The sequence below is a fragment of the Micromonospora sp. SL1-18 genome (assembly GCF_047921505.1).
In the GTDB taxonomy this organism is placed as follows: domain Bacteria; phylum Actinomycetota; class Actinomycetes; order Mycobacteriales; family Micromonosporaceae; genus Micromonospora.
On record NZ_JBLROA010000054.1, the window covers coordinates 1 to 40,886 of the forward strand.

A 40,886-nucleotide genomic window follows, 5' to 3' on the forward strand; every position below is an offset into this window, starting at 1 on the left:
GCGACTGCCCGACGAGGAGATCCGCTGTTCCGTTCCGACTTTGCGACTTGCTCACTCTGGGTACATCCAGCCGCCGAAGACGGAGAGCAGAACCAGACCATCGTCGGTGCGAACCGTGATGTCGTCTTCTGGTCCCACGAAGACCGTGGTTCCCTCGGCGATTGGTGTCCGGTCCATGCCCTGCCCTTCCACCCAGCCTGAGCCACTGAGCACGCACAGTGCCTCGTGGTCCGTATTCTCCACGTACCGTACGTAGCCGTCAGGGTCGAGCTTCAACAAGTTCACGGACGCGCCGGCCGGAACCTCGGTAACGCGGGTGATCGTCACACCACTCGCATGTTCGCTGCTCCAGCGTCGAGTCCGATCCGCCATCCTCACGATCGACACCATGATCGGGAGTATGCAGGGGGCCACCCCGCTGGTACAGCCATCCGTACAGCCAAGACTGCGCGCAACCGCCGACGCTGCCCGACAACCACGGACGGGCTGGCCAGGGCGGCAGCCGCCGTACCAGCCATCCGCGATCTTCTTCTAATCCCGAGGCGGTCACGGGCCATCCGTGGGCCAGTAACCGGGGCGCGTAGCGGTCACGAGCGGGCACCGGAAGCGGCCGGGTGAACCGCTGGCCGCAGGCGTTCCGGACATCGCGGTCGGTTGATCACGCTCTTCCAGAACTGACGTTGCGTGCCAGGCGCTGTCGCAACCCGGCTATGGCATGGTCCTCACTCGTGAAACGCGATTTCTCGGGCCGAGACGGCGACCTCGTTCCGATCAAGGGTTGGCCAACCGCCCTGAAGTTCGACGGGCAGGTCACCTACCTGTGGTGGGGCCAGGACATCAACAACGAGGACTGCGCTGCGGCCCGGGCGGGACGTCTGTACACCTTCGCCTCCGAAGCTGATTGCTGGGCAACGGCAGATGCGAAAGGGTGGGCTGCCGACGGTGATCCAGCGGACCACGAGCTTGTGGTCGCGACCAACCTGGAGCCGGCTCAAGAGTGGCTACGAGGCCAGCGAATGGCGCTCGACCCGGAGTCCGGGCTGAACCTCTGGAACTGGGCCACCGACGCCGCCTACAGCACCGGCCGGCCATGGAGCGACCGTGGCGGCCTGCGTGACGGCTGCTACGACAAGCTCGTCGCCGCTAACGTCCCATGGGCCTTCGGGACAGAGTCGTATCACCTCAGGTGGACTCCCCGTCAGCTGCGGGCGCTGCGGGAAGTCCTGAGCCAGGCGGTTCACCTGCTGCGTGCCGCGACGCGAGGCTGATCGTCATCGCCTACCGCACAATCCGGCCCCGGTGGTGGCAGGCTGACGGTCCTCCCGCATCAGCGCGTGCCCGTTGCATGCCCGACACGGCGCGCCCTGACCCAAGCAGTCCGCATCTAGTCCGCAAGAGGCCGACCGACAGCGGGGGAGTGGTGGGAGATGTCGAGAGGTGTTTCCGCTGATAGGCCGCAATGTGCCGAGGTCGGCGGGACGCGCAGTTTGATCTCATAATCCCTCGGTCGCGGAGCTACTGGGGTGGTGCCCGCGTCGGAGGAACCTCCTGCGTGTCCTGTGGGACGCTTCGCGTGTGGAAGACGCGAAGCCAGTCGTCATGCAGCTGTACTGCCGGTTGACGATCAGGATCGATGACCCGGACGCCGTGCTTGAGGCTGCCGAGCAGCGGTTGCGGAGTGCCAACATCGACTGGTCGAGCGAGCAGGACACCCTGGAAGAGGCGGTCGCTGAGTTGCGCAGCGACCTGGCCCAGTCGGTTGCCAGCCTGGCCGATCCTGACCAGGTGTTAGCGGACGTGCCCGGTCTGGAGGTGCGCGGTGGGCGGCTGTGGGCCGAGATCGGGGCGCCGTCCGAACGGTTCCAGCCCGGCTTCAGGGCACCGGACGAGGAAACGTGATCACGAGCACGAGCACGTCCGATCCCAAGCCGGCAGCCTGGGAGCCACGCCTGGGAGCCACCGGGGCGGACAGGACCGGACGGGACGGGACCGATCAAGTTGCCGAGCGCTTGAGGACCAGGACCAGGCAGACGGCATCGGACGGCCTGGACATGGTCTTGGGAATCTACGGATCAGAAGGTGGCTGTACAGCCATCCGTACAGCCAAGCCCGCCGACGGACACTGGCCCGGGTCGACGGTGGGCGACACGGCGAGAGGTCAGTTGCAATCACCGACGCCGGCAGACAGCAGTCCTGATCTTTGCAAAGCAGGCTCATGATGTACGCGTGGCACGGAATGCGCGGAAGGCACTGGATCGCTGGCGCCGGCGCGGACCCGGAAAGGTAGCACGAGTTTGCTGGTCACTCGCCTTCCTCGCCGGCTATGCGCTGTGGACGTGGGCCGTGCACGAGTGGGCCGATGCCAACGGCTACCGCCGCTTGCTCGGCGGTTTTCGCCCGTGGTATTTCGGCGTCGCCGCCGTGACCTACTGGCCGCTCGCGTGCCTCCTCTGGTGGTCGATGTACCCGAGGGCAGGACTGCTTCCCTGGACGCGGAAGTGAGACGACCACCTAGGCTTGCGGATCAGAGCGCGGGCCGGGCCACCCACGGGCCACAAGGTGGTGTAACCCCGGGCCAAACCAGGCCACGCGAGAGCGCGTCGAACAGGCGTCGAGGCCCACTTGCAGCCGATCTTGTGCGATTCCCAAGCTGACAGTGCGGGTTCGATTCCCGTCACCCGCTCCAGCACGAGGCCCCAGCTCAGGACAGGTTTCCTGGCTGGGGCCTTGATCGTTGCTACCTCTTCTTGCGCTGGCCGTGCCCGCTACGTGCCCGATCCTTGGTCTGCTCGGCGTCGGCCAGGTAAGCCTCCAGGTCGGCCTCTGCTGGACTCGCAAGCACGTGTCGTACCCAGGCGTGACGCTCATGGCCAACGACGGCAAGCTCCCAGACGCAGCCCACAGCCGGGGTCGTGATCGCCGCGAGCTGTTCAGGCCGATCCAGCGGCGCTCGAAAGTAACGCTGGTGTAGGCCGTACCCATGCGCCCACCAGTTCACCAGCACAAAGCACGCCGGGCGCGCGTCGTGGACGACAACGAATCCGACACCGTGAACTCCGTCCTCGTGCGGTACGGGCAGGACAGCTCCAGCAACCTCGCGGGCTGCACCTACGAGTTCCGCGCGCGGCCGGTCCGCAGCCGCTGCTATCCCGTACATCTTGATCCGCCACTCGCCTATCCGTTCGATGCCGAGCAACCGGACAGGACGCGGGCGGTACGGCGGGATGGCGGCAAGACCAGACACGCATCAATGATCACCCGATGTGTCCGTTCAACGCCACCAACGCGGTTCGCGAATTGGGCGAACGGGGACCCGGAGATTTTCGGCGAACCACCGGGTTAGCTGAGTCTCGATGACAAGGTGCTCGCTGGCGGCGTGTGAGACACCGATCAGGGTCATGCTGGTGGTGGCAGCGAAGGCTCGTACGGCGGCGAACTTGCGGCGTCCGTACTCGCCTTCGATGCGTACGTGCAGTTCACCGGTCAGGTACGCCTGCGCGCCCATGCGCTCGGCCAGCGCCATCTGCTCGACGTGATCCCCGATGCCGCCGACCACCGCGACTCGGGTCACCGTGTCGTGCACTGCTCCTTCGACCTCGACGGTGTCCACCGCGAAGATCTCCTGGGCGCGACGTACGAGAGCACTGCTGCTGATCGGCGGTATGTCGGCCACGAGTCCGGCGTGGCCGTCGCCGTAGGGCCAGAACTGGTCGACGATGGTGCCGCCCAGCGCCTCGACGATGGCCGCGGCGGTGCCGACCCGCAGCGAGGTGTCCATGGGGGCGTGGCAGGCGTACATCGACAGTTCGCGCTCGGCTATGGCCTTCAGTCGGGTCGCGTCGATCGGTACGAAACCCTCCGCCCAGGTGTCGTCTTCCGGTGAGCCGTTGCGCACGTCGATCGGATGGTGGGTGACCAGCAGATCGCCGCGCTCGGCCACGGCCAGCCAGGCGTCGAGAACCTCGGCCGATGGGAGGCAGGCGCCGTACACGGTGCCAACGGTCGGGTGGCCGCGCCGCATGAGCCCGTTGAACCGCTGCGCGAACTGCGGCTCGACGAACGCCCGCCAGTCGGTGCCGACCTCGTTGTAGACCCGAGGCAGGTGCCGGCTCATCGCGATGTCGGGTCCGGCCGTATCCAGGGCGAACAACGTATCCAGGTCGGCGACGATTCGATTGAGATCCACAACCATCCCCGCACCCTACGAGGTCATCCGCCGGAGACCAGGACCTTCACGGTTCCCTGCTGTCAGGTCGCGTACGTGCCGGAGGCCGGGCTGGCCGTTGAGCTGCACCTCGCCGACCGGGAGGAACCCGGTACGCCGGAGCACCGCGAGCGATGCCGGGTTCGCCAGCGCGGCGGAGGCGACCAGCCGGCGCAGCCCGTACTCGTCGCGGGCGAGGTCGCAGACGCGGCGGACGCCGTCCTGCGCCAGGCCCCGCCCGGTTGCCCGTTCGGCCACCCGGTAGCCCAGCTCGGCGCTGCCGTCGGCGACGTCCACCAGGTTGAACCGTCCCAGCACAGTGCCGTCGTCGTCGACGAGGACGTGGAAGTGGCACGCGCCGGCGGCCTGCTCCGCGAGCCGGGCCGCGTGCTGGGCGGCGAACCCGGTGAAGTAGTCGTCGCCCCGGTCCGGCACGGATCGCGCGAAGTATGCCCGGTTCTCCCGCTCGAAGCGGAGCAGCGCTCGGGCGTGGTGGGCGTCGAGTCGCTGGAGTTCGGGCATCGCGCCAGGCTAGTCGGTGTTGACTAGCGTTCACCGAGCTTTAACGACACCGCCGCGCAGCTGCGACAGATGGGAGGCTGGGGTCGATGTGGGCTGATGTCTGGCACGTTCAGATCCCGGTACTGGAGAAGGTGCTGAGGACCGTGCTCGTCTACGGGGGCGTGGCGGTGCTCCTGCGCGTCGGCGGTAAGCGGGAACTCGCCCAGCTCAACACCTTTGATCTCGTGGTGATGATGCTGCTGTCGAACCTCGTGCAGAACGCGGTTATCGGCAACGACAACAGTCTGACCGGAGGGCTGATCGGCGCGGCCGTGCTCGTGGCGATCAACGCCGGCCTGGTGCGCGGGGTCAACCGGCTTCCCAAGCTGACCCGGATCTTCGAAGGAACCCCAACCGTCCTCGTCCGGGACGGCAGGGTTGACCAGAAGGCGCTGCACCGGGTCGGGCTACGCCAGGCCGATCTCGGCGCGGCCCTGCGCCGCCAAGGTGCCAGCGACGTGCACGAGGTGAAGATGGCCATGCTCGCCCCCGGTGGCGCGATCGTGGTGACCCTGATCGAGGAGGCCCAGGACGTAACCCGCCGGGACCTCCACGCCGATCACGAAGCGCTGCTGCACGACGTCCGCGCGGAGATTCGCGCCGCTGTCGCGGAGATCGACGCACGTCTCGCCGATCGGTTGACCCAGTTGCCGACTGCTTCTCGACCCGCCGCCAACCCCCAGGAAAGCCCCTGACCTGGTGGCGGCGGCTGCCGAGTGCCCGGCCAGCAACCGCCGTCGCAGTTCGGGCATCAGGCCATGTCACCAACGGACCGCCATCCGTCGGCTACGGCTCCTGCCGATACGAGCGCAGCTCGACGGTGTTGCCGTCCGGGTCGCGCACGTAGATCGAGGTGCCGGTGCCGCGCGCTCCGAAGCGCGGCACCGGCCCGGTCAGCACGGTGAACGCCCCGGAGTCGATGACTGTGGGCCAGTCGACGGGTTCCGGCGTCTTGCCGGGCGGATCGCCGAGCCCCCAGACCGGGTGGCCGTGCCACATCGTGCCGGTGGCGTCCGGCAGCGCGGCGTCGATGACGGTACGGAGTTTCTCGCCGGTCTCGCGCAGCGGAGCGTCGAGGCCAGCCAGGTAGTCGCTGACGGCGTCCATCGAGTTCCTTTCCTCGAAGGGGTCGCCCTCCACCCTCCGCCGGCCGCCGCCTCGGACCAAGCCGCGATCGGACTACGACCGTTGACCCGGATTCAACGGTGGGGGGTCGGCGTGCTGGAGCCGGCCCGGCGCTGCTCCACGAGCAGCGGGTGCTCGCGGTGGCCGCGGACCATCCGCTGGCCGGCGAGGAATCGGTGTCACTGGAGGCGTTGGCCGACTGCCGGTGGGTGAGCAGACCCGGCGCTACCACCCCCGCCCCGACCTGGCGTACGTGCCGATCCGCGACGCGCCGCCGATCCGTCGCGGACCGGTGTGGCTGGCCAGCAACACCACCGCCCGGGTACGCGAGTTCGTCCGCGCCGCGGTCGACGCCAACGGCTAGCCGCACCTCGGTCGAATGCTGGCCAAGCTCAAGTCACCTTGACGGTCAGCGGCCGGAGATCCTTGCGGGGGACCAGCGCGACAACCAGCACGGCCAGCGCGCAGACCGCGCCGACCAGGAACAGCAGCGAGCAGGTCGGCTGCCCGAGCCACTCCCACAGCGGATGCCAGCTGGGGTGCAGCTCGTCGAGGTGGTGGGAAATCAGCGAAGGCGTGGACAGCAGCGCGGGCACCCACCACAGGAAGAAGGCGATTCCGAACAGCGGGAGCACGCCCCGGCGGCCCTCGGTGCGCCGGCTCGCCCAGGCGAACGCGAGCCAGGCGAGCCCGCCGCCGACCAGGCCGGCCAGCACAGCTGCGGGGAGGACCGCCGGTGGCGCCGCCCGCTGCACCTCCACATGGAGGTACGAGTTGTAGCTCGAATCGTGGAAGGTCGCACGGAGCACGGTGTCGCCTTGACGGGCCACCAGGACGGTCTCGACCGGCCTCCTCGTCAAATCGCAGCGCGGGCCGCAGACATCCAGGACCTCGGAGGTCGGGTCGTTCACCCGCCAGCCGGCGGTCCAGAGGCGCTGCCGGGCGGTCGCGAGGGTCTCCGCCACCGGCGTCGGTGCGGGGCGGGCCGCCGCCGCGTAGGCCGCCCCCTCCTGGTACTCGCCGCCGTCGCCGAGCAGCACCGGCTTCAGCGACCGCCACTGCAGCGGCTGGCCGTAGAAGACGAAGAGCGCCGGGGCGGTCTCGACGTCGCCGTTGAGCCGGTGGCCGGGGAACGCCTCGGCGAAGATCGCCGTGACCTCGGCCTGATCCGGCTGCGGCCGGGAGGTCTCCCAAGCGACCCGGGCGGCCAGCGATGCGGTGAACAGGCCGCAGATCAGCGCGGTGAGCAGCGCCCACACGCCGACCGTGCGGCTGGCCCGCCGGCCGAGTCGGCAGCGCAGTCCGGCGCGGACCAGGTCGAGCGCCTCCCGCACGGCCGGCCGGGTCTTTCCGGGGGGTGCGGTGTCGAGCAGCAGGCCGAGGATCTCCTCGCCGCGTTCCCGCCGGTACGCCCGGGGATACGCGAGCAGTAACCAGCGGTAGTGACGGGTGAGCGACATGGTCTCCCCTTCGTTCGGGAGCGCGGGCGGGCGGAAGCGGGTCAGGCGGTGTGCGGGCGCAGAGCGTGCAGCCGGGCCTCCGCCGCGGTCGCGAGCTGGCGCATCCGGGCGGTCTCGGTCCGGAGGGCGTCGAGCCCACCAGGGGTGAGCCGGTAGTACCGGCGCAGCCGGCCGTCCACCACCTCTTCCCGGTCCGGCTCCACGAGCCCCTGCGCGGTCAGCCGGTCGAGCGCGGTGTAGAGGGTGCCGGGCAGCAGGGTGCCGCGCTGCCCGGAGAGGACGGCGACCTCCTGGATGATCCCGTAGCCGTGCCGGGGGCCGCCCGCGAGCGCGGTGAGGATCAGAAACGTCGGCTCGCGCATCTGGGTCACGTGGGCAACATATATAAGTGATTGATATGTCGTCAACGCCTTGACCCTGCCCCTGGGGCAAGGCCGAGCGTGGTCCGTGCCGGTCGTCATGACCGGCACGAGGAGCGCGAGCGGCACGAGGAGCGTGACCGGCACGAGGAGGATGCGTCCGTGGAGCTGCTGACCATCGGGGCGTTCGCCCGCGCGGCGCGACTGACGCCCAAGGCGCTACGGCTCTACGCCGAGCTGGGGCTGCTGCCGCCCGCCGCCGTCGACCCGCACTCGGGCTACCGGTACTACGAGCCGGCCCAGCTCGACCGGGCCCGGCTGATCGCCACGTTGCGCCGGGCCGGGATGGCGCTCGCCGACATCCGGGCCGTCTGCGGCCTGCCGGGCGACGTGGCAGCCGAGGCGGTCGACGCCTGGTGGCGTCGGGTCAGCGCGGACACGGCGGCTCGCGGTCGCATCGTCGCGCACCTCGTCGACCAGCTCGTCGAAGGGGGATCCACCATGTCCGAAACCACCTTCCGGTACGCCGTCCGCTGCCAGACCGGCACCGTCCGGGACTCCAACGAGGACACCGCGTACGCCGGCGCGAACCTGCTCGCCGTGGCCGACGGCGTGCGTGGCCCAGGTGGCGCCGCCGCCAGCGCGGCCGCCGTCGACGCGCTCCGGCCGCTGGAGCTGGCCGACGCGCCGGCCGCCGAGCTGCTGGCCACGCTGGCTGACGCGGTGACGTCGGCCGACCGCACGGTACGCGCCTGCGCAGCCGAGGGGCACCAGCCGGCCACCACCCTTACCGCGATCTTGCGCCGCGGGTCGCAGCTCGCCCTGGTGCATGTCGGGGACACCCGGGCGTACCTGCTGCGCGGGGGCGAGCTGTTCCGGCTGACCCAGGACCACACGTACGTGCAGTCGCTGGTCGACCAGGGCCGGCTCAGCCCGGCCGAGGCGGCCGCGCATCCGCGGCGGGCCCTGCTGGTGCGGGCGCTCGGGGCCGGTGCCCAGGTCGAGGCCGACCTGGCGCTGCGTACCGCCCTCGTCGGCGACCGCTACCTGCTCTGCTCCGACGGGCTCTCCGCCGTGGTCGAGCAGGAGGCGCTGCACACCACGCTCGCCGCCGACGACCCGGAGACCGCCGTCGGGCGGCTGGTCGACCTCGCGTACGCCGAGGGCGCGCCGGACAACCTCGCCTGTGTGGTGGCCGACGTGGTGTCGGCGTAGCGCGACCGCCCGCCGTACGCTGGCGATCATGCGGATTGGCATCGTGATCCTGCCCGACCAGCGCTGGTCGGACTCGCGGCGGCGCTGGCGGCAGGTGGAAGAGTGGGGTTTCGATCACGCCTGGACGTACGACCACCTGGGCTGGCGGGACCTGGTCGACGGCCCCTGGTTCGACTCGATGACCATGTTGACCGCCGCCGCGACCGTCACTTCCCGGATCCGCCTCGGCACGCTGGTCGCCTCGCCCAACTTCCGGCACCCGGCCGCGTTCGCCCGGCAGGTGACCGCGCTGGACGACGTCTCCGACGGCCGGCTGCTGCTCGGCCTCGGCGCGGGCGGCATCGGCTTCGACGCCACGGTGCTGGGCGGCGAGACTCTGCCACCGGGGCGGCGGGTCGACCGGTTCGCCGAGTTCACCGAGCTGCTGGACCTGATTCTGCGCGAGGACGGCACCACCTGGCGCGGCGAATGGTTCGCCGCTGTGGATGCCCGGAACAACCCTGGCTGCGTGCAGCGGCCCCGGGCGCCGTTCGTGATGGCCGCGAACGGGTCCCGCTCGATGCGGCTGGCGGCCCGGTTCGGGCAGGGGTGGGTGACCACCGGCCTCGGCGGCGACGACCTGGAGAGCTGGTGGTCGTCGGTCGAGGACCTCGCCGCCCGGATGGAGGTGATCCTGGACCGGGCGGGCCGTGATCCGGCCACGCTGGACCGCTACCTGTCGCTCGACTCGGCACCGGTCTTCTCGCTCACCAGCGTGGACTTCTTCGCCGAGCAGGTCGCCCGGGCCGCCCGGCTGGGCTTCACCGACGTGGTGACGCACTGGCCCCGGGCCAGCAGCTGGTACGCCGGTGACGAGGCGGTCCTGGCGGCAGCGGCGGCCCTGCTACCCGAGCTGCGCCGGGCGTGAGCGCGGCCGGCCGGCGGCCCGGGCTCAGGTGCCGAGGTCGCCGGTGCTGACGCCGCCGTCGCCGGCGGAGACCAGCCGGAACCGGATGCAGACCACCTGCGAGTCGTCGTCGACCGGGAAGCCTTCCCGGGCCCAGTAGCGGCGGTGCCCCTCCCGCCACTCCTCGATGGACCGGTCACCCTCCCCTTCGGAGCGGGCGAAGTCCCAGGACACGTCGGCGAAGCGGACCACCTCGACGCCGGTGACCTCGACGACGCCCACCAGCGCATCGTGATCGTCGACCAGGACCAGCCGTTCGCCGACGTGTTCCAGCTCCTCGTTCTCGTCGGCGTACTCGTGGGTCAGCAGGCCGGCCGTGGCGGTCTTCACGCCGGCCAGCACGAGGGCGTTGAGGTTGGCGCGCATCTCGCCGGGCGTGCCGAGGGCGAGGGTGCGGAGTCCACCGATGCGGGGCCACATCCTGCCGAGGCTAGTGGCCGGCGGGCGACCCGGCGCGGGATTTCGCGTCCCCCCCCCCACGGGCCGCCGACCGTGGGCTGCTGGCCGTGCGGCTGGCCCCGGTGCTCAACCATCCCGACGTCGTAGACGCCCTGGGCCGGGTCTACACCGCCTGGAGGACTTCGTCAGATGAGCTGGCCGGCGTAGCCGGCCGCCGCCAGCACCCGCGCGTCGCCGGTCCCCGCGTGCGCCTCGAGCACCGCGTCGGCCAGCTTCACCACGTGCGCGTCGCCGTGCCGGGCCGCCCTCGCGAACACCTCCGCCGGCCCGTCGGCGCCGGCTTCAGGTCGGCGCGTCACCAGGGGTGGGGCGGCCGGCGTGGGCGGGGCGTACACCGAGGTCACGGCCGCCGTGGCCGACCAGGCCGCGGCGACGCTCGGCGCCCACAGTGCCGGGTCGAGGGCCGGGAGGGTACGCAGCACCGCGGTCGGCGCGGTCACCGCGTGCACCAGCATCACCGGTTCGCCGTGCGCGAACCGCAGGTAGTCGAGGCCGGCCTGGTGCATCAGTTCGGTGAGGGTCCGCTCGGCCTCCGCCGGGGTTGCCGGCGGGCGTAGCCCCGCCGCCGCGGCGGGCCACTCCGGTACGGCTGACAGCCGGCCCAGTCGGTCCCGGATGCCGCCGGTCTGCTCGTTGATCCGGGGCAGCCTGGCCAATGCGTCCGCCACGCCGGACCGGCCGATGAGCGCACCGGCCCCGGGCACCGGCTGCCAGCGGGCCGCCCAGTAGCCGAGCGCCTGGCCCAGCTCGGCGAGCCGCTCCGGGCTTACCCCGTCGGCGCGCAGCACCCGGACCGCGTGCCCGACGCGGATCACCCCGTGGGTGGCCCCGGCCGCGATGCCCGGCAGCAGCCGCGGCCACCAGGTGCCCAGCACTTCCCGCCAGGAGCGTTCGCGTAGCTCGCGGTCGAAGTGTGTGAGCCAGTCGCCGGCCCGCTTCGGGTCGCCGAGCGCGGCCCGCCAGTCGTCGATCGGCCGCAGCCCGCGCGGTAGGTCGTCGAGCCGGCGCAGGTAGTCGTCCAGCCAGCGGTGCACCCGTGCGCCGTGACCGTGCCGGACCAGCGCCTCGACCGCCATCGGGCCGTGGTTGGACAGCCAGCCCTTGTATTCGGGGCCGGTCCGGTGCAGCCGCTGGTACGCCTCGTCCAGGATTTCGTCGCGCATGCGGCCATCCTTGAAGTTAAACCACCCTTCAGGTCAACCCCGGCGCCGCTCGGTCGAGGTCGTCTCCGGTGAGCAGGGAGCGCAGCCGGAGTCGCTCGGCGACGTACGGCGGACAGGCCGCGACGACCGCGGCCGTCCCGACCAGCTCCGCCCCGCTGTCCCGGACCACCCGGTCGAGCGCGTCCAGTTGGGCGCCGGTGGCCACCCAGTCGTCGACGAGCAGCACCCGGTCGCCGGGGCCGAGTCGGCGGGCGTCCACGCCGATGCGCAGCCGACGGCCCCGGTAGTCCGGTGGTGTCTCGGCCCAGCGCGTCGGGCCGGCCCGCTGCCGCTGGCCGCCCACCTTGTACGCCGGCACGAAACCGGCTCCGGCGGCCACCGCGACCAGCGGACCGAGCAGCAGCCCGGTCACCTCGGGAGCGACCACCACGGTCGGCCGCGCCGCGGGGAACAGGCCGGCCAGGGCGGGCCCCACCCCGGTCAGCACCTCCGGATCCCGCCACCAACCGGAGGTGTCGCTGACCAGATGACTGCTGCCCGGGCCGGGGTCGACCCAGCGGAACAACTCGACCAGGCGTCGGCTCAGCACGACACTCATCCTCCGGTATCGGCGCCAGTCGAGCACGGACGACAGTCGGCCAGCCCTCCTTCCTCCTTTCCGCCTACTCGCGCTCGGATGATCGGCTACACGTATCGGGGAAAATGTGGGCATAGCACCGTGATCACGTTGACTTCGTAAGTGGTTCTCTCGTTACGGTCCGACCCGGTTTGTTCAGCTGACGAAAGGACCGGGTGGTGGCTGGTAAGCACTCCCGTACCCGCAAGTTCTCCTCGCCGGCCGGCATCGCCGCGACCGCAGTCGCCGGCGTGCTGCTCGCCGTCGGTGGCACCGTGGGCGCGATCCAGCTCACCTCCGGCGATCCCGCCGCCGACTCCGCCCTCGCCGAGCCCACCGTCGCGGAGACCGGGCCCGAGACTCTCGCCCCCAGCTCGGCCGAGCCGTCCGCGCTGTCCGCGCTGTCCGCGTCGCCCAGCGCGTCCGCCTCGCCGAGCCTCAGCCCCTCGCCGAAGGCCACCCCCAGCCCCAAGGCGACCCGTACCCAGGCGGCGTCCCGCAGCAAGACGCGCACCGCCAGCCCGAAGCCGACGGCGACGAAGACCACCGCGCCGAAGGTCATCAGCAGCGGCTCCTGCGGCGCGTCCTTCTATGACGAGGGCCAGATGACCGCGAACGGGGAGACCTTCAATCCGAACGCGATGACCGCCGCGCACAAGACCCTGCCGTTCAACACCAGGGTCCGGGTGACCAACCCGGCCAACGGCAAGTCGGTCGTTGTCCGGATCAACGACCGCGGCCCGTACATCGACGGCCGGTGCCTGGACCTGTCCCGGGCGGCCTTCGAGGCGATCGCCTCGACCTCCCTCGGCCACGTGACCGTCAGGTACGAGGTGCTCGGCTGACCCCGTGACGGGAGGCGATCGGGCCCATCGGGCGATCCGGCCGGGCAGAACACCCTCGGACGACGGGTCAGGTTCGTTCACCCGTTCACGTCCATCAGGCATGCTGTCCGGTATACGCACGCAACCCTCCCAGTCGGGCCGCGGCCCACTGAGCCCCGGATCCCGCGCCGGCCTCGGCGCGGCTCTCGCGCTGCTCGCACTCGTGTCCGCTGTGGAGTGGGCGGACGGCAAGACCGCGCACTACATCGCACTGATGGCGATTGCCCCGTTCCTCGCCGCCGCGTTGGCCTCGTGGCGGGTGGTGCTCGGGGTGGGCGTCCTCGCCACGGCCATCGGGGCCACCTTCGCGCTCGCTGAGCCGGCCATGGCCGTGGTCTCCGCCGTCAACGTCGCCGGCGTCGCGCTGGCCACCGCGATCGCCTGCGCAGTGGCGGCGGTACACCAGCGCCAGGCCGAGAAGATCGCCGAGCTGTCCCGACTCGCCTCGGTCGCCCAGCAGGCGGTGCTCCGACCACTCGGACCGCAGGTGGGCACCCTCGCGGTGGCCGCGCGATACATCTCCCCCACCGCGCGGGCCGAGATCGGCGGCGACCTGTACGAGGCGATGGACACCCCGTACGGCGTCCGCATGATCATCGGCGACGTGCGGGGCAAGGGGCTGGACGCGGTCCGGCTCGCCAGCATCGTGCTCGGCTCGTACCGGCACGTCGCGTACGAGCGCGCGGACCTGCGCGCGGTGGTGACCGACCTGGACCGGGCGGTGGCCCGCAACGTGGGCGACGAGGACTTCGTCACCGCCGCGCTGGTCGAGGAGCGGGGCGGCACCCTCACCATCGTCAACTGCGGGCACCCGCCGCCGCTGCTGCTGCGCCGGGGCGCGGTGATCCCGCTGGAACCTCCCGCGCCCGCGCCTCCGCTGGGCTTCATGCCGGTGGTACGCCCCCGGGTGGAGCGGCTCGAGCCGGGCGACCGACTGCTGCTCTTCACCGACGGGCTCGGCGAGGCGCGCCGGGACGGGGAGTTCTTTCCGACGGCCGACCGGGCCTGGCGGCTGCTCGGCCACGGCACGGTCGCCGACGGCCTCGCCTCGCTGGAGACCGCCCTGGTCGAGTGGGTGCACGGGCGGCTCGACGACGACATCGCGCTGGTCCTGATGGAGTACACCGGCCCGCGTACCGGTGTGGCGGCCGCCGTACCGAGCTGGGAGGTCGGTGCGGTGGAGAGCTGACGCTCCCCGTTCGCTCAGCCGTCGGCCATTCGTCGGTGCCCCGCAGAATCTATGGGACTCGTATCGTTTGAACCTCGTGTGAAGGGGTGGCGGATGCAGCTCACGATCTTTGGGGCCAGTGGTGGGATCGGTCGTCACCTCGTCGACCAGGCCCTGGCCGCCGGTCACGACGTCACGGCGGTGGTACGCGATCCGGCCCGGCTGTCCGGCACCTCCGCACGGGTGGTCACCGCCGACCTGGCAGCGGCGGTTCCGACGGAGCTGCGGGCGGCGCTCGCCGGAACCGACGCGGTGCTGTCCGGCCTCGGACCCCGTCACGCGGCCGACGCCGGTATCGCGTCCCAGGGCACGCGGGCGATCACCGATGCGATGGCCGGGTCGGGCGTCCGACGGATCGTGGTGATCAGTGCTGCCCCGGTCGGCGTGGTGCCGTCCCCTGGCCGACCGAACCCGCCCCGGCGCGACGAGGGTGATGGCCCGCTGATGCGCTTCGTGCTGGGGCCGGTGATCCGGCGGGTGCTCGGGCGCTCCTACGCCGACCTTGCGCTGATGGAGGAGGAGTTGCGGGAAGGTGGCCTCGACTGGACCGTGGTCCGGCCGCCGCGGCTGACCGACGGCCCGCTGACCGGCTATCGCACGGCGTACGGGCGCAACATCCGGGGCGGCCTCAGTGTGTCGCGGGCCAACGTCGCCCATCTCATGCTCGCCCTGCTCGATCGGCCGGACTCCATCGGGCAGACCGTTAGCGCCGCCGACTAGCGGCCGGGCCGGGGGTTGGCCGGACGCCGAAACTGGAGGTGTGTAATCGCGGTCACTCTGCAGAGCGGCTTGTCGTTGGCTACCGGTGAGTAATACAGTCTGAGTTACTGATCGGTAACGCCTGTCGGGAAGCGGGGCCAGCGAGCATGACCCACTACAAGAGCAATCTTCGGGACCTCGAGTTCAACCTGTTCGAGGTCTTCGGGGCGGACCGGACGTTCGGCCAGGCGCCGTACACGGACCTGGACGTCGACACCGCCCGCAGCTTCCTTTCCGAAGTCGACCGCCTGGCCCGCGAGGACCTGGCCACCAGCTACGCGGACAGTGATCGCAATCCGCCGATCTTCGACCCGGCGACGCACACCGCTCCGCTGCCGGAGTCGTTCAAGAAGTCCTACCGCGCCTTCATGGACTCGGAGTTCTGGCGCCTCGACCTCCCCGAGGAGCTGGGCGGCACCCGCGCCCCGCGCGCGCTCTGGTGGTCGCTCGCCGAGCTGGTCCTCGGCGCCAACGCCCCGATCTGGATGTACGCCTCCGGCCCGTCCTTCGCGCACCTGTTGCACGTCGAGGGCACCGAGCGGCAGCGGAAGTGGGCCAAGCTCTTCATCGAGAAGCAGTGGGGCTCGACCATGGTGCTGACCGAGCCGGACGCCGGCTCGGACGTCGGCGCCGGCCGTACCCGGGCGATCCCGCAGCCGGACGGTTCGTGGCACATCGAGGGCGTGAAGCGTTTCATCACCTCAGGCGAGCACGACCTCTCCGACAACGTCGTCCACTACGTGCTGGCCCGCCCGGTCGGCGTCGAGGGAGTCGGCGGCCCGGGCACCAAGGGCCTGTCCCTCTTCGTGGTGCCGAAGTACCACTTCGACGAGGAGACCGGTGAGCTGGGCGAGCGCAACGGTGTCTTTGCCACCAACGTCGAGCACAAGATGGGCCTGAAGGTCTCCAACACCTGCGAGATGACCTTCGGCGAGCACGGCGTACCGGCCAAGGGTTGGCTGCTCGGCGACAAGCACGACGGCATCCGACAGATGTTCATGATCATCGAGTACGCCCGGATGATGGTCGGCACCAAGGCGATCGCCACCCTCTCCACCGGCTACCTGAACGCACTGGAGTACGCCAGGAACCGGGTGCAGGGCGCCGACCTGACCCGGTCGACCGACAAGGCCGCCCCGCGGGTCACCATCACCCACCACCCGGACGTGCGCCGCTCGCTGCTGCTGCAGAAGTCGTACGCCGAGGGCCTGCGGGCGCTGGTCTGCTACACGGCCACCTGGCAGGACAAGGTCGCTCTGGCCGAGGCGGCCGGCGACGAGCGGGCCACCAAGCTGGCCAAGCGGGTCAACGACCTGCTTCTGCCGCTGGTCAAGGGCGTCGGCTCGGAGCGGGCGTACGAGCTGCTCGGCCACGAGTCACTGCAGACCTTCGGCGGCTCCGGCTTCCTCCAGGACTACCCGCTGGAGCAGTACGTCCGGGACGCCAAGATCGACACCTTGTACGAGGGCACGACCGCGATCCAGAGCCTCGACCTGATCTTCCGGAAGATCGTCCGGGACAACGGCAGGGCCCTGCTGGCGGTCGCCGGTGAGATTCAGGAGTTCATCACCTCGGAGGCCGGCAACGGCCAGCTCAAGGAGGAGCGGCAGGCGCTCGGCAAGGCGCTCGCCGAGATCCAGAACATCCTCGGCGTGCTGACCGGCTGGCTCGGTGAGGCCCAGTCCGGGGACGCGCGGGCCCTGTACAAGGTCGGCCTGAGCAGCCGACGGTTCCTGCTGGCGGTCGGCGACCTGGTCGTCGGTTGGCTGCTGCAGAAGCAGGCGGACGTGGCGTTGAAGGCGCTGGCCGGCGAGGTCTCCGTCGCCGACAAGGCGTTCTACACCGGCAAGGTGGCGGCCGCCCGGTTCTTCGCCCGCGAGGTGCTGCCCCGCATCGGCGCCGACCGGCGGATCATCGAGGGCGCGGACCTGGAAGTCATGGATCTCCCGGAGGAGGCGTTCTGACCCCGTCTGGGTGATTCGAATTGTTCCACCCCGGCAAGCGGCGGCCGGCGAGCGGCAACTCGCCGGCCGCCCTTGTTTCGCCGCCCCAACCGGTAGGCCGGCCGCCTGACGGGTAACCCACGCGGACCACGACAGGACACGCCCAAGAGCCACCGCACAGGGGAGTGCAGCGCACATGGGCATTGGTAGCGGAATCTTTCTCATCGCCATCGGCGCGATCCTGACCTTCGCCATCCGAGCCAACGTCTGGTGGATCGACCTTCGCGCGGTCGGCTGGGTGTTCATCCTGGCCGGGCTGGCCGTCCTGCTCACCACGCTCTGGTTCTGGCAGGACCGCCGCAAGCGGGCCCGCACGCTGATCGTGGAGGAGAACCGGCTCTCCCACCCGACGGCGATGATGCCCCCGCCACCCGACCCTCCGCCGCCCACCGCCCCACCGTCGTGACCGGCATTTTCCTTGCGAACAGGGGCCCCTTCTCTGCCTGAGGCGTTAAGGAGGGGCCCCTCCTTAACGCCTCAGCCGCGGGCGGTGTGGCGGGCGGTGATGGGGGCGGCGGCGGGCGCGAGGGCGGCCCACCGGGTGGTCGGGCGGTGTACCACCAGGTCGGTGGTGCGCAGCCCGTCCGGATCCGCCCGCTGCGGATCGAGCAGCCCGGAGAGCAGTGAGATGCCCGGGTTGTGGGCGATCAGCAGCACGGTGTCGGTGTCCGGGGCGACCGCCCGGACCAGCTCAAGCAGCACGTCCGGCTGCCCCTCGTACGCGGTCGCCTCGTAGCGCACCACCGGTGCGGTCCCCGCCGGGCCCCCCTCCGGCGGGGACCCTGTCATGCCCAGCGCCACCCCGTGCCAGGTCTGCCGGGTACGCCGGGCGGTCGAGCAGAGGACCACATCGGGGAGGAGGGCGTGCCGGGCCAGCCATGCGCCGGCCGCCGCCGCGTCGGCGTGCCCGCGTGCGGTCAACGGGCGTTCCGCGTCCGGGACGTCCTGGGACTGCTCGGCCCTGGCGTGCCGGAGCAGCACGAGTGTCCGCTGCTGGTTCCTGCCGTCCGTCATGGGCACAGCTTGCCTGATCAGCGACCAGAGCGCTGCTCAGGCGAAGAGCGCGAAGTAGATCGCGATGTGATGGCAGATCGCCGCAACCAGGGTACAGGCGTGGAAGAACTCGTGGTGGCCGAAGACGGTCGGCCACGGGTTCGGCCGGCGCAGCGCGTAGAAGACCGCGCCGACGCTGTAGATCCCACCGCCGACGACCAGCAGCACCAGGGCGGTGACCCCGCCGGAGTGCAGGATCTGCGGCAGCATCACCACCGCGACCCAGCCGAGGGCCAGGTAGAGCGGTGCGGAGACCCAGCGCGGCGCGTGTGGCCAGATGAGCTTGAGCGCCACGCCGGCCAGTGCCCCGCCCCACACCAGGCCGAGCATGACGGTCGCCTGCCGGGTGGTCAGCAGCAGGACACAGAAGGGGGTGTACGTGCCGGCGATGAACAAAAAGATCATCGAGTGGTCCAGCCGGCGCATGATCTGGTAACCGCGTTCCGACCAGACCCGGCGGTGGTAGAGCGCGCTGGTGCCGAAGAGGCCGCAGACGGTCAGGCTGTAGACCAGGCAGCTGAACAGGGGCGCCCAGTTGGGCTGGGCCGCCGCGATCGAGGTGAGCACGATGCCGCAGACGAGCGCGACGAAGAACGCGTAGGTGTGCAGCCAGCCGCGCATCCGGGGTTTGCCGATGTCGACCGGTTTGAGTCGAAGCGGTGCGGAGGTGGTCACGCCAATAGGTTACGGCACCGTAGGTTACTTGTAAGTAGTGCCCGTCGTCACGCCTTCGGACGTCCCGAGGACCCTGGCCGACGGCTCGATCCGCGAGTATGGCGGAATGCGGATCCGACCCGTCGGCGCGCACGCTCTGCTGCTCGACTGCGACGACCCCGAACAGGTCCAGGCATGGCAGGCTGAGCTGTGGCGCCGCCGCGAAGCCGGCGAACTGAGCGCCGTCGAGATCGTCCCGGCGGCGGCTACGGTGCTGCTCGACGGCGTACCCGATCCGGCGGCGACCGCCGCCCGGATCGCCGGGTGGGCCCCGCGGGCCGGCGCCGCCACGTCCGCCGCCGCCGAGGTCGCGGTCCCCACCGTGTACGACGGGGAGGACCTGCCCGCCGTCGCCGGCCACTGGGGAGTCGACGTCCCGACCGCGGTCGAGCGGCTGCGGCGGACCGAGTTCCGGGTGGCGTTCTGTGGGTTCGCGCCGGGGTTCGCGTACCTCACCGGGCTGCCGGCGGAGCTGGCCGTGCCCCGGCTGGCCACGCCGCGTACCCGGGTGCCGGCCGGGTCGGTCGCGTTGGCCGGCCCGTACGCGGGGATCTACCCGACCGCCTCCCCCGGCGGCTGGCTGCTGGTCGGGCGGACCGACCTGGTCCTCTTCGACGTGCACGCCGACCCACCGGCCCGACTCACCCCCGGCACCCGGGTCCGGCTGGTGCCGGTGTGCGCAGCATGATCGAGCTGCTCCGGGCCGGTGCCCTCACCACCGTGCAGGACCAGGGTCGACCCGGGTACGCCCACCTCGGCGTGCCCCGCTCCGGCGCGCTCGACCCGGCCGCGCTGCGCCTGGCCAACCGGCTCGTCGGCAACCCGGAGAGCGCCGCCGGACTGGAGATCACCCTGACCGGCTGCGCGCTGCGGTTCACCCGGGCCGTCACCGTGGCGCTCACCGGAGCGGAGGTGGACGTCCGCGTCGACCGGCGGCCGGGCGACGTGGGCCGCCCGCTGTCGCTGCCCGCCGGGGCGGTGCTGCGGATCGGCCCCGCCCGCGTAGGGCTGCGTACCTGGCTCGCGGTCAGCGGCGGGATCACGGTCGAGCCGGTGCTCGGCAGCCGCGCCACCGACACCCTCTCCGGACTCGGCCCACCCCCGGTACGCGACGGCGACCGGCTGCCCCTCGGCCGGCCCGTCGGCCCGCCCGCCCCGGTGGACGGCACGGCCGGCCCGCCGATCCCCGACCGGCTGCGGCTGGCCGTACGCCCCGGCCCGCGGCACGACTGGTTCACCCCCGCCGCGCTGGACCTGCTCCTCACCACCCCGTACGGGATCAGCCCGGCGAGCAACCGGGTCGGCGCGCGACTGGTCGGCGCGGCCCTGCCCCGCGCGCTGGCCGGCGAGCTGCCCAGCGAGGGCCTCGTCCTCGGCGCGTTGCAGGTGCCGCCGGACGGGCAACCGTTGATCTTCCTCGCCGACCACCCCACCACCGGCGGGTACCCGGTCATCGGGGTGGTGGACGACGTGACCCCGCTCGCGCAGGCCCGCCCGGGGACTACGGTGACGTTCCATGGACCTCAACGCTGACCTCGGCGAGGGATTCGGCATCTGGCGGCTCGGCGACGACGAGGCGCTGCTGGACCTGATCACCTCCGCCAACGTCGCCTGCGGCCTCCACGGCGGCGACCCGTCCACGATGCACCGGGTCTGCGCCGGCGCCGCCACGCGCGGGGTCGCCGTCGGCGCCCAGGTCGGCTACCGGGACCTCGCCGGCTTCGGCCGGCGGCACATCGCGTACGACTTCGCCGAGCTGCGCGACGAGACGACCTACCAGCTCGGCGCGCTCGACGCGTTCTGCCGGCTGTTCCGCACCCGGGTCCGCTACCTCAAGCCGCACGGTGCGCTCTACCACGCGGCGGCCTGCGATGAGGCCCAGGCCGCCGCGCTGGTCGCCGCCGTCAGCGCGTACGACCACGAGCTGCCCCTGCTCTGCCCGCCCGGCTCGGTGCTCGCCCAACTCGCCGTCGGCGCCGGGCTGCGGGTGGTCGCCGAGGGCTTCGCCGACCGCAACTACCTGCCCAACGGCTCGCTGGTGCCCCGGAGCGCCGCGAACGCGCTGGTCAGCGACCCGGAGCAGGTGGCCGCCCGGGCCGTCCGGATGGCCACCGAGCGGACCGTGGTCGCGGTGGACGGCCGGGTGATTCCCTGCCCCATCGAGTCGATCTGCCTCCACGGGGACACTCCGGGCGCGGTGCGCTGCGCCGAGCTGGTCCGGGCCGCCCTCATCGACGCCGGCGTCACCCCCGCTCCCTTCGCCTGACCGCCGCGCCCCCGCCCTCCCGGCCGAGTGGGCGTTGCGGAGGACTTGCCGGATCAGGACTCGTCGAGGCCGCGGAGGATCAGGGGGAGGCGGGTGGTGCCGCCCTCGACCACGCGAACCGGGACGCCCCAGTCCTGTCGGGTCAGGTGGCAGGCCGCGTGCTCGACGTCGGCGTCGCAGGTGGCCGCCTGGGCGGTCACCTGGAGCACGCCCTGCGCCACGTCACCGTTGACCACCAGCCGGCGGGACAGGTCGGTGGTCGTCCCGGCCCCCTCGATCAGCAGCTCGGGCGGGGACGCCGAGACCACCAGACGGGTTGACGGCCCGTACGTCTCGTCCAGCTTCTGGCCCGGTGCCGGCGTGAAGATCACATCCAGGGTCAGCTCGCCCGCCGCCACGTCGGTCGGCTTGCGCTCCAGCTTGTGCCGGGGTCCGTCCACCGTGCTCGCGCCCGCCGCGGTGAGCGCGCCCGGGGCCAGCCGGGTCAGCCGGTGGGCGGCCGACTCGACCACCAGCACCTCGCCCTCCGGGGTGAGCACCACGTCGCTCGGCTCGGCCAGCCCGTCCGCCACCGTGGCGACCTGGTCGGTCGCCGGGTCGAAGCGGCGCACCGCCCCGTTGTACGTGTCGGCGATCAGCACCGAGCCGTCGGGCAGCGCGCACACCCCCAGCGGGTGCTGGAGCAGCGCCCGGTCGGCCGGGCCGTCGACGTGACCGAAGTCGAAGAGGCCCTGCCCGACGGAGGTGTGCATCACCCCGTTCTCGACGTACCGGACGGCGCTGGTCTCGCTGTCGGCGATCCAGAGCCGGGTGCCGTCGGCCGAGACGGAGAGGCCGGAGGGCTGGGCCATCCAGACGTCCGACAGCGGGCCGTCACGCAGCGCCTCGACGGTGGTGCCGGCGTACATACCGGCGGTCCGCTTGATCGGGTCGAACCACCAGAGCTGGTGGATGCCGGCCATCGCGACGACGACCTTGTCGTCGTACCAGGCGACGTCCCACGGGGAGGAAAGGTCGACCGAGCAGGCGTCGTGCGCGTGGTCGTCGACGGTCGAGCGCCACTGCCGCCCGTTCCCGGCCACCGTGACCACCTCGCCGGTGGCCAGCTTCACGCCGCGTAGCAGGTGGTTGACGGTGTCCGCGACGACCAGGTCGTACCCGGCCACCTCGGCGACGTGCGCGGGGAGCAGGCAGAGCCCCTGCGGCTCGGAGAAGGTGGCGCCCTGCGCCGGGCCGTCGGCGTGGCCGCGGCTGCCCGCGCCGATCCGGCGGAGCACCTTCTCGCCGTCAGGGGCCAGCTCGACCAGGGAATGCCGGGCCGAGTCGGAGACGAGCAGGTTGCCGCCGTCGAGCACCACGGCCTTGCCGGGGAAGCGCAGCGTGGTCTCCGGCTCCGCCGGCGGGACGTACGGGCCGTCGCCCCGGTGCAGGGTGCCCTTCGCCTCGTGGGTCGCGATCAGCTCGTCGATCAGCCGGGCCAGCCCCTCGGCGTGCCCCTCGCCGGCCATGGTGGCGACCACGTAGCCCTCGGGATCGACGACCGACAGGGTCGGCCAGGCCTTCGCCGCGTACTGCTGCCACATGTCCAGCTCGGGGTCGTCGAGCACCGGGTGGTGCACCCCGTACCGCTCGACGGCTGGCGCCAGCGCGTCCGGGTCCTTCTCGTGCTCGAACTTCGGCGAATGTACGCCGATGACCACGAGGACGTCGCCGTACTTCTCCTCGAGCGGGCGCAGCTCGTCGAGCACGTGCAGGCAGTTGATGCAGCAGAAGGTCCAAAAATCGAGGACTGTGATCTTTCCTCGAAGATCGGACAGCTTCAGGTCCCTGCCGCCGGTGTTCAACCAGGCCCGGCCGCGCAGCTCGGGTGCCCGTACTCGTGCGCTCATGCCCTCAGTCTGCCGGACGGGACGGCCCGACCCGGCCGGCACCCGGCGCGGGGAGGATCACACCCAGGAACGTACGACGGCGGGGCCACGGACCACCGTGACCCCGCCGCTGCGAGCTGCTACTTGCCGGCCGGCTTGAGGCAGAGCACCCGGTTCGCCCCGTCACCGGGGAGCACCACGTGCGGCTGCGCCGGGTCGCCGCACTTCTCCTCGGCGTCGACCTTCGAGACGACCGTGAACGCGCCCTGCGCGCCGCAGTCGGCGGCCGCCACTCCATTGGTGCCGGCCTGCTTGACGCAGGAGCCCACCGCCGGGTCGAACCCGGCCGACTTGTCATCCCCGCCGATCTTGCCGAGCAGTGCGAGCAGGCCGAGCGGGACGGCCAGGATCAGCACTGCGGCGATCAGCACGGCGGCCAGCACCCGGCCGTTGCGTACCTTCGGCGTGGGCGCCTCGGCCTGCGGCTCGGCCTCCGGCTTGAACGCGTCGAAGCGGCCCTGGTCCGCCTCGTTGGTCGGGCCCTGCGACCAGGCCGGCGGGGCCGGCGGGGGCGGGTACGCGGGTGGGAAGTTGCCCTGATCCGGCGCGCCCATCGCCCCCGGCCCGGGTACGGCGCCGGACGCGTGACCGCCGCCCGGTGCGCCGAACGCGTCGTGTTGGCCGCCCGGCCCGGCGAACGGGTCGCCGCCCGGTGCCCCGAACGGGTCCTGGTAACCACCGGGCGCGCCGAAGGGGTTCTGCTGGCCGCCCGGTGCGCCGAACGCCTGGGGGCCGCCCGGTGCGCCGAACGGGTCTTGGTGACCACCGGGCCCGCCGAACGGGTTCTGGTGACCACCGGGCCCGCCGAACGGGTCCTGGTGACCACCGGGTACGCCGAACGGGTCGCCGGGGCGCTCGTCGCTCTGCGGGTGCACCCCGTTGACCGGCCGGTTGTTGCCGACCGGGTCCGCGAACGACGGCATGCCGGGCGGGAACGGCGGCGGGCCGGCGGGTGAGGAAGGTGCCGGGGGTGCTTCGGCAAAGGCGTTCGAGGCTGCCTCGTCGAACCGGGGCGCCGGGCCGGGCTCGTCGAAGCGCGGACCCGCCTCGGGGAAGCTGTTCGAGGCGTCCTGGCCGAAGGGCTCCTCGGATTCGGGTCGGGCCGGCCGGCCGTACACCCGGGGCTGCGGGGCCGGTACGCCGGCCGCGTGCAGGGGCTGGTCGGTCGGCGGCGTCACCCGGCTGGCCATCGGCACCGAGGCGCTGGCCGAGACGACACCGGCCGCGCCGGACTCCGGGGAGGTACGCGGGCCGGGCACCACCGGCCCGGCCGGCGACTGCGGCTCCTCGTGCCCCGCCTCCGGCGTACCCCAAGCGGCCTGTTCCGGCTCGTACGGCCGGCCGGCCGGCTCGGCGGCGGGGGCGAACTGCCCCGGTGGCATGTAGTCGGTGGGCGGCGAGGCGGCCAGAGCGGCACCCGGCACCCGCTGCTCCTGGGGCGGCAGCGGCACGGCGCTGCCCGGGGAGATGCCCGGAGCCGGGGCGGGCTGGTAGACCGGCGCTTCCTCGGCCCGGGCCGGCTCCCAGCCGTTCGACGCCGATTCGTCCGGCGCGGCCTCGCCGGGCTGGCCCCACGCCTCACCCGGCGCCCACGGCTCGGCGTCGGGGACGGCGGGACGCTCGGGTGTCCACTGCGGGGCGTCCTGCGCGCCGCCCCATGCCGACGGGGAGTCGGGGGACGGTACCGAGACGCTGGCGCGGGCCGGCGTCCAAGCACCGGACTCCGGCCGGTCGCCAGGCGTCGGGCCGGTGGCCGAGTCCCGGCCGGTCTGCGCCGGTTCGTCGGTCGGCCGGTCCTGGTCGCGCTGCTGTGGCGCGGCCGCGGCGTCCTCCCACGCGGGGCGCTGCTCGTTCGGCGTACCCCAGGCGGGCGGGTGCGGGGCCTCGGCCTGCCCGGCGTCCCGGCCCGCGGCCCAGCGGCCGGAACCGTCGGGGTCGTCGTGGGTCGGCCAGTTGTCGGCCGGTGCGCCCGGCACGGACACGGCGGCACGGGCGGCTGGCTCGGACTGCTGGCCCCAGACCGGCTGGTCGTCCTGCGGACCGGCGGCGGTGCCCCACCCCGGGCCGTTCTGCTCGCCCGGTGGCGACCAGGCGGGCGGGGCCGATTCGGCGGGGGCGTTCGCCGGGGCGGCGGCCCACGCGGGCGGCGCCTGCTCACCGGCCGGGGCCGGTGGGGCGGCGGACCAGGCGGGCGAACCCTGCTCGGGCGCGCCCCAGGCGGCCTGGGGGGAACCGCCCCACGCGCCCGGCTGGCCGGGTGGCGGCACCTGCGCGGAGGCTCGCCCAGCGGCGGGCTGGCCGCCCGGCTGCGCCCAGGCGGGGCGCTGGTCGTTCGGGTTGCCCCAGGCGGGGGCCGGCTGGGCGGGCGGACCGGCCGGCGGGGGCGGGGCCCAGCCGAGGTCGGCGGCACCGGGGTACCCGTTGTCCTGCTGGGCCGGGCGGTCGCCGTACGGCGCCGGTCCACCGGCGCCCGGCGTCACCTCGCCCGGCTCTTGGCCAGGGCGGTGCGGGACCTCGGACGTCATGGGTGCGCCTCCTCCATCACATGTCGGCCGCCGATGCCGATCGGGACCGTCGGCCTGGTTGCCGGCGTCGCCGGCGGGTACCGGCCGTGCGGGCTCCCCGCACCGTATCGGGTGGCCGCCGAGAGGCGCCCGGGGGAGCACCGGCCGTCACTCGCCGTTACCGGGCGCTGTCGATCGGTTTCCGTGGGCGCGATCGGTCCGGGGGCGGGCGGGTGGCGTCCGAGCCCCACCGTACCGGGCGGCGCGGCGAGGTGGAATCCCGGTATCAATCGACCCGTGACGCCGAAGACCCGCCCGGGGTGACCGGGCGGGTCTTCGAACTGGAGGAGGTGAGGAACGGCGGGGAGCGTCAGCTGAGGTGACGCTGGGCGATGGCGAGGAGCTCCTCGCGGACCGCGGGGGAATTGGCGGAACGCAGCGCGTGCTCGATGGCGCGGGCACGGCGGTTGGCATCGCGGCGGTTACGGATTCGCTCGATCATGCTCATCTGGGTCTCTCCTCCTGGCTATTCGGTTGTCAGCCCCTTGATGTCTCTATTGAAGCGCATGACGCGGCCAAATTCCATCGATTATTAGGTGAGCTGGGCCACGCACCTAAGGATCGTAGGTCCACGCCCTTATTGAGCCGAAGATTCGATCCACCAGATGGCAACGGCCGGTGTGCCGGGCGTTCACCCGTGGCACACCGGCCGTCGCCGGGGTCAGCAGACCGTCAGGTCCAGGCGAGCAGCGCCGCCTCCGGATCGGCCAGGAAGTCCCCGACGTCGCGGAGGAACTTCGAGCCGAGCTCACCGTCGATGATCCGGTGGTCGAAGGAGAGGCCCAGGGTGGTGACCAGGCGCGGCTTCACCTTGCCCTTGTGCACCCACGGCATCTCCCGCACCGCCCCGAAGGCCAGGATCGCGGATTCGCCCGGGGGCAGAATCGGCGTACCGGTGTCGACGCCGAAGACGCCGACGTTGGTGATGGTCAGCGTCCCGCCGGACATGTCGGCCGGGGAGGTGCGGCCGGCCTTCGCCGTCTGCACCAACTCGGTCAGCGCGTCCGCCAGCTCGCGCAGCGACAGCCGGCCGGCGTCCTTGACGTTCGGCACGATCAGGCCGCGCTCGGTGGCCGCCGCGATGCCCAGGTTGACGTAGTCCTTGACCACGATCTCGTCGCCGGCCCAGGTCGAGTTGACCATCGGGTGGCGCTTGACCGCCAGCAGCACCGCCTTGGCGACCAGCAGCAGCGGGGAGACCCGCACCTCGCGCCACTCGCGCCGCCCGCGGAGCCGGTCCAGCGCCTTCATCGCCCGGGTCACGTCGACGGTCAGGAACTCCGTCACGTGCGGGGCGGTGAACGCCGAGCGGGACATGTTCTCGGCGGTGAGCTTGCGTACCCCCTTGACCGGGATGCGCTGCTCGCGGTCCGCGCCGAAGCTCGCGGGCGTCGCGCCCGGTGCCGCGACCGTCAGCGGCTCGGCCGCCGCCGGGGCCGAGGCCGACCGCTGTACGTCCTCCCGGGTGATCGAGCCCAGCGGACCCGAGCCGGTCAGCGTGGTCAGGTCGACGCCGAGGTCCTTGGCGAGCTTGCGAACCGGCGGCTTGGCCAGCACGAGCCCACCGGACCGGCCGGCGCCGTTGACCACCGGCGCGGGCGACGCCGGGACGACCGGCGCGGCCTGCACCGGCACGGCCTGGGCCGGGGCGGCCTGGGCGGCCGCTGCCTGCGTCGGGATGCCGCCCTTGCGCGGGCGACGCTTCGCCGCCGTCGTGCGCGGGCCGTAACCGACCAGTACGGCGGTACGCCCACCCGGGGCGGGACCGCCGATCAGGCCCGGCTCGACCATGCCCTCCTCGGGCGCGATCTCGACGGCGGCCAGCGAGGCCGCCGACGGGGTCGGCCGGCTCGTCGACTCGTCGATCGGCCCGGCGCCCGGGTCGGTGTCGATCGCGATGATCGGGGTGCCGACCTCGACGGTGGTGCCCTCCGGGTGGAAGATCGCCTGCACCTGGCCGGCCCACTTCGCCGGGATCTCGACGGCCGCCTTGGCGGTCTCCACCTCGACGATCGGCTGGTTCAGCTCGATGACGTCACCCACCTTGACCAGCCAGGCGAGGATCTCGCCCTCGGTCAGGCCCTCGCCCAGGTCGGGGAGGTTGAACTCCTTGATCCGTGACATGCCACTCACCAGCCGAAGGTGCGGTCGACGGCGTCGAGCACCCGGTCGAGGTCGGGCAGGTACTCCTCCTCGACCCGGGCAGCCGGGTAGGGGGTGTCGTAGCCGGTGACCCGCAGCACCGGGGACTCCAGGGAGTAGAAGCACTCCTCGGTGATCCTGGCCGCGATCTCGGCGCCGAGGCCCAGGTTGCCCGGGGCCTCGTGGACGACCACGCAGCGGCCGGTGCGCCGCACCGACGCGTACGCGGCGGACAGGTCCAGCGGGGAGAGCGAGCGCAGGTCGATGACCTCCAACTCCCGGCCGTCCTCGGCGGCGGCGGTGGCCGCGTCCAGGGCGGTCCGCACCATCGGGCCGTACGCCAGCACGGTGGCGTCGGTGCCCGGCCGGGCGACCCGGGCGGCGTGCAGCGGGTACGCCTCGGACAGCGGGGCGTCCAGCTCGACCGGGCCCTTCTCCCAGTAGCGCCGCTTGGGCTCCAGGAACACGATCGGGTCGTCCGAGGCGATGGCCTGCTGGATCATCGAGTACGCGTCCTGCGGGTTCGCGCAGGTCACCACCTTCAGGCCGGCGGTGTGCGCGAAGTACGCCTCGGGCGACTCGGAGTGGTGCTCGACCGCGCCGATGCCACCGCCGTACGGGATCCGGATGACCATCGGGATCCGGACCTTGCCCTGCGAGCGGTAGTGCAGCTTCGCCACCTGCGACACGATCTGGTCGTACGCCGGGTAGACGAAGCCGTCGAACTGGATCTCGCAGACCGGCCGGAAGCCCCGGATGGCCAGGCCGACCGCGGTGCCGATGATGCCGGACTCGGCGAGCGGAGTGTCGATCACCCGCTGGTCGCCGAAGTCCTTCTGGAGGCCGTCGGTGATCCGGAACACACCGCCGAGCTTGCCGACGTCCTCGCCCATGATGACGACCTTCGGGTCGTTCTCCATGGCCTTGCGCAGACCGGTGTTGAGTGCCTTGCCGAGGGTGAGGGTCTCCGTGGCCATCAGTGCGCGCTCCCCTCAAACGATGCCAGGTACTTGCTGAACTGCTCCCGCTGCTCGTCGAGCTCGGGCGACCCGTTCGGGTAGACGTGGTCGAACATGGTCACCGGCGCGGGGTCGGGCATGGCGAGCACCCGCTCGCGCAGGTGCACCGACTCGGCGCGGGCCTGCTCGTCGACCTCGGCGAAGAAGCCCGCGTCGGCGATCTTCTGCTTCTCCAGGAACGCCTTCATCCGGGCGATCGGGTCCTTGGCCTGCCAGGCCTCGACCTCGCTGGCGATCCGGTAGCGGGTGGGGTCGTCGGAGGTGGTGTGCGCCCCCATCCGGTAGGTGTACGCCTCGATCAGGCTCGGCCCCTGGCCGTGCCGCGCGTTGTCCAGCGCGTGCCGGGTCACCGCGTACGACGCGAGCACGTCGTTGCCGTCCACCCGGACGCCGGGGAAGCCGAAGCCGCCCGCCCGCTTGTACAGCGGGACCCGGGTCTGCCGCTCCAGCGGCTCCGAGATGGCGTACTGGTTGTTCTGGCAGAAGAAGACCAGCGGGGCGTTGAAGACGCTGGCCCAGACGAACGACTCGTTGACGTCGCCCTGGCTGGTGGCGCCGTCACCGAAGAACGCGATCACCGCCTCGCCGTCGTCGCCGCCGGTCTTGCCGTCCATGGCGACGCCCATCGCGTACCCGGCCGCGTGCAGGGTCTGCGCCCCGATGACGATCGTGTACATGTTGAACTTGAACTCGTTCGGGTCCCAGCCGCCCTGGTCGACGCCGCGGAACAGGCCGAGCGGCATGATCGGGTCGATGCCCCGGCAGTAGAGGACGCCGTGCTCCCGGTAGGTCGGGAAGGCCATGTCCTGCGTACGCAGCGCCCGGCCGGCGCCGACCTGCGCCGCCTCCTGGCCCAGCAGGCTGGCCCAGAGGCCCAGCTCGCCCTGGCGCTGCAGGGCCGTGGCCTCGGCGTCGAGCTTGCGGACCAGCACGAGGTCGCGGTAGAGCCCGCGGTACTCCTCGTCGGTGAAGTCAACGCGGTACTCGGTCCCGTCCGGGCCGAGTGCGCTCTCGATCCGCTCGCCCTCGGGTGTGAGTAGCTGTACGAGTTCCAGCTCGCCTGCCACGGCGGCACGCTTCGAACGGGGTGCGGCCCGCCGGCCGCGGCTGGTGACCCCGGGGTCGCCCTTTGCCATCCGTCTCTCCCTGTCTGGTCTGCGCCGGCTCCGGGGGTGACCCGTGCCGCGCGCGCATCATGCGCCGCCCGGCTCGAGCCGGGCTGGTCCTGGCGCCGCGCCTAGCCCCGGTGAGGGTTGCCGCGCGGCGTGAGCCGGGTCATGAAGCAACCCGGCCCGGGAGCGCCGGCGCCGTTCCGCACCAGCCGCAGGATGCGCGGAGGTGGCGGCTGCTTTGCCGTCGTGCCTGAATGATTGCAGAGGAGGTGAGGGGTCCCACAGTATGGCCTCCCCTGCCCGGGGTGTTCCGTCTGGTTCGCGACGTATCGAGGTTTTGTCGCTTGAGTCGCACTCGACGACGGACAAGTGGTGTGTCGACACGCTGTGGCGTCTGGTGAACTGAAGGTCACTGGGTCAAGCTGACTGGTGTCCGGTTAGGCCAATTTTGTCCGGGAAGCCGGTCGGGTCGACGTACGAGGAGAGTGTTGCCGGTGTCCGAGCCAGCAGGAGGTCCCGGCACGCCCATTCTCGGTCGTGACCCCGCAGTGCCCGGGAGCGGCTACCGCCGGCTGATCGGGGCCCACCGGGCACCCGGGGCGGGCGGCTCGAGCCGCGGCTACCTCGTCACCGTCGCGCTGCTCGCCGGCACCGCGTCCATGCCCATCCTGGCCGCGATCAGCACCGGGTCGGCCACCATGGGCAACAGCGCCCTGCCGGACGCCAGCACCCCGTTCATCCCGACTCCCTCGATCGGCCCGGTGGTGCTTCCACTACCCGAAGGGGCCCAGCCCCCGGCCCTGCCCAGCCGGACCCCCGTCGCCACCGGCCGCCCGTGGTCCGCGCCGGCACCCTCCGACAACCGGGGCCTCGGCTCGCGCCGGCGGTCCTGGCCGGCCGTGCCGGTGTTTACCCGCAGCCCCGTCCGCACCACACCGAACGCCTCGCCGCGCCCGCCCCGGGCCCCCTCGCCGTCGCCGTCGGCCTCGCCCTCGCCCTCGGCCTCCGGGTCCGCCACGCCGGGCCCGTCACCGCGCCCCACGGGCGACCCGACCAGCACCTACTCCGATCCGGCGAGCGATCCCCCGAGCAGCACCAGCCCGGAGCCCATCCCGACCGGCTCCCCCGGCTCACCGCCACCAGCGGTGCCCGTGGTCCTGCCCAGCCCGTCGCCCCAGCTCGCGCCCGTTCCGGCCGGCACTGGGGAAGCCACGGGTACGAGCCCGCGGACCGGCGTGGCCCTCGGGTGAGGCGGGCTCAGGCCGGGTCGTCGGTGAGGCGGTGCCGGTTGGCCTCGATCCAGGCGTCCAGCGCGGCCGGGTCGTCCGGGTCGACGCCGTCGGCCATCAGTTGGGCGACCGCCGCCGTCGCCGGGCTGCGTCGCTCGCCGGTGCTGTAGAGCCGGGCGAACTCGGGGACCATCTCCTCGATCGCCTCGTCCGTTCGGCGGGCCGCCGCCGCCGGCAGCCCTCGCTGGTGGGCCGCGTACGCCGCCCAGCCGCGCAGCACCCGGGGAAGCAGCGCGGCGTCGTCCATGTCCAGCACGGCCCGGCGGTGCACCCAGTCGAGCAGGAACAGTTCGGCGACCGTCGGACTCCAGCGCATCGGGTCGGCGTCCGGGAAGCTGGCCGCGTGGTCGAGCAGCAGGCCCAGGCAGAAGTGCAGCGAGGCCAGCTCCGCGTCGGGTATCGCGTCCAGGCCGAACCGGGCCGCCTCCGGCGAGCCGAGGAAGGCCCGGACCAGCCGGGTCCGCTCCTCGTCGGTGGGCGGCGGGACGTCCTGGGCCCCGGCGGCGACGGCCCGGCCGGGCAGGACGGACAGCCGCGCGCCGACCAACGCTCGGTCGGTGGCCAGCGAGCCCTGGGCGGGCAGCTCACCGAGGTCGTCGGTGACCCCCAGGTGGCGGCTCACCTCCGCGTGCATCCGGGCCGGGTCCTCCGTCCGGAACCAGGTGAACTCGTCCTCGGTGCAGATCTCCCGGGCCTGCTCGACGATGCGCCCGGCCGGCCCGCCGACGAAGACGTCCTTGGTGATGCCGATGTTGTGGTCGACCAGGGCCACCACGGCGTGCTCCGGCCCGCCCTCGGCGTCGTCGTAGGCGAAGGTGGCCAGGTAGGAGGTCTGGTCGCCGTAGACGTCCCCGTACGCCCAGGCGCCGGTGAGGTGCACCCGCCCGAGCTGCCCCGCCCAGGCCGGGGCGTACACCCCGGGGCGGATCCGGGCGGCGCCCTCGGCGTCCGGCACCAGCGTGGCGAAGACGGCGCGGATGGTGGTGGCGGCGGCGCTGCGCCGGCGGGACGTGGCGGCGAGGAACCCGGCCACGAACTCGCGGACCGCGGTCTCCCGGTCGGCATCGGCGACGGCGTAGACGCTGCCCAGCAGTGCGGCGCCGAGCATCTCCGCGTCGAGGGCGGAGTCGAGCCTCGTCACGTCGCGAGCGGCGTGCAGCACCGCCTCGTAAGGAGTCTGTGGCGTGACCATGCACCGACCCTACGCCGCTCGGCCGCCGCCGGCACCGGTCAGCGTGCCGGGCTCAGCGCGAGGTGGCCTCCCGCAGCGCCTCCCGGGCCTCGGCGTAACGGGCCAGCACCGCCCAGACCGGATCCAGCACGTACTTCTCGCCGACGCTGCCCACGGAGGTCGTCAGCCGGCGTTCGGCCCGCTGCCGGGCGCGCCGCGCCGCCCACCGGATCACCGGCCGGGCCAACGCCGCGACCAGCAGCCCGGCGAGCAGGCCGCCGAGGAGCAGCAGGGTCGGCCAGGGCGCCTCGCCGAGCCGCGGATTCTCCAGCGGCGGCAGACCGAGCGCGCGGAGCACGTAGCCGAGCACCAGCCAGCCCAGCCCGGCCGCCGCCGCGACGGTGACCAGCCACTGGAGGAGGCCGACCACCCGCCACCAGGCGGGCCGCCGCTCCAGGCCCAGGTCGGTGGCGGCCACCGCGTGATCCAGCGCGTCCGGCAGGTCGGCCAGCCGGGACCGGGCCGCGGCGGTCACCGCGGCTGGCCAGGGCGCCGGCAGGTCGACGGCGGAGCGGTCGGCGACCGCGCGGATGGCCAGGTTGAGCGCCGAGCGCTGCGCGGCGGTGGGATCGGGTACGGAGGTCGCCGCGACCAGGCTCTCCGCCGGCGCGTCGGCGCCGCCGGAGAGGTGCAGCCGGCGCAGCGGATCCGGTCGGAGTTTCCGCCAGCCGCGGACCAGCGGCCAGCCGGTCGTCCCGACGGCCCGGTGCCGGTACGCGGCCTCCACCGCCTCGGCCACCGTGGGCACCCCGGCCGCCCCGGCCAGCGCCGAGGTGAGTTCCCGCGCCGACGCGTCACCCGGGCCGGTACGGGGTGCCTCCGGCCCGACCAGCGGTTCCAGCCCGGCCACCACGGTGTCCACGTCGCCGGCCAGCCGGCGCAGGGCGGCCCGCCGCTCGGCGACCGTACGCTCCAACTCGGCGCGGAGCCCCTTCGACCCGGCCGGGTCCACGGCGACGGTGGGCAGCAGCGGCACCCCCTCGAGCCCGTCGGCGTCGAGCAGCCGGCGCAGGTCGCCGAGGACCCGGGGCAGCTCGGCCGGGGGCAGCCGGTCGGCCTGGTTGAGCACGACCACCGTGACGTCCTTGTGCCGGTGGAACTCGCGCAGGTAGCTGGTGTGAATCACGCGGTCGGCGTACTTCTGCGGGTCGACCACCCAGACCACCAGGTCGACCAGGCCGATCAGCCGGTCCACCTCCAGCCGGTGGCTGCGCTGCACCGAGTCGAAGTCGGGAAGGTCCAGCAGGACCAGCCCGTGCAGCGCCGACTCGTCGTCGCCGTCGAGCGCGCTCTCCCGGACGAACCGGTGCCGGGGCAGCACCCCGAGCCAGTCGAGCAGCCGGGACGCGCCGTCCAGCGGCCCCCATACGCAGGCGTACGCCACCCCGGTGGTGGGGCGGCGTACGCCGACCGGGGAAAGGTCCAGCCGGGCCAGGGCGTTGAACAGGCTCGACTTGCCGCTGCCGGTCGCCCCGGCCAGGGCGACGACGGTGTGGTGCCCGGAGAGGGCGAGCCGGGTGCCGGCCCGCTCGACCACGGTGTGCGCGGCGACCAGCTGGGCGTCGGGCACCTGGCCGTCCACCGCCGCAAGGAAGCGCTGGACGGCCTGCAGACGCGCGATCAGGGCGTCCGGATCGCTCACCGCGGCCCTCCGGAGGAAAGGAGGGGCCCCCTGTTAACGCCTCCGGTAGAGAAGGGAACCCTTCTCACCCCGGCCGGAAACAGCGCGGCGGATCGGCGTAGCTGTGGCGCGTTCATCGGCGGCCATCCTGGTCGGGGGCCGGCAGCACCGGGCCGCCGGCGCGGGACAGGCCGCAGCGGTGCCGGGCCTTCTCCACGTCGGTGGCCGCCCGGCGCAGGTCGGCGCTGGTCTCGGAAGCCGGCCGGGCGGCCCCGGTGCGGGCGAGGAACCGTGCCGTCTCCTCCGCCAGCAGCCTGCCGATCCGGTCGAGCAGGTCACTCCGGGCCTTGTTGGCGAGACTGCGGACCGCCTGGTCCCCGAAGAGCGCCTGGAGGACCGCCTGCCCGGCGACCGCGGTGCCGGCGCCGGTGGCGACCTCCAGCCCGGTCGGGATGAAGGCGGTGGAGGCGAAGACCGCGATCATGACCGCCAGGCCGGTGGCGTTGACCGCGTACGCGGCCGTGCGCGCCACGAAACGGCGGTTGCCGCCCTCGACCCGGACCAGTTCCAGCACCCCTCGCTGCCAGTCCCGGACCAGCCGCTCGGCGCGTTCGGCCAGGTCGGCAGAGGGGCGGGCGAGCTCCGGTGCGAGCAGCTCCGCACCGGCCGGATGCGCCTTCCACCCGGTGTACGTGTGCTCCGCCGCCTCGGCGGTCACCCCGCGCAGCAGCGTCACGAGCTGGGACTCGATCGCCGTACGCAGCTCGGCGGCGGGGGCTGGACGCCCGGTCACCTTGGCAACCACCCGGTCACGCAGCCGGCCGATCCGCGCCTCCAGGGTGCGGAAGAACTCGCCGGTGCCGACGAGCTCCTGCCAGCGGGCCAGCACCTCGCCGCGAAGCAGCCGGCCGTCCTTGAGCCCCTGGTCGACGGTTCGCTCCGCCGCCCGGTACGCCGCCCGTACCCGCTCGTCCAGCGCGTCGGCAGCGGCCACCTGCTCGTCGGCGGCGTCGGCCAGCCCCGCCACGGCGGGGTGCAGGGCGGCCAGCGCGCCGTCGAGGGTCTGCCGGACCACGGCGGACCGGGCGTCGGCGTCCGCGGCGAGCCGGGCGAACCAGGCGCTCAGCGGGGCGGTGACCCGGTCGGGGAGCAGCCCCTGCCCGTCGACCCAGGTCTCGGGCAGCACGAAGAGCGGCGCGGCGGCCAGGTCCTGGGCGGCGAGCATCTCGGACAGGTGGGCGGCGATCTCGTCGGCCGCTTCCGGGGGCACCCGGTCCAGGACCATGGCGATCACCGTGCCGCGGGCCCGGGCGCCGCGCAGCAGCTCCCAGGGGACGGCGTCGGCGTACCGGGCGGCGGTGGTGACGAAGAGCCAGAGGTCGGCGGCGGCCAGCAGTTGCCCGGCGAGCGCCCGGTTGGCGTCGACCACCGAGTCGATGTCGGGCGCGTCGAGGAAGGCCAGCCCGGCCGGCAGCGCGGGGGCGGTGACCAGTTGCAGGGTGCCCGGGTCCTCGGTCGGCTCGTTCGTCCGGGTCAGGCCGGGCAGCAGGTCGCCCTGCCGGAACCAGGCGGCGTCGGCCGGGTTGCAGACCAGCACCGGCGAGCGGGTGGTGGGGCGCAACACCCCGGCGGCGCTCACCCGCGCCTGGACCAGGCTGTTGACCAGCGTCGACTTGCCCGCGCCGGTCGAGCCGCCGACCACCACTAGCAGCGGGGCGTCGAGGCGGGCGAGCCGGGGCAGCAGATAGTCGTCGAGCTGGTGGGTGAGGCCGGCGGCGGCGCGCCGGGCCGGCTCCGCCGAGGGCAGGGCCAGCGGGTACCGGACCGCCCCGATCGCGGCCCGCAGGCCGGCGAGCGCGGCGGGCAGGCTCTCCGCGCTGCCGACGGGCAGGTCGTCGCACCCGGCATCGGGTCCATTGCGGGCTGCGACGGCGGGCGTGCCGGAATCGGTGGCGGAATCGCCATGCGTCGTCACGGCTAAAGCCTGCCCGACCGAGGCAAGCGAAGACAACCGGACAGTAATACCACCTCAGGTTGCGTCGGGTCGACTCAACCCCGACTTGCGGTTTGCGACGGGCATGGCACTATTGAGTCCGGTTCACTCAACTTGTGGTGCGGTCGCTGCGGGCGACCCGCCGGGCAGGCCCGTTGACCTGCTCATCCGTTACGAAGCGAGGAAGCGAACATGGCACGTGCGGTCGGCATCGACCTCGGCACGACGAACTCCTGCGTCAGCGTTCTCGAGGGCGGTGAGCCCACCGTCATCGCCAACGCTGAGGGCTCGCGGACGACCCCCTCGATCGTCGCGTTCGCCCGCAACGGCGAGGTGCTCGTCGGTGAGGTCGCCAAGCGCCAGGCGGTAACCAACCCGGACCGGACCATCCGGTCGGTCAAGCGCGAGGTCGGCACCAACTGGACCGTCGACATCGACGGCAAGAAGTACACCCCGCAGGAGATCTCGGCCCGCACGCTGATGAAGCTCAAGCGGGACGCCGAGGCGTACCTGGGCGAGCAGATCACCGACGCGGTGATCACCGTCCCCGCCTACTTCAACGACAGCCAGCGCCAGGCCACCAAGGAGGCCGGTGAGATCGCCGGCTTCAACGTGCTGCGGATCGTCAACGAGCCGACCGGGGCCGCCCTGGCGTACGGCCTCGACAAGGGCTCCAAGGAGCAGACCGTCCTGGTCTTCGACCTGGGTGGCGGCACCTTCGACGTGTCGCTGCTCGAGCTGGCCGAGGGCGTCATCGAGGTCAAGTCCACCAGCGGTGACAACCACCTCGGTGGTGACGACTGGGACCAGCGGATCATCGACCACCTGGTGAAGACCTTCCGCGGCGAGCACGGCATCGACCTGTCGCAGGACAAGATGGCCATGCAGCGGCTCAAGGAGGCGGCCGAGAAGGCCAAGATCGAGCTGTCCGCCGCCACCACCTCCAACATCAACCTGCCGTACATCACCGCCGGCTCGGCGGGCCCGCTGCACCTCGACGTGACCCTGAGCCGCGCCGAGTTCCAGCGCATGACGCAGGACCTGCTGGACCGCTGCAAGGTCCCGTTCGAGCAGGCCGTGAAGGACGCCGGGATCAAGATCTCGGACGTCGACCACGTCATCCTGGTCGGCGGCTCGACCCGTATGCCCGCCGTGACCGACCTGGTCAAGCAGCTCACCGGCAAGGAGCCCAACAAGGGCGTGAACCCGGACGAGGTCGTGGCCGTCGGCGCCGCCCTGCAGGCCGGCGTGCTCAAGGGTGAGGTCAAGGACGTCCTGCTGCTCGACGTGACCCCGCTGAGCCTGGGCATCGAGACCAAGGGCGGCATCTTCACCAAGCTCATCGAGCGCAACACCACCATCCCGACCAAGCGCTCCGAGGTCTTCACCACCGCCGACGACAACCAGCCGTCGGTGCTGATCCAGGTGTTCCAGGGCGAGCGGGAGATCGCGGCCTACAACAAGAAGCTCGGCACCTTCGAGCTGACCGGCCTCCCGCCGGCGCCGCGCGGCGTGCCGCAGATCGAGGTCACGTTCGACATCGACGCCAACGGCATCGTCAACGTGCACGCCAAGGACCTGGGCACCGGCAAGGAACAGAAGATGACGATCACCGGCGGCTCGTCGCTGCCGAAGGACGACATCGAGCGGATGCGCCGGGACGCCGAGGAGCACGCCGAGGAGGACAAGCGCCGGCGCGGCGACGCGGAGACCCGCAACCTGGCCGAGGCGCTCCAGTGGCAGACCGAGAAGTTCCTCGCCGAGAGCGGCGACAAGCTGCCCAGCGAGAACCGCGACCAGCTCAACGAGGCCCTCGGCGAACTGCGCAGCGCGCTCGGTGGCCAGGACGTCGACAAGATCAAGGCCGCGCACGAGAAGCTGGCGCAGGTCTCCCAGCAGGCCGGCTCGCTGCTCTACTCGCAGCAGCAGGGCGAGCAGGCTGGGCCGGGCGCGACCGGGCCGGGCGCGGGTGCGACCGGTGGCGCGCAGGCCGGCGGCCCGCAGGCCGGCGGGGCCGACGACGTGGTCGACGCGGAGATCGTGGACGAGGACAAGAAGTGACGTTCGGTCCCGGACACGTACGCACGGCGGAGGGATGAGGTAACCGCATGACGGAGAAGCCACGAGCCGCCGACCCGGGTGCCACCGGGTCGGCGCGGGGTGGGTCCGCCGACGCCGGGCAGGGCGAGGAGCCGCGGGTCGTCATCCGTGACAGGCGCAAGATCGGCAAGGTCGGCAAGACCGGCGACCGCGCCGCGGCCGCTCCCGCGGCGCCCGACGCGGCAGCCGACGCACCAGCCGAGGGTCTGGTCGAGGAGACCGAGGTCGTGGTCGACGAGATCGAGACCGAGGCCCCGGTTTCCGGCCCGCCCGTGGTTGACGCCCCGGCCGAGCGGACCGAGGAGTCGGCCCAGCCGGAGGCGCCGCTCGGCGCCGAGCTGGAGACGGTCCGGGCCGACCTGGACGAGCGGACCCGTGACCTGCAGCGGGTTACGGCCGAGTACGCCAACTACCGCAAGCGGGTCGACCGGGACCGCAGCCTGGTCCAGGAGCAGGCGATCGGCACCGTGCTGACCGCGCTGCTGCCGATCCTCGACGACCTGGACCGGGCCCGCGAGCACGGCGACCTGGTGGGCGGGTTCGGCTCGGTGGCCGAGCAGCTCACCACCGCGCTGGGCAAGTTCGGCCTGGCCGCGTTCGGCGAGCAGGGCGACCCGTTCGACCCGACCCGGCACGAGGCGGTGGCCCACCAGACCTCCGCCGACGTGACCGAACCGACCTGCGTGCAGGTCATGCGCCGGGGTTACCAGCTCGGTGAACGGCTGCTGCGGCCGGCTCTGGTCGCGGTCGCCGACCCGGAGTAGTGCCGACCCGTGACGTCCCGCCCGCCCGGACCGGGCGGGCGGGACGACGGGGGAACGTCCCGTGGAAGGGGGTGGACCGGTGAGTTCCAAGGACTGGATTGAGAAGGATTTCTACGCCGCGCTGGGCGTGGAGAAGTCCGCCTCCTCGGACGAGATCAAGAAGTCGTACCGGAAGCTGGCCCGGGAGTCGCACCCGGACCACAACCCCGGTGACCCGAAGGCCGAGGAGCGGTTCAAGGCCGTCTCCGAGGCGTACGCCGTGCTCGGCGATGAGAAGAAGCGCCGCGAGTACGACGAGATGCGGTCGCTGTTCGGCTCGGGCGCGTTCCGCCGTAACGCTCGCGGCGGCGGCCAACCGGGTGGCGTGCCGTTCGACGTCTCCGACCTGTTCGGTGGGGCGGCCGGCGGTGAGGCCCGGTTCGGGGGCGGTGGCCTGGGTGACCTGTTCAGTTCGATCTTCACCGGCGGCGGTGCCGGCGGCGCGGGCCGCGCGCGTGGGCCGGCGCGCGGCCGGGACATCGAGGCCGAGGTGGCCCTCGACTTCTCTGACGCGGTACGCGGGGTGACCGTTCCGCTGACGCTACGCGCGCCCGGGGTCTGCGACACCTGCCACGGCACCGGAGCCAAGCCCGGCACCCAGCCGAAGGCCTGCCCGATCTGCCACGGCGCCGGGGTGACCACCCGTAACCAGGGGTCGTTCAGCTTCTCCGAGCCGTGCCGCAACTGTCAGGGCGTCGGCACGATCGTCGAGGAGAAGTGCCCGGAGTGCCGCGGCACCGGCGGGGTCACCAAGACCCGTACGCTGAACGTCCGCTTCCCGGCCGGGGTCGCCGACGGCCAGCGCATCCGGCTGGCCGGCCGGGGTGAGCCCGGTGAGCGGGGTGGGCCGGCGGGTGACCTGTTCGTCCACGTGAAGGTCCGGCCGGACGAGCTGTTCGGGCGTACCGGGGACGATCTGACCCTGACCGTGCCGATCACCTTCGCGGAGGCGGTGCTCGGCATCGACCTGCGGGTGCCGACCCTGGACGGCACAGTGACCCTCCGGGTACCACCGGGTACACCGAGCGGCCGGGTGCTGCGGGCCCGGGGCAAGGGAGTCGTACGCAAGGACGGCCGCGTCGGGGACCTGCTGGTCACCCTCGATGTGGTGGTCCCGGCGAAGGTGTCGGACGAGGCGCGGGCGGCGCTGGAGGCGTTCGCGGAGCAGACCTCGCCCGCCGCGCGGGAACATCTCGATGCGCGGGTGCGTCGGTTCAGTTGACCGGGTGAAAGGCAGCGGAGGTGGGCGGGATGTCGCAGGAGTTCGTCGGCTCGGGTGACCCTGCCTACGAGGCCAAGGTCCTGATGATCTCGGTGGCGGCGCGGATGGCGGGGATGCACCCGCAGACCCTGCGCCAGTACGACCGGCTGGGCCTGGTGCAGCCCGGCCGGGCAGCTGGCGGCGGCCGCCGGTACAGCGTCCGGGACGTTGTGCTGCTCCGGGAGGTGCAGCGGCTCAGCCAGGACGACGGGATCAACCTGGCCGGGGTCAAGCGGATCATCGGTTTGGAACGGCTGCTGGAGGAGGCCCAGCAGCGGGTGGCCCGGCTGGAGGCGGAGCTGGACGCCGCCTATCGCCGGATCGCGGAGCTGGAGTCGCTGGGTGGCTTCCCGCGCGGCGACCTCGTACCCACCAACCGCACCTCGACGGCGTTGGTCGTCTGGCGACCCCGCCGCACCGGCGACCGCTGACTCCGCGGGGCGCTGCGATTTGGGGAAGCTCGGCGCGGGATCTGCCCGACCCGCTAACCTGTGAATCAGGCCCAACCAGCGCAATCCGGACTCCGAACCTGGCAGGGGGAGCCATGGCGGAATCGGCGAAGAAGGTGGCGCAGGAGGCGGAGGACCGGCTGGAGAAGGTGGCCGAGAACATCCGCGAGCGATTCGATCGAATCATCAAGAGTGGCTTCACAGACAAGATCAGAGAAGGTCGCTTCGCCGACCAGATGGACCAGGGCGTCGACCGGGCCAGAGCCGACGAGCGGCTCCAGAAGCAGGGCGGATCGCCGAGCTGACGATCCGTCGACGAACGGGCCGGGACCCACGGGGGGTCCCGGCCCGTTCGCCGT

Annotated in this window: 41 protein-coding genes and 1 pseudogene; 20 read left to right on the forward strand and 22 right to left on the reverse strand. The window is 72.5% G+C overall.

The window, feature by feature from the left end:
* Nucleotides 1-51: 51 nt before the first annotated feature.
* Nucleotides 52-390, reverse strand: a complete 339-nt coding sequence (locus ACNAW0_RS22535; protein ID WP_416289945.1) for a hypothetical protein — start codon at nt 388-390, stop codon at nt 52-54.
* Nucleotides 391-728: 338 nt separating this feature from the next.
* Between ACNAW0_RS22535 and ACNAW0_RS22540 the strand changes: the two genes are divergently transcribed.
* Entirely contained in the window at nt 729-1,268 is a 540-nt protein-coding gene (locus ACNAW0_RS22540) for a hypothetical protein (RefSeq protein WP_416289946.1), read from the forward strand.
* Between the two features lie 307 nt (nt 1,269-1,575).
* Nucleotides 1,576-1,899, forward strand: coding sequence for a hypothetical protein (locus ACNAW0_RS22545; protein ID WP_416289947.1), 324 nt, complete (start codon nt 1,576-1,578; stop codon nt 1,897-1,899).
* 1,372 nt (nt 1,900-3,271) lie between these two features.
* Here ACNAW0_RS22545 and ACNAW0_RS22550 read toward each other — a convergent pair.
* Nucleotides 3,272-4,192, reverse strand: coding sequence for a Nif3-like dinuclear metal center hexameric protein (locus ACNAW0_RS22550; protein ID WP_416289948.1), 921 nt, complete (start codon nt 4,190-4,192; stop codon nt 3,272-3,274).
* A gap of 9 nt (nt 4,193-4,201) precedes the next feature.
* The gene (locus ACNAW0_RS22555) at nt 4,202-4,726 is read right to left on the reverse strand and encodes a GNAT family N-acetyltransferase (RefSeq protein WP_416289949.1); all 525 of its coding nucleotides are present in this window, start codon (nt 4,724-4,726) and stop codon (nt 4,202-4,204) included.
* Nucleotides 4,727-4,812: 86 nt separating this feature from the next.
* Here ACNAW0_RS22555 and ACNAW0_RS22560 point away from each other — a divergent pair, with 86 nt between their 5' ends.
* Entirely contained in the window at nt 4,813-5,460 is a 648-nt protein-coding gene (locus ACNAW0_RS22560) for a DUF421 domain-containing protein (protein ID WP_416289950.1), read from the forward strand.
* A 91-nt stretch (nt 5,461-5,551) separates the two neighbouring features.
* On the opposite strand, the gene ACNAW0_RS22565 is transcribed toward ACNAW0_RS22560, so the two are convergent.
* A complete protein-coding gene (locus ACNAW0_RS22565; protein ID WP_416289951.1) occupies nt 5,552-5,872 on the reverse strand; it encodes a hypothetical protein in 321 nt (106 codons plus the stop codon).
* 158 nt (nt 5,873-6,030) lie between these two features.
* On the opposite strand from ACNAW0_RS22565, the pseudogene ACNAW0_RS22570 reads away from it, so the two are divergent.
* A pseudogene (locus tag ACNAW0_RS22570) lies at nt 6,031-6,114 on the forward strand (hypothetical protein); the annotation flags it as partial.
* A complete protein-coding gene (locus tag ACNAW0_RS22575; protein WP_416289952.1) occupies nt 6,096-6,254 on the forward strand; it encodes a hypothetical protein in 159 nt (52 codons plus the stop codon). The pseudogene ACNAW0_RS22570 and the gene ACNAW0_RS22575, both read left to right, overlap by 19 nt.
* 28 nt (nt 6,255-6,282) lie before the next feature.
* Here ACNAW0_RS22575 and ACNAW0_RS22580 read toward each other — a convergent pair whose 3' ends face one another.
* Together ACNAW0_RS22580 and ACNAW0_RS22585 are read right to left on the reverse strand one after the other, a co-directional pair.
* The gene (locus ACNAW0_RS22580) at nt 6,283-7,350 is read right to left on the reverse strand and encodes a hypothetical protein (protein WP_416289953.1); all 1,068 of its coding nucleotides are present in this window, start codon (nt 7,348-7,350) and stop codon (nt 6,283-6,285) included.
* 41 nt (nt 7,351-7,391) lie between these two features.
* The gene (locus tag ACNAW0_RS22585; protein WP_416289984.1) at nt 7,392-7,712 is read right to left on the reverse strand and encodes a PadR family transcriptional regulator; all 321 of its coding nucleotides are present in this window, start codon (nt 7,710-7,712) and stop codon (nt 7,392-7,394) included.
* 159 nt (nt 7,713-7,871) lie between these two features.
* Between ACNAW0_RS22585 and ACNAW0_RS22590 the strand changes: the two genes are divergently transcribed.
* Together ACNAW0_RS22590 and ACNAW0_RS22595 are read left to right on the forward strand one after the other, a co-directional pair.
* Nucleotides 7,872-8,924, forward strand: coding sequence for a MerR family transcriptional regulator (locus ACNAW0_RS22590; protein ID WP_416289954.1), 1,053 nt, complete (start codon nt 7,872-7,874; stop codon nt 8,922-8,924).
* A gap of 28 nt (nt 8,925-8,952) precedes the next feature.
* Entirely contained in the window at nt 8,953-9,831 is an 879-nt protein-coding gene (locus ACNAW0_RS22595) for an LLM class flavin-dependent oxidoreductase (RefSeq protein ID WP_416289955.1), read from the forward strand.
* A gap of 24 nt (nt 9,832-9,855) precedes the next feature.
* On the opposite strand, the gene ACNAW0_RS22600 is transcribed toward ACNAW0_RS22595, so the two are convergent.
* From ACNAW0_RS22600 to ACNAW0_RS22610, 3 genes are all read right to left on the reverse strand, one after another.
* A complete protein-coding gene (locus ACNAW0_RS22600) occupies nt 9,856-10,290 on the reverse strand; it encodes an ASCH domain-containing protein (RefSeq protein WP_416289956.1) in 435 nt (144 codons plus the stop codon).
* A 164-nt stretch (nt 10,291-10,454) separates the two neighbouring features.
* Nucleotides 10,455-11,492: a hypothetical protein gene (locus tag ACNAW0_RS22605; RefSeq protein ID WP_416289957.1), complete on the reverse strand. Its 1,038-nt coding sequence runs from the start codon at nt 11,490-11,492 to the stop codon at nt 10,455-10,457.
* Between the two features lie 28 nt (nt 11,493-11,520).
* Nucleotides 11,521-12,090, reverse strand: a complete 570-nt coding sequence (locus ACNAW0_RS22610; protein ID WP_416289958.1) for a phosphoribosyltransferase family protein — start codon at nt 12,088-12,090, stop codon at nt 11,521-11,523.
* A gap of 197 nt (nt 12,091-12,287) precedes the next feature.
* On the opposite strand from ACNAW0_RS22610, the gene ACNAW0_RS22615 reads away from it, so the two are divergent.
* The 5 genes from ACNAW0_RS22615 (at nt 12,288) to ACNAW0_RS22635 (ending at nt 17,388) form a co-directional block, all read left to right on the forward strand.
* Entirely contained in the window at nt 12,288-12,953 is a 666-nt protein-coding gene (locus ACNAW0_RS22615) for a septal ring lytic transglycosylase RlpA family protein (RefSeq protein ID WP_416289959.1), read from the forward strand.
* Between the two features lie 100 nt (nt 12,954-13,053).
* Complete coding sequence (locus ACNAW0_RS22620; RefSeq protein WP_416289960.1) at nt 13,054-14,181, forward strand: PP2C family protein-serine/threonine phosphatase; 1,128 nt, start codon at nt 13,054-13,056, stop codon at nt 14,179-14,181.
* Nucleotides 14,182-14,274: 93 nt separating this feature from the next.
* Nucleotides 14,275-14,940, forward strand: a complete 666-nt coding sequence (locus tag ACNAW0_RS22625) for an NAD(P)-dependent oxidoreductase (RefSeq protein ID WP_416289961.1) — start codon at nt 14,275-14,277, stop codon at nt 14,938-14,940.
* Between the two features lie 146 nt (nt 14,941-15,086).
* On the forward strand, nt 15,087-16,943 hold the full coding sequence (locus ACNAW0_RS22630) for an acyl-CoA dehydrogenase (RefSeq protein ID WP_416289962.1): 1,857 nt from the start codon (nt 15,087-15,089) through the stop codon (nt 16,941-16,943).
* Nucleotides 16,944-17,118: 175 nt separating this feature from the next.
* Nucleotides 17,119-17,388, forward strand: coding sequence for a DUF6458 family protein (locus ACNAW0_RS22635; RefSeq protein ID WP_088996804.1), 270 nt, complete (start codon nt 17,119-17,121; stop codon nt 17,386-17,388).
* A gap of 71 nt (nt 17,389-17,459) precedes the next feature.
* Here ACNAW0_RS22635 and ACNAW0_RS22640 read toward each other — a convergent pair whose 3' ends face one another.
* Complete coding sequence (locus ACNAW0_RS22640; RefSeq protein WP_416289963.1) at nt 17,460-17,996, reverse strand: SixA phosphatase family protein; 537 nt, start codon at nt 17,994-17,996, stop codon at nt 17,460-17,462.
* 36 nt (nt 17,997-18,032) lie between these two features.
* On the reverse strand, nt 18,033-18,710 hold the full coding sequence (gene trhA, locus ACNAW0_RS22645) for a PAQR family membrane homeostasis protein TrhA (protein WP_416289964.1): 678 nt from the start codon (nt 18,708-18,710) through the stop codon (nt 18,033-18,035).
* Between the two features lie 106 nt (nt 18,711-18,816).
* Between trhA and ACNAW0_RS22650 the strand changes: the two genes are divergently transcribed.
* Genes ACNAW0_RS22650 through ACNAW0_RS22660 form a run of 3 tightly spaced genes read left to right on the forward strand, consistent with a single transcriptional unit; the run spans nt 18,817 to nt 21,015 of the window.
* The gene (locus ACNAW0_RS22650; protein ID WP_416289965.1) at nt 18,817-19,437 is read left to right on the forward strand and encodes a 5-oxoprolinase subunit B family protein; all 621 of its coding nucleotides are present in this window, start codon (nt 18,817-18,819) and stop codon (nt 19,435-19,437) included.
* Complete coding sequence (locus ACNAW0_RS22655; protein WP_416289966.1) at nt 19,434-20,282, forward strand: biotin-dependent carboxyltransferase family protein; 849 nt, start codon at nt 19,434-19,436, stop codon at nt 20,280-20,282. The genes ACNAW0_RS22650 and ACNAW0_RS22655 overlap by 4 nt, the downstream gene beginning before the upstream one ends.
* Nucleotides 20,266-21,015 (forward strand): LamB/YcsF family protein, encoded by a 750-nt coding sequence (locus tag ACNAW0_RS22660; RefSeq protein ID WP_416289967.1) that lies wholly within the window; start codon nt 20,266-20,268, stop codon nt 21,013-21,015. The genes ACNAW0_RS22655 and ACNAW0_RS22660 overlap by 17 nt, the downstream gene beginning before the upstream one ends.
* A gap of 53 nt (nt 21,016-21,068) precedes the next feature.
* On the opposite strand, the gene ACNAW0_RS22665 is transcribed toward ACNAW0_RS22660, so the two are convergent.
* The 11 genes from ACNAW0_RS22665 to ACNAW0_RS22715 all read right to left on the reverse strand — a co-directional run bounded on the left by ACNAW0_RS22665 (nt 21,069) and on the right by ACNAW0_RS22715 (nt 35,896).
* Entirely contained in the window at nt 21,069-22,904 is a 1,836-nt protein-coding gene (locus ACNAW0_RS22665) for an NHL domain-containing thioredoxin family protein (protein ID WP_416289969.1), read from the reverse strand.
* A gap of 119 nt (nt 22,905-23,023) precedes the next feature.
* On the reverse strand, nt 23,024-25,468 hold the full coding sequence (locus ACNAW0_RS22670; protein WP_416289970.1) for a hypothetical protein: 2,445 nt from the start codon (nt 25,466-25,468) through the stop codon (nt 23,024-23,026).
* Between the two features lie 349 nt (nt 25,469-25,817).
* Nucleotides 25,818-25,955 (reverse strand): hypothetical protein, encoded by a 138-nt coding sequence (locus ACNAW0_RS22675; protein WP_262283549.1) that lies wholly within the window; start codon nt 25,953-25,955, stop codon nt 25,818-25,820.
* A 224-nt stretch (nt 25,956-26,179) separates the two neighbouring features.
* Nucleotides 26,180-27,631 (reverse strand): dihydrolipoamide acetyltransferase family protein, encoded by a 1,452-nt coding sequence (locus ACNAW0_RS22680; RefSeq protein ID WP_416289985.1) that lies wholly within the window; start codon nt 27,629-27,631, stop codon nt 26,180-26,182.
* A 5-nt stretch (nt 27,632-27,636) separates the two neighbouring features.
* Nucleotides 27,637-28,626, reverse strand: a complete 990-nt coding sequence (locus tag ACNAW0_RS22685) for an alpha-ketoacid dehydrogenase subunit beta (protein ID WP_416289971.1) — start codon at nt 28,624-28,626, stop codon at nt 27,637-27,639.
* A complete protein-coding gene (pdhA, locus tag ACNAW0_RS22690; protein WP_416289972.1) occupies nt 28,626-29,804 on the reverse strand; it encodes a pyruvate dehydrogenase (acetyl-transferring) E1 component subunit alpha in 1,179 nt (392 codons plus the stop codon). The genes ACNAW0_RS22685 and pdhA overlap by 1 nt, the downstream gene beginning before the upstream one ends.
* 595 nt (nt 29,805-30,399) lie before the next feature.
* Nucleotides 30,400-30,798: a hypothetical protein gene (locus ACNAW0_RS22695; protein ID WP_416289973.1), complete on the reverse strand. Its 399-nt coding sequence runs from the start codon at nt 30,796-30,798 to the stop codon at nt 30,400-30,402.
* A gap of 42 nt (nt 30,799-30,840) precedes the next feature.
* Nucleotides 30,841-30,993 carry a hypothetical protein gene (locus ACNAW0_RS22700; protein ID WP_416289974.1) on the reverse strand — a complete coding sequence of 51 codons (153 nt, stop codon included), beginning with the start codon at nt 30,991-30,993 and terminating at the stop codon, nt 30,841-30,843.
* Between the two features lie 44 nt (nt 30,994-31,037).
* Nucleotides 31,038-32,261, reverse strand: coding sequence for a hypothetical protein (locus ACNAW0_RS22705; RefSeq protein WP_416289975.1), 1,224 nt, complete (start codon nt 32,259-32,261; stop codon nt 31,038-31,040).
* Nucleotides 32,262-32,313: 52 nt separating this feature from the next.
* Nucleotides 32,314-33,942 carry a GTPase gene (locus ACNAW0_RS22710; RefSeq protein ID WP_416289976.1) on the reverse strand — a complete coding sequence of 543 codons (1,629 nt, stop codon included), beginning with the start codon at nt 33,940-33,942 and terminating at the stop codon, nt 32,314-32,316.
* A 112-nt stretch (nt 33,943-34,054) separates the two neighbouring features.
* A complete protein-coding gene (locus tag ACNAW0_RS22715) occupies nt 34,055-35,896 on the reverse strand; it encodes an ABC transporter (RefSeq protein ID WP_416289977.1) in 1,842 nt (613 codons plus the stop codon).
* 210 nt (nt 35,897-36,106) lie between these two features.
* Between ACNAW0_RS22715 and dnaK the strand changes: the two genes are divergently transcribed.
* The 5 genes from dnaK (at nt 36,107) to ACNAW0_RS22740 (ending at nt 40,832) form a co-directional block, all read left to right on the forward strand.
* Nucleotides 36,107-37,975: a molecular chaperone DnaK gene (gene dnaK / locus ACNAW0_RS22720; RefSeq protein WP_416289978.1), complete on the forward strand. Its 1,869-nt coding sequence runs from the start codon at nt 36,107-36,109 to the stop codon at nt 37,973-37,975.
* A gap of 47 nt (nt 37,976-38,022) precedes the next feature.
* On the forward strand, nt 38,023-38,778 hold the full coding sequence (grpE, locus tag ACNAW0_RS22725; protein WP_416289980.1) for a nucleotide exchange factor GrpE: 756 nt from the start codon (nt 38,023-38,025) through the stop codon (nt 38,776-38,778).
* A gap of 79 nt (nt 38,779-38,857) precedes the next feature.
* Nucleotides 38,858-40,039, forward strand: coding sequence for a molecular chaperone DnaJ (gene dnaJ, locus ACNAW0_RS22730; RefSeq protein WP_416289981.1), 1,182 nt, complete (start codon nt 38,858-38,860; stop codon nt 40,037-40,039).
* A gap of 29 nt (nt 40,040-40,068) precedes the next feature.
* Entirely contained in the window at nt 40,069-40,509 is a 441-nt protein-coding gene (locus tag ACNAW0_RS22735) for a heat shock protein transcriptional repressor HspR (RefSeq protein WP_416289982.1), read from the forward strand.
* 113 nt (nt 40,510-40,622) lie between these two features.
* Nucleotides 40,623-40,832, forward strand: a complete 210-nt coding sequence (locus ACNAW0_RS22740; RefSeq protein WP_416289983.1) for a hypothetical protein — start codon at nt 40,623-40,625, stop codon at nt 40,830-40,832.
* The last annotated feature ends 54 nt before the right edge of the window (nt 40,833-40,886 follow it).

Bases quoted from the DNA above. Each gene is read 5' to 3' on its own strand.
- ACNAW0_RS22535 (WP_416289945.1), bottom strand. From the start codon at position 390: ATGGTGTCGATCGTGAGGATGGCGGATCGGACTCGACGCTGGAGCAGC.
- ACNAW0_RS22550 (WP_416289948.1), bottom strand. From the start codon at position 4,192: ATGGTTGTGGATCTCAATCGAATCGTCGCCGACCTGGATACGTTGTTC.
- ACNAW0_RS22555 (WP_416289949.1), bottom strand. From the start codon at position 4,726: ATGCCCGAACTCCAGCGACTCGACGCCCACCACGCCCGAGCGCTGCTC.
- ACNAW0_RS22560 (WP_416289950.1), top strand. From the start codon at position 4,813: ATGTGGGCTGATGTCTGGCACGTTCAGATCCCGGTACTGGAGAAGGTG.
- ACNAW0_RS22565 (WP_416289951.1), bottom strand. From the start codon at position 5,872: ATGGACGCCGTCAGCGACTACCTGGCTGGCCTCGACGCTCCGCTGCGC.
- ACNAW0_RS22580 (WP_416289953.1), bottom strand. From the start codon at position 7,350: ATGTCGCTCACCCGTCACTACCGCTGGTTACTGCTCGCGTATCCCCGG.
- ACNAW0_RS22585 (WP_416289984.1), bottom strand. From the start codon at position 7,712: ATGCGCGAGCCGACGTTTCTGATCCTCACCGCGCTCGCGGGCGGCCCC.
- ACNAW0_RS22595 (WP_416289955.1), top strand. From the start codon at position 8,953: ATGCGGATTGGCATCGTGATCCTGCCCGACCAGCGCTGGTCGGACTCG.
- ACNAW0_RS22600 (WP_416289956.1), bottom strand. From the start codon at position 10,290: ATGTGGCCCCGCATCGGTGGACTCCGCACCCTCGCCCTCGGCACGCCC.
- ACNAW0_RS22605 (WP_416289957.1), bottom strand. From the start codon at position 11,492: ATGCGCGACGAAATCCTGGACGAGGCGTACCAGCGGCTGCACCGGACC.
- ACNAW0_RS22610 (WP_416289958.1), bottom strand. From the start codon at position 12,090: ATGAGTGTCGTGCTGAGCCGACGCCTGGTCGAGTTGTTCCGCTGGGTC.
- ACNAW0_RS22620 (WP_416289960.1), top strand. From the start codon at position 13,054: ATGCTGTCCGGTATACGCACGCAACCCTCCCAGTCGGGCCGCGGCCCA.
- ACNAW0_RS22625 (WP_416289961.1), top strand. From the start codon at position 14,275: ATGCAGCTCACGATCTTTGGGGCCAGTGGTGGGATCGGTCGTCACCTC.
- ACNAW0_RS22630 (WP_416289962.1), top strand. From the start codon at position 15,087: ATGACCCACTACAAGAGCAATCTTCGGGACCTCGAGTTCAACCTGTTC.
- ACNAW0_RS22635 (WP_088996804.1), top strand. From the start codon at position 17,119: ATGGGCATTGGTAGCGGAATCTTTCTCATCGCCATCGGCGCGATCCTG.
- ACNAW0_RS22640 (WP_416289963.1), bottom strand. From the start codon at position 17,996: ATGACGGACGGCAGGAACCAGCAGCGGACACTCGTGCTGCTCCGGCAC.
- ACNAW0_RS22650 (WP_416289965.1), top strand. From the start codon at position 18,817: ATGCGGATCCGACCCGTCGGCGCGCACGCTCTGCTGCTCGACTGCGAC.
- ACNAW0_RS22655 (WP_416289966.1), top strand. From the start codon at position 19,434: ATGATCGAGCTGCTCCGGGCCGGTGCCCTCACCACCGTGCAGGACCAG.
- ACNAW0_RS22660 (WP_416289967.1), top strand. From the start codon at position 20,266: ATGGACCTCAACGCTGACCTCGGCGAGGGATTCGGCATCTGGCGGCTC.
- ACNAW0_RS22665 (WP_416289969.1), bottom strand. From the start codon at position 22,904: ATGAGCGCACGAGTACGGGCACCCGAGCTGCGCGGCCGGGCCTGGTTG.
- ACNAW0_RS22670 (WP_416289970.1), bottom strand. From the start codon at position 25,468: ATGACGTCCGAGGTCCCGCACCGCCCTGGCCAAGAGCCGGGCGAGGTG.
- ACNAW0_RS22675 (WP_262283549.1), bottom strand. From the start codon at position 25,955: ATGAGCATGATCGAGCGAATCCGTAACCGCCGCGATGCCAACCGCCGT.
- ACNAW0_RS22680 (WP_416289985.1), bottom strand. From the start codon at position 27,631: ATGTCACGGATCAAGGAGTTCAACCTCCCCGACCTGGGCGAGGGCCTG.
- ACNAW0_RS22685 (WP_416289971.1), bottom strand. From the start codon at position 28,626: ATGGCCACGGAGACCCTCACCCTCGGCAAGGCACTCAACACCGGTCTG.
- pdhA (WP_416289972.1), bottom strand. From the start codon at position 29,804: ATGGCAAAGGGCGACCCCGGGGTCACCAGCCGCGGCCGGCGGGCCGCA.
- ACNAW0_RS22705 (WP_416289975.1), bottom strand. From the start codon at position 32,261: ATGGTCACGCCACAGACTCCTTACGAGGCGGTGCTGCACGCCGCTCGC.
- dnaK (WP_416289978.1), top strand. From the start codon at position 36,107: ATGGCACGTGCGGTCGGCATCGACCTCGGCACGACGAACTCCTGCGTC.
- grpE (WP_416289980.1), top strand. From the start codon at position 38,023: ATGACGGAGAAGCCACGAGCCGCCGACCCGGGTGCCACCGGGTCGGCG.
- ACNAW0_RS22735 (WP_416289982.1), top strand. From the start codon at position 40,069: ATGTCGCAGGAGTTCGTCGGCTCGGGTGACCCTGCCTACGAGGCCAAG.
- ACNAW0_RS22740 (WP_416289983.1), top strand. From the start codon at position 40,623: ATGGCGGAATCGGCGAAGAAGGTGGCGCAGGAGGCGGAGGACCGGCTG.